47 protein-coding genes are annotated in these 57,671 nt (G+C 50.6%); 28 read left to right on the forward strand and 19 right to left on the reverse strand.

The window, feature by feature from the left end; genetic code table 11:
- Positions 1 to 178: 178 nt before the first annotated feature.
- The 3 genes from tyrS to NT073_RS23270 all read right to left on the reverse strand — a co-directional run bounded on the left by tyrS (position 179) and on the right by NT073_RS23270 (position 3,335).
- On the reverse strand, positions 179 to 1,480 hold the full coding sequence (tyrS, locus tag NT073_RS23260; RefSeq protein WP_297378393.1) for a tyrosine--tRNA ligase: 1,302 nt from the start codon (positions 1,478 to 1,480) through the stop codon (positions 179 to 181).
- Between the two features lie 123 nt (positions 1,481 to 1,603).
- Positions 1,604 to 2,833, reverse strand: coding sequence for an S-adenosylmethionine:tRNA ribosyltransferase-isomerase (locus NT073_RS23265; protein WP_297378396.1), 1,230 nt, complete (start codon positions 2,831 to 2,833; stop codon positions 1,604 to 1,606).
- Positions 2,826 to 3,335, reverse strand: coding sequence for a hypothetical protein (locus NT073_RS23270; protein WP_297378399.1), 510 nt, complete (start codon positions 3,333 to 3,335; stop codon positions 2,826 to 2,828). The genes NT073_RS23265 and NT073_RS23270 overlap by 8 nt, the downstream gene beginning before the upstream one ends.
- A gap of 185 nt (positions 3,336 to 3,520) precedes the next feature.
- Here NT073_RS23270 and NT073_RS23275 point away from each other — a divergent pair, with 185 nt between their 5' ends.
- Both NT073_RS23275 and NT073_RS23280 read left to right on the forward strand, forming a co-directional pair.
- Positions 3,521 to 4,099: a cob(I)yrinic acid a,c-diamide adenosyltransferase gene (locus NT073_RS23275; protein ID WP_297378402.1), complete on the forward strand. Its 579-nt coding sequence runs from the start codon at positions 3,521 to 3,523 to the stop codon at positions 4,097 to 4,099.
- Between the two features lie 103 nt (positions 4,100 to 4,202).
- Positions 4,203 to 5,273 carry a branched-chain amino acid aminotransferase gene (locus tag NT073_RS23280; RefSeq protein ID WP_297378405.1) on the forward strand — a complete coding sequence of 357 codons (1,071 nt, stop codon included), beginning with the start codon at positions 4,203 to 4,205 and terminating at the stop codon, positions 5,271 to 5,273.
- Positions 5,274 to 5,364: 91 nt separating this feature from the next.
- Here NT073_RS23280 and NT073_RS23285 read toward each other — a convergent pair whose 3' ends face one another.
- The gene (locus NT073_RS23285; protein ID WP_297378408.1) at positions 5,365 to 5,949 is read right to left on the reverse strand and encodes a hypothetical protein; all 585 of its coding nucleotides are present in this window, start codon (positions 5,947 to 5,949) and stop codon (positions 5,365 to 5,367) included.
- A 213-nt stretch (positions 5,950 to 6,162) separates the two neighbouring features.
- Between NT073_RS23285 and NT073_RS23290 the strand changes: the two genes are divergently transcribed.
- Positions 6,163 to 7,095: a sterol desaturase family protein gene (locus tag NT073_RS23290; RefSeq protein ID WP_297378411.1), complete on the forward strand. Its 933-nt coding sequence runs from the start codon at positions 6,163 to 6,165 to the stop codon at positions 7,093 to 7,095.
- A 9-nt stretch (positions 7,096 to 7,104) separates the two neighbouring features.
- Here NT073_RS23290 and NT073_RS23295 read toward each other — a convergent pair whose 3' ends face one another.
- From NT073_RS23295 to NT073_RS23310, 4 genes are all read right to left on the reverse strand, one after another.
- Positions 7,105 to 8,868, reverse strand: a complete 1,764-nt coding sequence (locus tag NT073_RS23295; RefSeq protein ID WP_297378414.1) for an ABC transporter ATP-binding protein — start codon at positions 8,866 to 8,868, stop codon at positions 7,105 to 7,107.
- Positions 8,852 to 10,591, reverse strand: a complete 1,740-nt coding sequence (locus NT073_RS23300; protein ID WP_297378417.1) for an ABC transporter ATP-binding protein — start codon at positions 10,589 to 10,591, stop codon at positions 8,852 to 8,854. Before NT073_RS23300 ends, NT073_RS23295 begins: the two co-directional genes overlap by 17 nt.
- A 136-nt stretch (positions 10,592 to 10,727) precedes the next feature.
- Positions 10,728 to 12,680: an SPFH domain-containing protein gene (locus tag NT073_RS23305; protein ID WP_297378420.1), complete on the reverse strand. Its 1,953-nt coding sequence runs from the start codon at positions 12,678 to 12,680 to the stop codon at positions 10,728 to 10,730.
- A gap of 235 nt (positions 12,681 to 12,915) precedes the next feature.
- Positions 12,916 to 14,352, reverse strand: coding sequence for a BamA/TamA family outer membrane protein (locus tag NT073_RS23310; RefSeq protein ID WP_297378423.1), 1,437 nt, complete (start codon positions 14,350 to 14,352; stop codon positions 12,916 to 12,918).
- Between the two features lie 121 nt (positions 14,353 to 14,473).
- On the opposite strand from NT073_RS23310, the gene NT073_RS23315 reads away from it, so the two are divergent.
- Together NT073_RS23315 and NT073_RS23320 are read left to right on the forward strand one after the other, a co-directional pair.
- Positions 14,474 to 16,003 (forward strand): MFS transporter, encoded by a 1,530-nt coding sequence (locus tag NT073_RS23315; RefSeq protein WP_297378426.1) that lies wholly within the window; start codon positions 14,474 to 14,476, stop codon positions 16,001 to 16,003.
- Between the two features lie 121 nt (positions 16,004 to 16,124).
- Entirely contained in the window at positions 16,125 to 17,072 is a 948-nt protein-coding gene (locus NT073_RS23320; protein ID WP_297378429.1) for a sugar kinase, read from the forward strand.
- A 162-nt stretch (positions 17,073 to 17,234) separates the two neighbouring features.
- Here NT073_RS23320 and NT073_RS23325 read toward each other — a convergent pair whose 3' ends face one another.
- The 4 genes from NT073_RS23325 to lgt form a co-directional block, all read right to left on the reverse strand.
- Positions 17,235 to 17,855, reverse strand: coding sequence for a transposase (locus NT073_RS23325; RefSeq protein ID WP_297378432.1), 621 nt, complete (start codon positions 17,853 to 17,855; stop codon positions 17,235 to 17,237).
- 125 nt (positions 17,856 to 17,980) lie between these two features.
- Positions 17,981 to 19,639 carry a M1 family metallopeptidase gene (locus NT073_RS23330; protein WP_297378435.1) on the reverse strand — a complete coding sequence of 553 codons (1,659 nt, stop codon included), beginning with the start codon at positions 19,637 to 19,639 and terminating at the stop codon, positions 17,981 to 17,983.
- Positions 19,640 to 19,699: 60 nt separating this feature from the next.
- Complete coding sequence (locus tag NT073_RS23335) at positions 19,700 to 21,841, reverse strand: S9 family peptidase (protein ID WP_297380247.1); 2,142 nt, start codon at positions 21,839 to 21,841, stop codon at positions 19,700 to 19,702.
- 202 nt (positions 21,842 to 22,043) lie between these two features.
- Positions 22,044 to 22,889 carry a prolipoprotein diacylglyceryl transferase gene (gene lgt, locus NT073_RS23340; protein WP_297378437.1) on the reverse strand — a complete coding sequence of 282 codons (846 nt, stop codon included), beginning with the start codon at positions 22,887 to 22,889 and terminating at the stop codon, positions 22,044 to 22,046.
- A gap of 85 nt (positions 22,890 to 22,974) precedes the next feature.
- Here lgt and yidD point away from each other — a divergent pair, with 85 nt between their 5' ends.
- From yidD to NT073_RS23355, 3 genes are all read left to right on the forward strand, one after another.
- On the forward strand, positions 22,975 to 23,184 hold the full coding sequence (yidD, locus tag NT073_RS23345; protein WP_297380249.1) for a membrane protein insertion efficiency factor YidD: 210 nt from the start codon (positions 22,975 to 22,977) through the stop codon (positions 23,182 to 23,184).
- Positions 23,185 to 23,316: 132 nt separating this feature from the next.
- Positions 23,317 to 23,691, forward strand: a complete 375-nt coding sequence (locus NT073_RS23350) for a co-chaperone GroES family protein (RefSeq protein ID WP_297378440.1) — start codon at positions 23,317 to 23,319, stop codon at positions 23,689 to 23,691.
- Positions 23,692 to 23,817: 126 nt separating this feature from the next.
- Entirely contained in the window at positions 23,818 to 24,198 is a 381-nt protein-coding gene (locus NT073_RS23355; RefSeq protein WP_297378443.1) for a DUF4174 domain-containing protein, read from the forward strand.
- Positions 24,199 to 24,238: 40 nt separating this feature from the next.
- Here NT073_RS23355 and NT073_RS23360 read toward each other — a convergent pair whose 3' ends face one another.
- Positions 24,239 to 26,197, reverse strand: a complete 1,959-nt coding sequence (locus tag NT073_RS23360; RefSeq protein WP_297378446.1) for a sialate O-acetylesterase — start codon at positions 26,195 to 26,197, stop codon at positions 24,239 to 24,241.
- A gap of 110 nt (positions 26,198 to 26,307) precedes the next feature.
- Between NT073_RS23360 and NT073_RS23365 the strand changes: the two genes are divergently transcribed.
- Both NT073_RS23365 and NT073_RS23370 read left to right on the forward strand, forming a co-directional pair.
- Positions 26,308 to 26,439: a hypothetical protein gene (locus NT073_RS23365; RefSeq protein ID WP_297378449.1), complete on the forward strand. Its 132-nt coding sequence runs from the start codon at positions 26,308 to 26,310 to the stop codon at positions 26,437 to 26,439.
- Between the two features lie 96 nt (positions 26,440 to 26,535).
- Positions 26,536 to 26,937 carry a hypothetical protein gene (locus tag NT073_RS23370; RefSeq protein WP_297378454.1) on the forward strand — a complete coding sequence of 134 codons (402 nt, stop codon included), beginning with the start codon at positions 26,536 to 26,538 and terminating at the stop codon, positions 26,935 to 26,937.
- A 9-nt stretch (positions 26,938 to 26,946) separates the two neighbouring features.
- On the opposite strand, the gene NT073_RS23375 is transcribed toward NT073_RS23370, so the two are convergent.
- The gene (locus NT073_RS23375) at positions 26,947 to 27,840 is read right to left on the reverse strand and encodes a hypothetical protein (protein ID WP_297378456.1); all 894 of its coding nucleotides are present in this window, start codon (positions 27,838 to 27,840) and stop codon (positions 26,947 to 26,949) included.
- Positions 27,841 to 28,059: 219 nt separating this feature from the next.
- Positions 28,060 to 28,590 carry a DUF2911 domain-containing protein gene (locus NT073_RS23380; RefSeq protein WP_297378459.1) on the reverse strand — a complete coding sequence of 177 codons (531 nt, stop codon included), beginning with the start codon at positions 28,588 to 28,590 and terminating at the stop codon, positions 28,060 to 28,062.
- Between the two features lie 247 nt (positions 28,591 to 28,837).
- Here NT073_RS23380 and NT073_RS23385 point away from each other — a divergent pair, with 247 nt between their 5' ends.
- The 14 genes from NT073_RS23385 to NT073_RS23450 all read left to right on the forward strand — a co-directional run bounded on the left by NT073_RS23385 (position 28,838) and on the right by NT073_RS23450 (position 48,784).
- Positions 28,838 to 30,658, forward strand: a complete 1,821-nt coding sequence (locus NT073_RS23385) for an acyl-CoA dehydrogenase (RefSeq protein WP_297378461.1) — start codon at positions 28,838 to 28,840, stop codon at positions 30,656 to 30,658.
- Positions 30,659 to 30,827: 169 nt separating this feature from the next.
- Complete coding sequence (locus NT073_RS23390; protein WP_297380252.1) at positions 30,828 to 31,934, forward strand: alpha/beta fold hydrolase; 1,107 nt, start codon at positions 30,828 to 30,830, stop codon at positions 31,932 to 31,934.
- Between the two features lie 68 nt (positions 31,935 to 32,002).
- Entirely contained in the window at positions 32,003 to 33,907 is a 1,905-nt protein-coding gene (gene serA / locus NT073_RS23395; RefSeq protein ID WP_297378464.1) for a phosphoglycerate dehydrogenase, read from the forward strand.
- 66 nt (positions 33,908 to 33,973) lie between these two features.
- On the forward strand, positions 33,974 to 35,065 hold the full coding sequence (locus NT073_RS23400; RefSeq protein WP_297378468.1) for an aminotransferase class V-fold PLP-dependent enzyme: 1,092 nt from the start codon (positions 33,974 to 33,976) through the stop codon (positions 35,063 to 35,065).
- A gap of 159 nt (positions 35,066 to 35,224) precedes the next feature.
- Positions 35,225 to 35,920 carry a hypothetical protein gene (locus NT073_RS23405; RefSeq protein WP_297378471.1) on the forward strand — a complete coding sequence of 232 codons (696 nt, stop codon included), beginning with the start codon at positions 35,225 to 35,227 and terminating at the stop codon, positions 35,918 to 35,920.
- Between the two features lie 315 nt (positions 35,921 to 36,235).
- A complete protein-coding gene (locus NT073_RS23410; protein ID WP_297378474.1) occupies positions 36,236 to 36,838 on the forward strand; it encodes a sigma-70 family RNA polymerase sigma factor in 603 nt (200 codons plus the stop codon).
- A 49-nt stretch (positions 36,839 to 36,887) separates the two neighbouring features.
- Complete coding sequence (locus NT073_RS23415) at positions 36,888 to 38,006, forward strand: FecR family protein (protein ID WP_297378477.1); 1,119 nt, start codon at positions 36,888 to 36,890, stop codon at positions 38,004 to 38,006.
- A gap of 48 nt (positions 38,007 to 38,054) precedes the next feature.
- Positions 38,055 to 41,558 (forward strand): SusC/RagA family TonB-linked outer membrane protein, encoded by a 3,504-nt coding sequence (locus NT073_RS23420; RefSeq protein ID WP_297378480.1) that lies wholly within the window; start codon positions 38,055 to 38,057, stop codon positions 41,556 to 41,558.
- 42 nt (positions 41,559 to 41,600) lie between these two features.
- Positions 41,601 to 43,130: a SusD/RagB family nutrient-binding outer membrane lipoprotein gene (locus tag NT073_RS23425; protein ID WP_297378483.1), complete on the forward strand. Its 1,530-nt coding sequence runs from the start codon at positions 41,601 to 41,603 to the stop codon at positions 43,128 to 43,130.
- 33 nt (positions 43,131 to 43,163) lie between these two features.
- On the forward strand, positions 43,164 to 43,937 hold the full coding sequence (locus NT073_RS23430) for an aldolase/citrate lyase family protein (protein ID WP_297378486.1): 774 nt from the start codon (positions 43,164 to 43,166) through the stop codon (positions 43,935 to 43,937).
- Positions 43,938 to 43,977: 40 nt separating this feature from the next.
- Entirely contained in the window at positions 43,978 to 45,423 is a 1,446-nt protein-coding gene (locus NT073_RS23435; RefSeq protein WP_297378488.1) for an SLC13 family permease, read from the forward strand.
- 30 nt (positions 45,424 to 45,453) lie between these two features.
- A complete protein-coding gene (locus NT073_RS23440; protein ID WP_297378490.1) occupies positions 45,454 to 46,317 on the forward strand; it encodes a 2-hydroxy-3-oxopropionate reductase in 864 nt (287 codons plus the stop codon).
- Positions 46,318 to 46,337: 20 nt separating this feature from the next.
- Positions 46,338 to 47,465: a mannonate dehydratase gene (locus NT073_RS23445; protein ID WP_297378493.1), complete on the forward strand. Its 1,128-nt coding sequence runs from the start codon at positions 46,338 to 46,340 to the stop codon at positions 47,463 to 47,465.
- 14 nt (positions 47,466 to 47,479) lie between these two features.
- On the forward strand, positions 47,480 to 48,784 hold the full coding sequence (locus NT073_RS23450; RefSeq protein ID WP_297378496.1) for an enolase C-terminal domain-like protein: 1,305 nt from the start codon (positions 47,480 to 47,482) through the stop codon (positions 48,782 to 48,784).
- 37 nt (positions 48,785 to 48,821) lie between these two features.
- Here NT073_RS23450 and NT073_RS23455 read toward each other — a convergent pair whose 3' ends face one another.
- On the reverse strand, positions 48,822 to 49,343 hold the full coding sequence (locus tag NT073_RS23455) for a DinB family protein (RefSeq protein ID WP_297378500.1): 522 nt from the start codon (positions 49,341 to 49,343) through the stop codon (positions 48,822 to 48,824).
- A gap of 209 nt (positions 49,344 to 49,552) precedes the next feature.
- On the opposite strand from NT073_RS23455, the gene NT073_RS23460 reads away from it, so the two are divergent.
- Complete coding sequence (locus NT073_RS23460; protein WP_297378503.1) at positions 49,553 to 50,716, forward strand: spore photoproduct lyase family protein; 1,164 nt, start codon at positions 49,553 to 49,555, stop codon at positions 50,714 to 50,716.
- 80 nt (positions 50,717 to 50,796) lie between these two features.
- Here NT073_RS23460 and NT073_RS23465 read toward each other — a convergent pair whose 3' ends face one another.
- Complete coding sequence (locus NT073_RS23465) at positions 50,797 to 52,836, reverse strand: M13 family metallopeptidase (protein WP_297378506.1); 2,040 nt, start codon at positions 52,834 to 52,836, stop codon at positions 50,797 to 50,799.
- 126 nt (positions 52,837 to 52,962) lie between these two features.
- Between NT073_RS23465 and NT073_RS23470 the strand changes: the two genes are divergently transcribed.
- From NT073_RS23470 to NT073_RS23480, 3 genes are all read left to right on the forward strand, one after another.
- Positions 52,963 to 53,418 (forward strand): DUF4920 domain-containing protein, encoded by a 456-nt coding sequence (locus NT073_RS23470; protein ID WP_297378509.1) that lies wholly within the window; start codon positions 52,963 to 52,965, stop codon positions 53,416 to 53,418.
- A 70-nt stretch (positions 53,419 to 53,488) separates the two neighbouring features.
- The gene (locus NT073_RS23475) at positions 53,489 to 53,905 is read left to right on the forward strand and encodes a hypothetical protein (protein ID WP_297378512.1); all 417 of its coding nucleotides are present in this window, start codon (positions 53,489 to 53,491) and stop codon (positions 53,903 to 53,905) included.
- Positions 53,906 to 53,983: 78 nt separating this feature from the next.
- Positions 53,984 to 55,261, forward strand: coding sequence for an amidohydrolase family protein (locus NT073_RS23480; protein WP_297378515.1), 1,278 nt, complete (start codon positions 53,984 to 53,986; stop codon positions 55,259 to 55,261).
- A 72-nt stretch (positions 55,262 to 55,333) separates the two neighbouring features.
- Here the strand turns inward: NT073_RS23480 and NT073_RS23485 are convergent, their stop codons facing one another.
- A complete protein-coding gene (locus NT073_RS23485; RefSeq protein ID WP_297378517.1) occupies positions 55,334 to 56,185 on the reverse strand; it encodes an alpha/beta hydrolase in 852 nt (283 codons plus the stop codon).
- Between the two features lie 9 nt (positions 56,186 to 56,194).
- Positions 56,195 to 57,607, reverse strand: a complete 1,413-nt coding sequence (gene uxaC, locus NT073_RS23490) for a glucuronate isomerase (protein ID WP_297378520.1) — start codon at positions 57,605 to 57,607, stop codon at positions 56,195 to 56,197.
- Positions 57,608 to 57,671: the final 64 nt, after the last annotated feature.

The raw sequence follows: 57,671 nt of genomic DNA on the forward strand, positions 1-57,671 counted from the left end.
TAACGAGTTGATTACCAGTAGCTTTCGCTTGTGTTTTCGACTCATTCCCGATGTTTGGGAGTGCAAAGGTAGGCTGATTTTACCCCCTTGTCAAGGCCCGGCCTGAAAATAATTGGGGCTACACCAAACATTATTCGGTAAAGCCCCAATTGTCAGGCACTTATCCAACGAAAATTCTTTATATTTTTTTCAACAGATGGTTTTTCTTCCCTTTTGATATAAGAATGTAGCGGTCCTGAAGCCAGTCAAAGGCAACAGGTGAAGCAGGATCGGTTACTTTTGTTTTATTTATGCTAACCGCATTTTGTATGATGGCTCGCCTTGCTTCGCCTTTAGATGCGTAAACTTCTCCCCGACTGGCTACAGATAACAGATCGGTGATATCTTTACTATTGGCTAATTCTTCTGCCGATACTTCTGTTTGGGGTACCCCTTCAAAAATAACATCGAACTCGTCCGCTTGTATCGACCGTAAAGTTTCAAGCGTTGCTTTTCCGAATAGAACTTCGGACGCTTTCACAGCTAGTTCATAGCCACTCTCGGAATGTATTCGAGTCGTTACCTCTTTTGCAATCGCTTTCTGAAGGATGCGCAGGTGGGGAGCCTCATTATGTTGCCGCACCAGTTCTTCGATCTCTTCGCGTGTTAAAAGTGTGAAAACCCGGATAAGCCGTGAACAGTCGTCATCGGCCGTATTAAGCCAGAACTGATAAAATTGATAGGGCGAAGTAAGTGCAGGGTCCAGCCACACGTTGCCACTTTCAGATTTTCCAAATTTGGTGCCGTCCGATTTGGTCACCAGAGGTGTAGTCAGCGCAAATGCTTGATGCCCTCCTTCCAGATGTTCAGATCCTCCTTCTTTTCGACGGATGAATTCGGTGCCGGTGGTTATATTACCCCACTGGTCAGAACCACCCATTTGTAAGCGTACGTTCTTATGCTTGTAAAGCCAGTAAAAATCATAGCCCTGCAACAACTGGTACGAGAATTCGGTGAAGGAGATACCCGTTTCGAGCCGTTTCTTGACCGAATCCTTTGCCATCATATAATTGACGGTAATATGTTTGCCGGCTTCCCGTAGAAAACCCAGAAAGGAAATCTCCTTGAACCAGTCGTAGTTGTTTACCATTTCGGCTGAGTTGGCTCCGCAATCGAAGTCGAGAAACTTGGTTAGCTGCTGGCGGATACCGTTCTGGTTACGCTGTAGCGTTTCTTCCGAAAGAAATTCCCGTTCGGCTGCTTTGCCCGATGGATCGCCAATCATTCCGGTAGCACCACCAACCAGCGCGAATGGCTTGTGACCCGCTCGCTGCAAATGGACGAGCAACATAATAGTGGCCAGATTACCAATATGCAGTGAAGCAGCGGTTGGGTCGAAGCCAATGTAAGCTGCTGTCATTTCTTTTTGTAGTTGCTCTTCGGTACCGGGGGTCATGTCGTTTAACATGCCACGCCAGCGCAGTTCGTCAATAAAATTCATAAGTAATACTAAGAGTGAACGAGCGAATCAGTGAAAGAGTAAAAAGGGAATTAATTGGCAACATTTATGAAAATGATCGGCCATTATACCTTTTTACGCTATGCACTTCGCAAAATTAATGGTTTATGGTATGAGAAGGGAAGAGTCGCCATAACTCAGGAAACGGTAGTCGTTTTCGAGAGCTTCTTTATATACGTTCTTCCAGTTGTCGCCAATGAGGGTAGCAATCAGTAAGATGAGCGTCGACCCCGGCTGGTGAAAATTGGTCACCAGCCCCTTGCAAAGCCTGATACGATAACCGGGAGTTATGTAAATGCCCGTATGCGCTACAACCGACTCTTTGTTCGCAGTAACCAGATAGGCCAGAACAGCGTTCAGTGCATCGACGACACTTGGCTGCTGATCATCCGGAAGCTGGTACGCATAATGCTGATCGAGTTGAAACGGATTCGGCTCCTTTCGAACCAACTTCGTACCAATCCAGTACAAACTTTCCAGCGCCCGCATAGAGGTTGTACCCACTGCCACTACTGTATTCAGATGAGTCAGCAGATTCCTTAGATTAGCCTGTGTGTACACAACCTGTTCCGTGTGCATATGATGCTGCCGGACATCGTCCGTTTTAATGGGCTGAAACGTTCCGGCCCCAACATGCAACGTCAGATAGTCGTGATTAATGTTGTTGTTGGCCAATGCTTCAAACACAGCGGCTGTAAAATGTAAGCCTGCAGTTGGAGCGGCTACAGCTCCTTCCTGTTTTGAATAAACAGTCTGGTACGTTTCGCGGTCGGTGGCGGTGGCTTCCCGTTTGAGATAGGGCGGCAATGGGATCTCCCCTATATACTGAACAAGCTGCGCAAAGGTTAACTCCGCTGGTTGCCAGCTTAACCGAACAGCCGACTGATCATAATCATGCCAAGAAGCGGTAAGAGTAACCTCTCCTTCGGGTGTCGGAAACGTGGTGACCAGCGATTCGTCCTGTTTCCAACGCTTCCTGTTACCAATCATACCCTGCCAAATGGCCATACCGGTCGTTTCCATAGCCAGCGAGATTGGCTCAGGCTCTCCACCCGGCTCAGTTGGGTAGGGATTCAGGAGAAATAATTCAATTAAAGCACCTGTCGGTTTGGTGAAGTGCAGTCGCGCCGGAATAACTTTTGTGTTATTAAACACCAGGAAGCTGTTAGGCGGCAATAGGTTGGGAAGATCCGTAAACCGGTTGTGACTTACCTCTTCATCTTTGTAAAGAAGCAGTTTCGAGGCATCGCGCTGGGGCAATGGGAAACGGGCAATCCGGTCGTCGGGTAAGTCGTATTGAAACTCGCTCAACAACAACTCATTCGTATTAGTCATCGTTATTGGGTTTCATGAACAAACGAATGGGCAACCAGGCCAGTACAGCAATCAGTATAGCCGTACTCAGGGGAAGTAGCCAGGCATACTCGATAGCTCGAATCGGCCGATCGGACCGGTTGAGAAACGACAAAACCAACAGCCCTAAACCAACTATTGTATTAATGGCCGACATGAGTAAGCTGAACCAATTCTTGAGGATCAGATTCAATTTCGGCCGATTAGCTGCCCATACATCATGATTCGGTACCGGAAGTTTGTCGGTTGGTACTTTAGCGATCAGCCGGGAGGCCAGATTGATGAGCGTGTTGTTGATGATAAAAATACCGATGGCTAAATAGAAAATTGTTTCGCGCCCTAGGGTCTGGATGGGCTGGTTCTGCTCATCGAAACGCACGGCTACCGCTTCGGGATACGAAATGTAACTGCTAAAAAGAGCGAATAAGAATCCGGCGATGGAGAGAATGCGCCATACTCGGATAAAAAAGATTCCTGCTTTCATTATAAGTACACGAGTGAACAGGTGAACGAACGGCAAATTACCTTATCGGATAACAGGCCATTGTCGTAATCACCTGCTTATGAGATTTACGTCTGGCTTTTTCAAATCAGGGCGCAAAGGTAAGGCTCGAACGGGGGAAATCCGTTAGCTTAGCCACTTGTTAAGCATAATGGTTTCGGGAGCGTATGAAGATTTACACAAAAACAGGCGATAAAGGTCAAACGGCGCTGATTGGCGGACGCAGAGTAAGCAAAAGCGATTTACGGCTCGACGCCTACGGAACTGTTGATGAGCTAAACTCCTGGGTTGGTTTGGTTCGCGACCAACCCGTCAATAAAGATCGTAGAGAATTCCTTAAAGAAATTCAGGATAGACTCTTCACAATTGGGTCCGAACTGGCAACTGATCCAGAAAAAGCTCCCAAGCGGCCAATGCCCGCCATCACATCCGATGATATAACGCTGCTGGAACAGGCCATGGATGGCATGGATGCTGAACTGCCGGAGTTACGCGCATTTATTTTACCGGGTGGTCATCAATCCGTCTCATTTTGTCACCTTGCCCGTACGGTTTGCCGCCGTGCCGAACGCATCATCATTACGTTGAATGAACAGGCCTTTAGCTCGGTCGAAAACGTAGATGAACTGGTGATTCAATACGTCAATCGCCTGTCAGACTATTTATTCGTGTTGAGCCGAAAAATGGCACAGGAATTGGACGCCGAGGAAGTAACCTGGAAGCCAAGAACGTTGTCATCCTATTAACCTGAAAAAAAAGTTGTCTTGACAACTAAACTTACTCGATCTAATTTTTTAGATTTGCCTCAGCCAGTTCATAAACCGGCTAACTCATTAACCACAAGCAGTTATGACGACAGACGTATTACAAATTGAATTGCGAAAAGCGGAACGCTCTCGCATTCAGGAGGTAGATTTTAACCATCTGCCTTTCGGCAAACATTTTTCGGACCACATGTTCGTGGCCGATTTCATAGATGGTCAGTGGCAGAATCAGATGATTGTGCCGTTCGACAATTTCACGCTAAGCCCTGCTCTGTCGTCGCTACATTATGGCCAGTCTATTTTTGAAGGCATGAAAGCGTTCAAAAACGAAGAAGGTCAGGTTTCTCTGTTCCGCCCTTACGCGAACTTTGAACGCATCAACGAATCAGCCCGGCGCATGTGCATGGCTACGCTACCCGAAGAAGTATTCATCGGTGGCCTGGAAGCTCTGCTCCGAGTTGATGCTGACTGGGTTCCCAATACGCCCGATAGTTCGCTTTATGTACGTCCTTATATGTTTGCCACGGATACGTACCTGGGTGTAGCACCTTCGAAAACATACCGATTCTGTATCTTTACCTGCCCAGTTGGTGCTTACTACTCGAACCCACCAAAGCTGAAGGTTGAAACCGAATACATCCGCTCGGCACCGGGTGGCGTTGGTTATGCCAAGTGTGCCGGTAACTACGGTGGCTCGCTGTACCCAACCCTAATGGCACAGCAGCAAGGCTATGACCAGTTGATCTGGACCGACGCCCGCGAACACAAATACATTGAGGAATCGGGCACGATGAACATCATGTTCATCATTGACGGTAAGCTTGTAACCCCAGCTACCTCCGATTCAATCCTGAAAGGGGTTACCCGCGATTCTATTCTTCAAATTGCCCGGAGTTGGGGAATGGGCGTAGAAGAGCGGCTGGTATCTATCTACGAGGTGATCGGAGCCATTGAGAACGGTCGTTTAACGGAAGCCTTCGGTGCGGGCACGGCGGTGGGTTCATCTCCGTACTCACTCATCGGGTATAATGGCAAAGATTACATGCTGCCAGAATTTGCACCCGAAGAGTCATTTGCCGTTAAGGTAAAAAACTACCTGGCCGATCTGCGCACCGGCAAAATAGAAGACACCTTCGGCTGGATGCACCACGTGTAGATTGGTTTGTATACATGAAAAGGAAAAGCCTCAACAGTTCAGTCGAGGCTTTTCCTTTTCTTAATCGGACTGAACTTGTGTTTAGGACGCTTTATTTAGCAGAAGCTGATGTAGTACCATCGGCTGGTCCGATCCTGACTTTCAGACCGAAGTCTTTGCCCTTCGAAACATCTTTCAGCAGAATCTGCTCCCCTTGTCGACCCGTCCAGACCAGCCCCCCCACGGAGGGCTTCGACTTACCGTAACGCCCGGTAAAATACCCGCCCAGTTCCTTCTGGTAATCACTAACCGACTGGCGGCTGTTGAGAAACAGGTCTACATCAATGGCCGATACCTTTGAGTTGGTTTGATAATACAGCACATCCGCCGATTCGAGGTTCTTGAATTCAATCGTATAGCCGATGTGATCAGCGTCACTTTCAAACGACTCCCCCTTCTCGGTAGCTTTTACCTTCGTGAAATCGTCGCCGAGATTAATCCCACGCCAATGACTATCGGGAGTTAAGCCAAGGTCGGCCAAATGTCCGATTATAGCAATCGTAGAGGTTGTTTCAGGGGACGATAATATCGTTGCCGTTGAATCCGCCGATGTTGCATCGCTCTTCTTTTGGTCACCGCAGCCCGTAAGTACGGCGGTTGACACACAAATAGCAAGGGTAAGAAAATATCGATTCATATTCATTTAATTGATTGAACAAAGGTAATCATTGAGATGGGTTGCCCCTGCCGTTCAGGCAGGCAGGAATTTCCGACCAACAAGAACTTTACTGCGTTTGGTATTTTAGTTAGTTGATTTTTAACTTATCTACTCAATAAGTCCCATTGATGAACCCAAATTATAAAATGTAGTTTTGTAAAGTATAACACGCGTTCGCGACGAGCTACGATTATGCCTTTTTCTTTATTTGGTGCCGAGAAAATTCCTTTCGACAGTCTACATAACATCGAGAAAAACATTCCTAATATCATTTTGTGGGCTGTTCCGGTCATGCTGTTTTTTACAGTCATTGAAATGGCCGTTACGTATTATCAGGAGAAAGAATTTTACGAAAAGAAAGAAACGATTGGGTCTATTCTGGTCGGACTTGGCAATCTGGTCGTTACGGCAGCGCTGAAAGTAGGCTTACTGTACATGTGCATCTGGATTTACAATCTCATCCCCTGGCGCATGGAGTTACAGTGGTGGACGCTCATTCCGTGCTACATTATTTATGATTTCTTCAGTTATTGGGCGCACCGTGTATCACACGAACAACGGTTCTGGTGGGCTACGCACATCGTTCACCATTCGGGCGAGCATTATAATTTGACGGTATCTTACCGGCTAAGCTGGATTCAGCATTTGAAAATCGTCTTCTTTCTACCCGTTGCTTTCATGGGTTTTCACCCGATTATCTTCTTCGTAACCAACCAGATTGCAGTGCTTTTCCAGTTTTGGGTACATACTGAATACATCCGACGGATGCCCGCCTGGGTTGAATATATGTTCGCCACCCCGTCTAACCATCGGGTACATCATGGCTCGCAGGAAAAATACATTGATAAAAACTTTGGGGCGACGTTCATCTTCTGGGACCGGATATTTGGTACATTCCAGCCGGAAGAAGAGCCGGTTATTTATGGCGTTACGACCAACATAACCAATAAGGCAAATCCTTTTTTCATTAACTTCCACGAGCTTACCGACATGGTCAGCGATGTGAGACAAGCGAAGGGATTTCGCAAGAAGTTCTTCTATATTTTCGGTAGCCCCATAAAAATTGCTGAAGAGAAAAAGGAACTGGAACGTCAAAAGCTGGAGGGAACACCCGTTGGGGCCTGACGGATTAGCTTAACTCACGCGCTTCCCATCCAGCAGCATACTGACTGCGTCGTTCAATGAACCGGCCTGCGTAACCTGCCCTGAATTGACAAAGAATATTTCGTCGGCGCTTTCGATGGTATTCAGCCGGTGAGCTATGATGATGCGGGTTGTTTTTTCGGGCAATTTCCGAAGAATTTCGTCCAGCAACTGCTCTGTAACGGTATCGACGTTTGCGGTGGCTTCGTCTAGGATAAGCAGATCCGGGTTGCGCAAAACGGCCCGCATAAAGGCAATAAGCTGTTTCTGGCCGAGACTGATGGCATCTCCTCCGTTCTGAACTTTTGTGTCCAGTCCCTCGTCAAAACGGTCGATTAAATTATCCAGATTGGCTTCCCGGATAACTTCGGCCAGTTGTTCGTTGGTGTAAGTCTGATACGACTCGTTTCCATAAAGAATATTTTCGCGCACCGTACCGGTAAACAGAAAGGGCTCCTGCAAAATGAAGCCGATCTTACCGGTACGCTGCTCGGGCGTATATGAACGAATATCCTTTCCATCGAACACAATGGTTCCGCTGGTTGGGTCATACAAACGGGCGATGAGCGACGCAGTGGTCGTTTTTCCGCCCCCGGTTGGCCCAACCAGCGCGTAGGTCTTGCCCCGCGCCAGGTCGAAACTGATGTCGTGCAGTACTTCTTTACCGTCAGGATAACTAAACGAAACATGCTGGAAGGAAAGTAGGGCCGATGTCTGTACTGGTAGTGTGCTCCCGACCGGCAGCAAATCCGTTTGCATGGACAGAAGATGCGAGATACGGTCCCAGGCGGCTAAAGCTACCTGAAAGTTGGCCCACAAAGCCGCCAATTGCCGTAGCGGATTGTAAAAATTGTTGACGTACGAGAAAAAACTGATTAGCAGACCAACCGTAAAGCTGCCCGTCGAGATCAGATAAATACCATAGGTCAGCACAACAAGTTGCCCCAGGTTAGCCGCCATGCCAATAACGGGCGTAAACACGTTGTTGGCCAACCCCGCCCCAACGGCTGTCCGGTAACTTTGCTGATTGGCTTCATCAAACCGTTTCCGGAAATAATCGCGCCGATTGAACGCAATAATAACCTTGAAGTTGTTCAGGTTCTCCTGAATTTCGGCACTCAGGTTCCCCACGCTTTTCAGGTTGGCGGCATTCTTCCGCTTTACCCAGGCCGACGTTGCCTGCGTGAAAATCCACATCAGAATAGCGGGTGAGAGCGCTGCGGCTCCGAGTGGCAATTTGATGAACAACAAAAACAGACCAGCGCCGGTCATGATAAAGATGCTGCCCACAAACTGCATCAGCGACTGCGAAAAGAACTGGTTCAGTTTGTCGGTGTCGTTGTTAATTCGAGAAATCAGGTCGCCCGCTTTATTCTGGGTGAAGAACGCAACGGGCAGCTCCTGTAGCTTATTGAATACCGCATTCCGAAGTTTGAACAGCGTCCGCTGTCCTATGCCACCCATCAGGCGTGTCTGTACATAATTCGTTACGAAGGCAACGATGTAAATCCCCAGCAAAATGCCCGCATTTAGCAGAATACCGTTATAGTCCTTCTTTTGAACGTAATTATCGATGGTACGACCGATCAGCACGGGGCTTATCAGTGTCAGACTTGAATTGATCAGGATAGCCACTAACGCCAGAATCAGCCGCTGCCGTTCGTCGTCAATCAGCGCCAGTAGTTTGCGAAGGGCTTTGTAGGTGGCATTTTTTTCCTGTTTTGGCCCGGTAGCCTGATTAAGATCGTACTTCATACTGGCTGGTACTGCGTTGTGATTGATAAATCTGAACGTACTCGGGGCTACTCAACAGAAGTTCGGCGTGGGTGCCTTTGGCAATAATTTCGCCTTCCATCAGCAACATAATTTGTTCATAATCTTCTACCGGCGCAATTTTCTGCGTTACAGATAACAGCGTCAGGCCAGGATAGTTCTGTTGAACATTTGCCAGGATTTTCTGCTCCGTATGGGTGTCCACGCGCGCCGTGAAATCATCCAGTAATAATACCCTCGGATTTAGCGCCAGTGCCCGTGCCAGCATAATCCGTTGTTTTTGCCCACCCGACAAACTGGTGCCCCGTTCGGACACAACCGTCTGGAGTTTCTCCGGCAGCGAATCAATAAACTCCTGTAATTCCGCCGTAGCAATTGCCTTCGCCAGCGACTCATCGGTTACGGTGTCACTGAAAGCAATGTTTTCGCGCAGACTCAAGTTGAAGATAATGCTATCCTGAAAAACAAACCCGACCTGCTGATGAAACGACGCATCGTCGTAGTCAGTAATGGGTTGGCCATCGTAGTTTACACGGCCCGAGTTAGGGTTGATCAGCCCGGTGAGCAAGTATAGAAGTTGACTCTTTCCGGCCGCCGTCGGGCCGACAATAGCCGTTCGGCTTCCGGCTTTCACCGAGAACGACACATTTTTCAAGGCTGTTTTTTCGCCGTAACTGACCGATACATTTTCCACATCGATATCACCCTTCAGATCCACGGCCAGTGTACCGGTCTGGGGAGTTTCGGAAACCCGAAGCACCTGATCGACGCGTTCGTACGAAGCGGATGCCTGTGCTATGACGTTACTCATAAACCCGATCACAACAATTGGAAAAATCAGTAACGCGAGGTAGCTGTTAAACGCGGCCAGATCGCCCAGCGACATGCTTCCCGAAATCACAAAGTGCCCGCCCAGCACCAGAATCGTCAGCGCAGCCATGTTTGCGGTAAAACTGATAATGGGGATAAGGGCCGCAAACAACCGTAAAATGGCTAACCCTAAGTCTTTGGCCTCGGTGTTTGCCGCCAGAAATTTGTCGTATTCAAGCTGTTGTGAGTTCAGCACACGGATAATAGCCGAGCCAAGTATACTTTCGTTAATAACCCGGTTGAGCCAATCGATCACTTCCCGGCTTCGTTTGAACAATACCCGGACCTTCTTCAATACTAGGTAAAAAGTAACGCCAATAATGGGTACAATCGTCAGGACTGCCAACGCCAGTTGCCAGTTAATACTGATTAGCAGAATACTGGCACCGATAATGATACACAGCGACGACACGATGGACACAATCGCCTGCGAAACGAACAGTTTGACCGAATCTATGTCCGACGTCAGGTTTGTCAGTAATCGGGACGGATTTGTTTGTTGAATGTAGTTGAAACTCTGTCGCGAAATTTTAGCCGCCAGTTTCGTTCGTAGATCCCGTGCAACCCGCTCCGACGCGTATGTCTGGACAATGCTTTGGAGGTACGAAAAAACTAGAATGAACAACGAAGCCCCCAGAAATTCGATGAGCATAGTGCGAAGTGCAAATCGACCGGCGGTATAGTCATCTATCCCGTGGGCGATCAGCATAGGCAACACCAGGTTGACTCCGTTGCTAATCAGCGCCAGAAAAATCAAGAGCACAATCAGCCTTGCATATGGCTTAAGCAGACCAACAAGCGAGATTGAAGGCTTTGAGGGGGCTTCTTTTTTCATATACAGATTCGGCTGGATTTGTCTAAAGAATGCAAAAGTAGCTTATTACTACTGTTGCTACAGCCGGGAGGCAGCGTATCATGGAACACGTCTATGATACGCTGCCTCCCGGCTGCACTACTTGTACTTCCCTGACTTATTCTTTCTCTATTGTTGGCTTCGTTACATCGACAATCTTTGTCGGCTTGCCCGTCTTGCGTTCTTCGATCTGCTCAAGCAACTTTAAGCCCATCAGGCCATTGAGCGACCCTTCAGTACCGTTACCAGATCCATTGATAACAATGTCGGGAATGACGCGGATATGGCCTTTACCAATTTCTTCCGTGATTTTGAAACGAGTGAAGTTCTCGTCGCCCATTGCTTTCACCTGCAACTCGTATGCCTCCGCCGTAGAGCGACCGATGGCCAGAATCTTCTCCGCTTCGGCCGTACCAGTTTTGGCAATTCGCTCAGCTTCGGCGTCGGCTGTCAGTTTGGTAGCTTCGGCATCAGCGGCTGCCTGCCGACGGCGTGCTTCGGCATTAGCCTCCGCCCGGACTTTTGTGGCTTCCGATTCGGCGCCAACCTGTAATTTCAGGCTTCGGGCCTCTCCCTCCGACTTTTTCACAGCGGCATCGGCCGTTCGCTGGGCAATCTCAACGCTTTGTTGCGCCTTCACTACTTCGCGCTGAATATCGGCCAGGGCCGTTTCGCGTTCCATACCCTGCCGTTTTTCCTGCGCCATCCGCTGCGTTTCATAGGTCTTTTCCTCTTCCTGCGCGATCTTCCGGTCGGTCAGGGTTTTCATCAGACTATCGGGCGGTACAATGTCGCCAATGAGCGTATCGACGGCGTTGACGTTATACACTTCGAGCACCGTACGAATATGTTCGCGAGCTGCTTCCTGTCGTTCCTTACGGGTGCTGAGGAAGGCAATGACGTCTGAGTCTTGGGCCGAGTTTCGGAAGTAGTTACCAATGGTGGGCTCCAGCACCTGCGAAACCAGGTTATTCATACTGCCAAAGCGGGCAATCACTTTCGGCGCTTCTACAGACGGAATATGAATGATCTGCGCAACATCGAGATTGAACGGGAAACCGTCTTTAGACCGCACAGTAATGGTTGAGAGGTTTCGGTCAAGTGCGTGCGCTTCCGTACGGGCGTTGGCCCAGTTTAGCACCAGATTTGTTGTTGGTACTACTTCTACCTTCATTGTAAAAGTATTAATCGGATACTTACCCGGCCCGATGGGTTCCATCCAGACACCCCGAAATCCTTTTTGAACAATATTGCCGTGTTTGAACGAGACCCCGGTAACGTCTTCCCCATCTTCGCCAATGTACGAAATTACGACACCAACGTGGCCAATTGGCACTTCAGTCATGGGAATCTCTTCAATCTGAATAGCCCACGGGTTAATATAATATGAACCCGCCAGCACCACCTGCGGCTGAAGACCACGATTACCGCCGTTTTGTAAAAAATAATCAACATTCTGGAAGTTATTATGCCCTTCCACATTCTTACCGGCAATCTGCCCCGGCTGAAGAGGAGCACCGTCCAGCGTAGTAATAATGCCGACCATATTTTCCCGGATGACGGTCATTTCGGCAATCGTAATGGTAAAAGCATACGTATTAATCCGGTATGTACCGGGCGTCAGGATAGACGTTTGGCGACCTTTTTGGCCGCTACTGCTCAGGAACCGCTCAGTATCCTGAAAGTTGTCGGAATCCACACGTCGGGCGAGGATGTTGCCCGTTGGCAGTTCTGCTCCGTCGTTCGAGAGTACCAACCCAATCTTACCTTCCGGAATAACCGTAAAGGGCTGCATGGTAATGCCATATTGCCAGGGCCAAAGCCACCAGTACAAGCCGGGCGCCAGCGTCTGTGCCTGATAACCAGCCTCGCCTTTGGTGGCAATGATCCGCCCATCGGGTAAGCCACGGTCGACACCGACGAGTACATATTTTTTGGTTACCAGGCCAATGCGGTCTTCAGGCACGATCACCATGCCAAACAAAAAACGGAGTACTAATTTGTACAGTACAACCGCGAACAGTAACCCGATCAACCAGGACCAGGTAGACATAAAGGATAAAAACTCCATGAATGAAACGGGGTTTTAGTGGTTAAGAAATGAGATAGAAAACAGTCCGACCATGAGTCGGAAAATGAAGACGGAGCGCCTACATCGAAGTGAGAGATAAGTGTGTCAGATTGACGGGTCAAATGTATAATACCCCCTGCTAGTGCGTGACAGAAATCGGACAATCGGCTGCTAAAGGCCTGATTTGTGTAGGGGAATTGATGAATGGAAAGGCACCATTACTCTGGCAAATATCCTACAACTCCTGCGCCAGATTGAAGAAAAAACCAGCTTTCCCCTGGGCGTTGATGGTGCCGCTGAAACGCATAACCAGGTTGTAGAAAGAGACAATATCCAGACTCATGCCCGTTCCCATCAGCAATTTGTTTGCCAGTCGGCTCTGGTATTGTTCGGCCACCGTACTATGCACATAACCGGCATCGCCGAAGGCGGTCAGATAGGCCGCTACAGGCACGGTGTTGAACTGCCGCACGTGGAGCCAGTTGAGTTGCTTGCGGACATTGAACAGCTGATACCGCAGACTATTGCGCCAGATGAACGTCCGCTGTCCGTCAACCACATTAAGTTCATAGCCTCGCACCATGTCATTACCACTACCCAAACCACGCAGTGTAAAGTAAGGCTGGCGGGCGGGCCAGGTGCTTCGCAGCCGTACACTGCCGGCCAAGTAGAATCGTTTACCCAGTGGCCAGTACCGCGTAGCCGATGTATTCAGATCGAGAAAGTGAAAGTTGTCGCTCGGTAAAATACCCGATACGCCAATGCTCGCCGAAAACAAGGTGCCCTGCAACGGATACACAATATTATCGCGCCGGTCGTAGCGGTAAATGTAATTCATGGCCAGAAACTGAAGCCGGTTTTGACCATCCAGAAAATAGTCGGGGTTTAGCCGGGCAATGGTATCGGCGATGGTGTTTCGGACATACCGCGTGTCGAGGGTGTGATAGTGATACAGGCCGCGCCGGTGCGTCAGGGTAAGTGCGGCATAAACTCGTTCGCGGAGAACATCTTCTGACTTTACGTAAACCCATTTATCAAACTGGGTACGGTATGGGATTTCTTTATTGGTTATATACCCGACGTCGGCTCGCAGACCTATCCTCTGTGCCCGGTCGATATACGGTTTGGAATATGACAGAATAGTCCGTTGTAAAAAACCCCGCTCAATGACAACCTGAAGCTTATCGTTATTACCCGTTACGTTGCGGTAACTCAGGTGCCCGCCGTAAATAACCCGCCGAAAGTCGTGCCCCCTGTCGTACCACCATTCGTTGAAGTTGCGATCGGCCAGGTCGAAAACAGGGTAGGCAATGAAATACCACCGCTCCTTCATGGTCACCGTTATGTCCAGTTGAGCCAGTTGCGTGGAGTCGACAGGCGGTGCAAATTCGCTGGTCACGTCAACGGTTACGAATAATGTGGTGTTGTTAATATTCCGCTGATCCCAGGCGATACGTCCCGGCAGATCAGCAAGACGGACAGAGTCGCCCATATGCAGCGTCATTTCCCGAAGAATGATCCGGTCGCGAGTCCGGAAGTTACCCTTCAGGTAAACTGCCCGCACAATAACTTTCTGCGTCGAGTCGACTGGTGTGTCGGCAAAAGCCGCAAAAGAAGTTACTAGAAAAGCCGTGAACAGTAGAATACGGAGCGGCCACTTTTTCGGAATCATTCTCAAAAGTACGGCTTTTCAAAAAAATAAGACAAGTAAATCTCCGTATGCTGCAAACGAGTACGTATTATTGTTGGCTATTCGCTAAATCAACAACCATTCTATAAATATAGCGCAATCGATGCAAACAGGAAATATTCAGAAGCCGAAGGCAACCAGCAAACCCAATTTAAGCTTCTGGCAAATCTGGAATATGAGTTTCGGATTTCTAGGTATTCAATACGGGTTCGGATTGCAGCAGGCCAACATGAGCCCCATTTACCGCTATTTAGGAGCCGATGAAGCCTCTATTCCTGGACTTTGGCTGGCTGGCCCACTAACAGGGCTACTGCTTCAACCAATTGTTGGTGCCATTTCGGACAAGAGCTGGTCACCACGCTGGGGCCGACGGAAACCGTTTATTCTGGCAGGAGCACTGGCGGGTAGTATTGCGATGATTTTTATGCCTAACTCGTCATACATCTGGATGGCTGCCGGACTGATGTGGATGCTCGATGCAGGGCTAAACTCAGCGATGGAACCGTTTCGGGCGTTTGTAGGCGATATGCTCAATGACAAACAACGACCTGTTGGCTTTGCCATACAATCGTTCATGGTTGGGTTTGGGCAAACTCTGGCGAACCTGATGCCTTATCTACTGCCTATCTTGGGTATATCGATGGTCATGTCGGAAGATCAACTGTCGAACGGAATTCCCAACTCGGTACGTTATCCATTTTACATCGGTGCAGCGGCTATTCTGATCTCGGTGTTCTGGACAATCCGCACGACGAAAGAGTATCCACCCATCAACGATAAGTACAAGGAACCCCACGTTTTCACGGATGAAGAAAAAAAGTCAATTTCGTTCTGGCACCTGGCGTTAGCTTTGGGAGGGGCTATTCTGGCTTTCTTTTTTGCGGCACGAATTGGCGGGTTGGTAACGGGTTCACTGTGGGGACTGGGTGTATTTGCGGGCAGCTACCTATTGCTGATGTTGCCTATTTTCAAAGAAATACTGGCTTCACTTTCGGCTATGCCAACTGTTATGAAGCAGTTGTGGTGGGTTAAATTTTTCACTTGGTACGGGTTACCACTCATGTGGCAGTACTTATCGCTGGCAGTGGCCAGGCACGCATTCAACGCCCCGGATGCAGTGTCCAATAAAATTGGTTTTGAAGAGGGCACTAAATGGGGTGGTCTCTGCTTTGCCATGTTTAGCATCTCGTGTGCCGTTATTTCATTCTTTATTCCTCGAATTGCCAAGGCCCTGGGCAGTGCGCGGGTTACCCACGCACTATTTCTCACCATCGGGGCAATGGGCTTCTTCCTGACACTTACCTCTACGGATAAGTTGGTTTACCTTGTAGGCATGATGATTATCGGCTTTGCCTGGGGCTCTATTATGTCGATGCCTTATCTGATGCTGGCAAGTGCGGTTCCAAAAGAACGTATGGGCGTTTATATGGGCATTTTCAACGGCTTTATCTGTGTGCCCCAGTTTATTGGTATGCTCACTGTGCCCCTTTATTACAAACCCTTGCTGGGCGACGATCCGCGCAATGCGTTGGTATTAGCCGGTATCTGTCTGCTGTTAGCAGCAGCCTCCTGTTTTCTGGTAAAGGAGGTCAAAGCGACTGACGAACCGACCATTCCAATCGATCTTGGTTAAAATTAAACCAAATTTATTATCTACGCCCACAGGCGGCTCTAGTATGATTTTTTTCCACGCCGGGAAAAACCGTAATTCGTGTATCGTAACGAAGCCGCCCGTGCGGTCGTAATTCATTTACATGACAACATCACCCCGCCCCTACGCCCTTCTCTCGGTTGGCGAACTTCTGGCTGACCTGATTGGCCACCATGTTTCGAACAGTTTACTGGATGCTCAGGATTTTCGCCGGTATCAGGGCGGTAGTCCAGCTAATATGGCCACCAACATGGCCCGATTAGGCAACCCGACCGCGCTTGTTTCCTGCGTAGGGAACGACAACATTGGGCGCTACCTGACCCGCCAGATAGAAGAGTCGGGGGTGGATACCCAATTCATCACCTACGACCCGCTGGCACCTACCAGTATTGTACTGGTTTCCCGAACGGCCGGTACACCTGATTTCGTAGCCTATCGTCATGCCGACTGCCGCATTCGACCCGAACAGCTACCCGATTCGCTGCTTGCTCAGGCTCATTTATTTCATACAACCTGCTTCGCCCTAAGCCAGCAACCGGCACAGGACGCCATTGTTGATGCCGCCAAACGCGCCAAAGCCGCTGGTTGCCAGGTAACCATCGACACAAACTATGCCCCTAGCATATGGCCAGATCGTGATCAGGCATGGCAGGTCATCAGTGATTACTGTTCAGCCGGCGCTTTGGTGAAAATCAGCGAAGATGATGCAGAACGACTGTACGGTAGCCCTCAAACGCCGGATCGGGTATTAGCTGATTTCCATAAAATGGGCGCTGTCCTGATCTGCCTGACACTCGGCCCCAATGGTAGTCTGGTTTCGTACGATGGCGGTGCCAAGCAATCACGGATACCGGGCAAAAAAATTGACGTCGTCGACGTTACCGGTGCGGGAGATGCCTATTGGGCAGGCTTTTTAACCGCTTATCTGGATGGGTATGCACCAGGAAATTGTGCCCACGCGGGTGCAGCCTTGGCAAAGATGAAGCTCACTCGACAAGGGCCGTTGCCCGATAAAGTTGACCGTAAACTGCTTTATGATCAGTTTGAATAGACTACCCGACAAGTAAGTACGGGCAATTTAGCTACACAGGCGACATCCCGAATGCAGAAACCGGACTTTTTCAAAAGTGCTTCTTGCATTCGGGATGTCGCCTGTGTATAAACTGTTAAACGAAGTCTTCTACCCACTTGACCACGTTCGCTCAGGAGTAACTCATTTTAACTCGCTTAGCTTATCCAGATCTATCTCGCCAAGGGTAGCTTTAATTTTATCCATACTAACACCTTTACCCTTTACGGTAACAACAAAGCGTTTGTTGATTAATACGTTCACCTCACCGTCTTTGGCACTGTTGTCGTATTTTTCAAATGATTTGTTGTTACCAATTGTGCTGGTCTTTTCATAACCGTTTTCGGTTTCTTTATCCACTTCCAGCATAGACCAAGCCGCAAGCCCCATCAACATCCCGGAGCCCCCTCCATCAACGATGGAAACGTCGATCGTCTCACTGGCATCGGTGTTGCTGTACCGGCCATTTGCAGTTGAGATGGTAAAGCCAGCCGCTCCATTTTTCTCACCCGTAGCTTCTTTGCGAGGCAGTCCATCGGCTTCATTTGGCAGAAGTTCCTTCAACTTTCGAAAATCAACGGTAGCAACGGGGCCATTTTTCTGCATTTCCTCAGCCTGAGCAGCCATTTCCTTCATGGCACTCATTGCACCTAATGTCGATACAGACGCTTCGTCTTTAGCTTCCTCTTTTTTGTTCCCTCCACAACTCGTGAGCAGTATAACAGGCAATAGCCCAGCCACAAGCAGGTATAGTTTCGTACGCATAGCAGATATGTAGATAAGGATCAAACAATTCATTAATCCTCGGCAAACTACATTTCCGGTCCATACAACGGATACTTTTTTGATTTAACGTGATTTGCAAGCAGCAACTTATTCAGACACACCGGTTAAGGAGTCAGTTTACTTAACACGTAATAGTTGGCATCGACGGTCAGCATGGTTTCATTTTTGGCAGGGAGTGTTTTCCATTGAGTGGTTGGCTGGATGTTACTGTAGGGTCCGGATTCACCCAGGCATACCCGAACAGGCATTGCAAAGCCAGAAACACAATTAGCCCAGCGGTATTGAAAGCCCCCCGCTACGGGTCGATATTCGAGTATCGGTATTTTACTACTCCGCAGGTATTGGTCAAATACGGGCTTTAAATTGATACCTGCCTGCTGGCTCATGTACTGTTCGATCTGGGCTGACGTAACGGTCTGATGATAGAACGTTTTGTTCAGACCACGCAAAATCTGTCGCCACTTTATGTCATTATTCACAAGTTGCCGGATGGTATGCAGCATATTGCCCCCTTTGTAGTACATATCCGACGACCCTTCATGATTGACATTGTATACCCCAATGATGGGGCGGTCGTTGCGTATATTTGCCCGGCAACCGATCACGTACTGCGCACCGGCCTCTTTACCATAATAGTACTCCGTGAACAGGTTTTCTGAATAGTTGGTAAAGCTCTCATGAATCCACATGTCGGCCACATCCTTATAGGTAATGTTGTTGGCAAACCACTCGTGGCCCGATTCATGAACGATAATAAAATCCCAGAGCAGTCCCCAACCCGTTCGGGAAAGGTCACGACCCAGGTAACCATTTCGAAAATGGTTACCGTACGTCACCGAACTTTGGTGCTCCATGCCCAGGTAAGGCGTCTCGACCAGCTTATAGCCATCCTCGTAAAAAGGATACGGCCCGAACCAGTACTCAAATGCCTTCAACATTTTTGGTACCTGTTTGAATTGAGTCCGGGCGGAGTCCCCGTGTTCAGGCAGGGCATAATAATTTAGCGCCAGTGGACCTTTTTCGCCGGTGTAGGTTTCTGACCAGTGTTCGTAACGACCAATATTAAGATTAACGCCATAATTATTGATCGGATTGACCACATACCAGTCAAATGTTCGGGTGTGGTCGTTATTCGTCGTTACCCGACGAAGTCGCCCATTCGAAACGTCGGTCAGGTCTTCGGGAACCGTCACGCTGATCGCCATGGAATCAGGCTCGTCGTACATATGGTCTTTGCAGGGCCACCACGCACTGGCTCCCAGACCCTGACAGGCGGTGGCAATAAACCAGTTTCCCGATTTATCCCGCGACCAGACAAGTCCCCCATCCCAGGGCGGCCGTTTTGCGACTCGTGGTTTACCTCCGTAAAAAACCGTTATTGACTCCGTCTGACCAATTTTTTGCGGCTTCGTTAGCGCCACGAAATACGCATTCCCATCCTGTCGAACGGCAAGTGACTGTCCATCCTGCTCTACGCGCAGTACCTTGAGCGGGCGTTGCAAGTCGACCTGCATTGTCTGACCTGGCTTAAGCACCCGATAGCGGATCATGGTTGAGCCGCTTAAGGTGCTATCTGTCGGTTGCACCCGAACGGATAAATGATAAAATGCCAGGTCCCACCAGGCCCGTTCGGGAGTAATAGAGCCTCGAAGCGTATCGTCGTGGGTAAATTCATAGCGCTGCGCCGATGCCAGAAATGGAAGCAGAAGCGCGAGTGTAATCAGACGGTAAACAAGGGCGGTTTTCAGGGTGTATTTTCGCATTATCGTTCAGGATCAATAGCCAAGGGACAGAGGGTATTTCTGTCCCTTGGCAAATCATCATTATCGTGCTCCTGGAGGGCAGTTTTTGAGGAGGTAGTTTGTATACAAGGTGCGTAGATGCTGAGTTGTCCCCTCCCCTTCATTGATACCATGGGAACGGTTTGGATACGGCATCATCTGAAACTGCTTGTTATGTTTTATCAGCTCGTTAATTAGCACTTCGGCATTGTCATAATGCACGTTATCATCGCCGGTGCCGTGGATATAAAGCAGATTACCCCGCAGATTTTTGGCGTACGTGATCGGTGAACCAGCTATAAAATCCTCCCGGTTTTCCTGCGGAATACCCATATACCGCTCCTGATAGATGTTGTCGTAAAACAATTGATTACCAACAGCTGCAATAGAAATGCCCGTTTTGTAAATGTCCGGATACTGAAACAACAGGTGCAGAGTCGTGGACCCGCCCCCACTCCATCCCCAGACGGCAACCCGGCTGGTATCAATAAAGGCATGTTGGGAGAAAAGTTTTTTCGCACCCATCGCCTGATCGCGGATGTTAATGCGCCCAATTTGGCGGTAGATCGACTTACGCCAGGCGGCTCCTTTCAGATTGGGTGTGCCCCGATTATCGAGGGCCACATAAATGTAACCCGCCTTGGCCATATCGCCCTGGAAAAGTCGGTTCTGGCCGATAGAAAAGTCATCATTCACTGTGCTACCTGCCGGTTCGCCGTAGACGTAAAAGACGATCGGGTACTTTTTCGTACTATCGAAATCCGTCGGCTTTGCCATCCAGCCATCGAGCGAGACGCCATCTTCCGTCTTTAGTGTGAAGAAACTGATGTTCGATTTGGCAACGGGCTTTACCCGGGCGGCAATACTTTCAGCCTCATTAACGGCTTTATGGTCGGGCAGGCTAACCCATTCGCGGGCGGGTGATGTCTGATAGTTGGTAAACGTATGCTGACTAAATTTACCGTTGGGCGAGATGATATAATTATGCGTTCCCGACTGCCCGGCGGGGGTTACCCGCTCCGCTTTGCCTTTCCCGTCCAGACTCGTCCGGTACAGATACCGCTGGTTGGTATTCTCGGGCGACGCGATGAAATAAATTTTGTTGGTCGGCTCGTCGATGTGGCTGATGGTAGCGATATCGTACCCGCCCGGTGTCAGTAGGATTTCTTTCTTGCCATCCGTTGTGATTCGATACAAATGCCTCCAGCCATCTTTCTCCGATACCCAGACAAACGATTTGCCATTTTCGAGCCACTCCCAGCCACTTGGGTCATCGCGGCTCCAGCGGGCCTTACCGTCAATCCAGGCCTTGTCCGTTTCGGTGTAGACTGGCGTGACGGACGAACCACCCGCCTTACAGATAAACAGCTTGCTTTCATTCTGCTTGCGATTCAACTGCTGCACAATGACACTCTCGCCCGCAGGGAGCCATTCCATACGTATCAGGTAATGCTGCTGCGAATCGCCGGGAATGTTGAGCCAGGTAGTTGGTGGTACGACATTCCGGCCACCCGTTACAGAAACGACCCCAACACGCGTAGGGGAAGGACTTTCGCCCACCTTCGGATACTCGACCGGAACAACATGCGAATAGGCAGAGTCGGTAGTATTCAGCATCAGGTAATCCCTGATTTTAGTAGCATCTACCTGCCAGTAGGCAATCTGTTTGCTGTCGGGGCTCCACCGGAATCCATCCCGGCAGCCAAATTCTTCTTCGTATACCCAGTCGAACGTACCGTTGATACGTTTGCGGGTACCATCCGATGTTAGCTGGGTTATTTTTCCGTTGGCTACGTCCTCAACAAACAGATTATGGTCGCTTACATAACCAACCATCCGGCCATCTGGCGACAGTTTGGCGTACATCAGCGATTGAGCAGGGCGCTTGCTACCTGTTCCGGCCGTTTGTCCAAGCTGCCGGGCCTGTCCGCTCGCCCGATTTATCAGGTAATAATCGCCTTTGGTGTTGTATCGCCAAACGCGAGCCGTGTTCGTGAAGACCAGAACCGATGTGCTGTCGGGCGTGAAGGTAAAATCGGCCACCGACATAGGCTGGTCGCTGCCGGGTCGGCGGAGTTTATCCTTTCCGAGCAGAACGGTTTTTCGGCCCGTTTTGATGTCCGTTTTCACAAGATCACCCTGCTCAACGGCTGCATAGGCATTGCCATCGGGGGTCCAGTGCATTTGACGACCGGGCACCTGAGCGGTTGCCTGACCTGTGACAAAGCCAATGAGTAAAGCTGGCAGTAATTTTCGTAACCTAAACGAAGACGGGTTCACAGAATGAAGTGTATGATTGAGGTAAGACACCGTCAAAAATACACCATTTCCGCGAACCCGTCTTATTGAGCGTTTAGGTTTCTAACCAATAGTGTCCGTAACCGTTCTATGACTGTACCGTCTTTGGCTCTTCCGGAGTAGAGACCGGAACAGGCAGACGGTAACTGCGAACAAGAAAATAAATGCCCAGCAAAACTGCCGGAATACTGAGTATCTGTCCGACGTTGAGCGGCAAACTATCTTCGAAAGGAACCTGATTCTCTTTCAGGTATTCGTAGAAGAAACGGAGTCCGAAAATACAGATCAGGAATATACCGAGCATACTACCCCGTGGCGTCCGCTCTTTGTACCGATTCCAGAACCACAAGAGGCCAAAGAACAGCACCAGACACGACAGCGATTCGTACAATTGGGCCGGGTGACGGGGTATCTTGGCGTACTCATTGTTATTCATGAATACAAACGCCCAGGGCACATTAGTCGGACGGCCTACAATCTCGGAATTCATCAGATTACCAAACCGGATACAGGCTCCAGCCAGTGCTACCACAATAGCGATACGGTCGGTCACCCACAGAAATGTCTGATTCGTCAGGCGGCTTTCTTTCCGGCGGGAATAGAGCCAAAGACCCAGCAAAATACCTACTAAAGCACCATGGCTGGCTAAACCCGCAAAGGGCGGAGTGATAACGGTTAGTGGGTGATGCAACAATACTTCCGGTTCATAAAACAGAAAATGGCCAATACGAGCACCCAGAATGGTGGAAACGACCATGTAAATCAATAACGAATCGGTGTCGGCAAGGGGCTTATTTTCTTTCTTGAAAACATGACTCATGACCTGCATACCAATCAGGAAACCCAGCGCGAAAAGCAGTCCGTACCAACGCACCGAGAATGAGCCAATGTGGAAAATTTCGGGATTAACCTCCCAGATAACGTATTGAAGCATGAGAAACGAGTGTATTATACGCGATATTGGCAAAGATACAGATTGCGGGAAAGTTTTTGGCTGTTTTCATGTTTACGAGTTCATGATGAAGTCAATTCTAATCGCACTGGTCAGAATTTACCAGGCCGCGCTGTCTCCTTACTTCCCGAATGCCTGCCGGTATACACCCACCTGTTCGCAATACATGGTGGAGGCCATTCAAAAACACGGCGCAGTACGCGGTGGCTGGATGGGCCTTAAACGAATGAGCCGGTGCCACCCCTGGGGCGGTCATGGCTATGACCCTGTTCCTTAACTAAAGTTGTCAGTGGTGCCTAATCCGTCATTAGCCTCCTTTCGCTGACATTTTGACTTGTTGTCGAGATTTGCCCGATTTTTGTCTACTCCCTACCAATGTTGGACGAATGACTTACTCCTCTTAATCGCTATGATTGGCATTACTCCTGATAATAAACTAAAACGCCTGATCGTGGTAGGCGACCGGGTTCTAATTAAACCCAAAGATCCCTCCGACCGCACAACTAGTGGCCTATATTTACCGCCAACAGTGCAGGAAAAAGAACAAGTCCAGTCTGGGTATGTTATTAAGGTAGGTCCGGGTTATCCTATCCCTTCACCTACTGAAGACGAACCTTGGAAGGAAACCGAAGAGAAAGTAAAATACATGCCGCTTCAGGCACAGGAAGGTGATGTAGCTCTCTATTTACAACGCAACGCCATCGAATTGCAGTACGAAGGAGAGCAATATGTGATCGTTCCGCAGGGGTCAATCCTGATGCTGGAGAGACTGGAAGATTTATAAGAGAGCGGCCGGGAAGCCGCGGGTGTACTAACAAACCGGCGGTTTCCCGGCCGCTTTACAGCAAACACTATGCGAGGCTATTGGTTGATATCGTTGACAATCCTGCTAATGGGATTAACCTTTGTTATGGAAAGTGTAGCAAATCAGCAAAAATCGCTCAAGGCGATATTGACCGAAAAGAAAGACCATCGGCGTGTCTTATTAATTTATAGCCGCGACGATGCTCAGCATTATAGTATTGAGCAACAGGAAGCACTAAATGAAGAACGGGCTGGTGTTGAGGAGCGTGATCTGGATGTGATTGTCCTGATAGCCTCATTAGTGATGGAGCCGGATCGCCAATTTCTGATGCACGATTATAAGCTCAACCCCGCCGACAACTTTGCCGCCTGGCTCATCGGAAAAGACGGCGGTATTAAGCAAACGTATCATAAACCTGTTGACGTAAAAGAGCTGTTCAACACGATTGACAGCATGCCGATGCGCAAGCAGGAGAGCAAACAGTAATAACCTAAAGGGCGGCCCCGCGGGGCCGCCCTTTAGGTTATTACTGTTCTCCAAACTTAGCCGCTTCCGTAATTCCTTTCCAGGTATCGGTACGAAAGGGTACTGCCGGGAAATTTTCCTGATTGTAGAGGTTTACATCGCCGTTATCGTCCGCCCAGCCATACCGAACGGCCACCGGTGCCGTCACGGAATCGGCATGGACGACAATTGAGTTCCCCTGAATTTCAGCTTTGGCGTAATAAAACTTCTTATCAGCACTTGCTACTTCAAAGCCCTTCAAATACCCGTATTTATCTTTGGCCATCAACCCGCTACCCACACTGCGAAACGTCAGTACGGCCCGGTTACCATCAACGGTCATCTTGTCGAACAGAGGTCCACGCGAGGCATCACCTGCTTTGGCGTAAGCAACCCGCATAGCTTCAGCAGCTAAGCGATTACCAACATCCTGTTTGTTTTTCGGGTGTATGTCTGACCGCTCACCAATATCGGACGTTACGGCCATGCCCGTGTTGGGCAGTTGAAGAGTCATTGTCTGCGCTTCGCGGAGTTCAGCCCAGCCACTCCCTCGTCTGCTGTCTCCGTTAGCTGCGTTGTAACTGGCTAACTGAACGAACAGGAACGGAAAATCGTACCCCCAATGCTGACGCCAGTCCTGAATCATGAGCGGAAACGTTTTCCGGTATTGGTACGCCCGCCCCGCGTTAGACTCTCCCTGATACCAGATCGCCCCCTGAATGGCGTACGGAATGAGCGGGTTGAGCATAGCATTGAAAAGCTGTGTAGCGTAGGTATTAGGTCCCGGTTTGTAGGAGGAAGCAAACACATTGGCAACCCTGTATTTCCACTGACCCGCCAGCGGAATCATGAGTCCATCGCCCGACAGGTTAAGCTTTTGAGGCTCACCCATAAGACCTCCGCTTCCACCCGTATCCGTTACGCGGACAGCTATCACATTCCGGCCCGGCTTCAGCAATCCTTCGGGTAGCATGTACACGCGTGCACCTCTCCCTTTGGTACTGCCCACCAGCTGCCCGTTGACAAAGGTCGAATCGTTATCATCGACCGAGTCCATATGTAGCGTTACTTTTTGCAGCTTACTGCCCTCAGGAACCGTAATCTCCTGCCGAAACCACACCACGCCATCCAGCGTCGGTAAGCCGCCCCACTCCCAGTCGCCGGGCATATTCATGGTTTTCCAGTCACTATCAGTCAAGGTAGCACTTGCCCAGCTTTGCTCTTCGATGGCGGTTGGTAACCCACCCTGCTGTGTTTTTAACAAGGCCTGCGTGCGAGCAGCACCGCTTTTTATGACTTCTTCATCCGTTGCGGGCAATTTATTCGCTACTGATTTTAGCTCGTCATGCTGGTTCATGGCTTCACGGCTAGTCCAGGTTTCAGAGTGCGTGCCGCCCCAAGAGGTGTTAATCAAGCCAATCGGAACGTTCAGTTCTTTTTGCAATTGTTTGGCAAAGAAGTACCCAACAGCCGTAAACTGAGGAGCGGTTGCCGGTGTACACACACTCCAGCTTCCTTCGATATTCTCTTTAGGTGTAAGACTGAGGTCTTTTTTAACCAATAGCTGCCGGATGTTGGGAAAGTTTGCCAACGGAATTTCCGTTTTGGCATTGGCTGCGGCTACCAACGGCCACTCCATATTCGACTGCCCGGAGCAAATCCAGACTTCACCCGTTAGTACATCGTCAAAGGAAACAGTATTCTTTTTGCCTTTTACCAGCAGTTGATATGGGCCACCTGCTTCCATCGGATCGAGGACTATACGCCATTTCCCGTCTTTACCCGCTTTCGTTGTTTTGATCTGACTGGCGACGGTTACGGTTACTTTTTCACCAGCATCGGCCCAGCCCCATACCGGCACCGGCTTTCGACGCTGCAAGACCATGTGGGAACCAAAGACGTTTGGCAAGCGAACATCGGCAAAGCCCGTTTGTGCGGCCAAAAGACATAAAAAGAGGAAACGTCCTGTTAAACGATTCATGCGAATTCAGTGGTTAAGATAAGTATTCTGTCAGCCTGAGAGCGTGGCGCGAACATAAAAGATAAAATTTTACATTTATCCTTATTGGTGGATAAAACTTCCTCTTTGTGATGACAACCGAACGCATACTCATTACCGGCGCTACCGGTAATGTAGGTCTGGCAACACTGGCCGATCTGATGAGACACCCGGGAAAGCAAGAGTTTACGGTCGTAGCCGGATTACGGTCGCCAGGTCAGTAAACGGAAAGGTTAGGTCTGGAAGCTAATGAAACCGTTTGCCTTGACTTCAAAAATTCAGCCACGTTCGAGGCAGCGCTGGCGGGTGTCAGCCGTATTTTGCTGATTCGGGAAGCGGGATTGCCGTATACATTCTTACAACCGAGCTTTTTCAGTCAAAATCTGAGCACAACGTATCGGGACGAAATCAGGCTCCGAAATGAGATTTTCGTACCTGCCGCTCACGGCCGAACCAGTTTTATTGATGTACGGGATATCAGTGCTACGGACGTACTTAGCCGAAAAATAACGTACGCAAATCCATCTATTTTGGGCTTTATCTGGCAGAAGTGCCAGAAGGAGAAATTACCCCTTGGCTATACCTTAATTATGGCGGCCCTATATACCGTATCGAAATTAGGGAAGGCGGCAGGGCTCACGTCCGAAACAGAACGCTTACTAAAACGACCACCAATAACCTTCCGGCAATTTGCCAATGACTTCCGGGATGTCTGGAATTAGGCAGTGATCCTATTGCAATCGCGACGTTTTCCCGCGAACGTCCAGCGCGTTTCCTAACTTCCGTTTGGTCGAGAAAGTGTACCGGAGTGTCATGCCGTAACTCATACCCGTTCCGGAGCCGGAGAGTTGCGCCTGTTGAACAGCCATACGATTGATACTATACGTAACATCGGTCGTCAGGGCATTACCAATTCCCCAAAACCTACGAACTGAAAAGCCAAGATCAACGACCTTGCTCAGCCGTACATTGTATTCGGCACCCACTTCGGCGAGAGCCGTCAAGTTCGTATTGGTGTTCGTCTGGCTGGTCAGTCGGAGGGTATCGGGGGTTTCCCGGCGTCCGTAATAACTGTAACCAATAAGTGAGAAGCGGCCTTCCTGCTGTCCGGTGTTCGGGACAACCCACAACCCGCCACTTAGCCAGAAGCCCGACCGAAGCCAGGGCTTATTTGTTGATAAAAGAAGGCGTTTGCCCCGTAAAACAAAGGCATTACGGGCATTGCTATACCGAAAGACTAAGGGTGAGTTGGCACTCGTTACCGAGATCTGTGTGTGAATGGGCATCCGGGCATATCCACCTTCAACAGCCCAGCGTTCACGGTAAACCCAGCCAACAACCGCCCCCCAACCGGGCTTTCCTACCAGATCACTTTCGATAAGCCCGTTTAGGGAATTGTCGAGTTTGGCACGATCTGTTCGGATGAATCCTTCCAGAGAAGCATACCAGCGGCTTTGGATGTAAGGACCACCATAACGGGTAAGCAGCCGGTCATATTGATGACTTCGCGCTGGCAATCGGTAATAGTCCGTTACGCCCTGTCCGAAGGCAGGCACAACAGCTAAGCCGAGCAGTATATACAGCAGGTAGCGTTTCATCATCTGGTATCCGTTAAAGCGTTTCACAAATAACGTGATAAACGTTTGTTTGTTAATTACTTAGGCACAATTTAATTCGCAAACGGTTATTAAATAGCACAAAGGAGATACGCAACAAGCAAATTTTACGTTTAAAGTACTCTTTATTCGCTAAAAACAGCGATTCGTTAGCCAATGAACAAAAAAATGGTTCTTGCTTATTAGCAAGAACCATTTATTATAACCTATTCAAAACGGACCTTTTTCTCAACCGTGTTTCATAACAGGTACCGAGATGGTCATGTTGTCCCAGCCAATAGAAATGCTGCTGTTAGCGGGCGTAATGATCAATTTTTCGATTGGTGCTTTGTTCATGGAAACGGGTACTTTAACTGTTGCGACATCCGTTCCTTTGATTTTTTCATAGTCATATGCACCCCACTGACCAAGCGTACTGTTCAGAATAACGCTCCACTCTTTTTCACCGGGAATAGTGAACAGCGTATAGGTCCCTGCTTTAACCATCTTCCCGCCAAACATAACGTCGCTCTTGAAGGTCACTTCGGTAGCGTCGTTGGCGCCGGTACGCCATACTTTACCATATTTCTCCAGACTATTTGACCCGTCAGCGCCAAAAATAACCCGGCCTCTTTTGGAGGGCTGACCATAAACTACCTTAATGTTTTTATCTGGACTTTCAACGGTCACTTTAGGGCTTGCGGGTGCTTTATTGTCCTGCGCCTGTACAACCGATACCGTTGCTAACAGGAAAGTAAAAAGGGCAATTAGGTTTTTCATGTGCTAATGAATTGAATTGATTTATCGTTTATTACTCCATAAACGTTACAAAGTAAACGATAGTTTTTGATAACGCTATATCACTTCCGGAACATTGCACCTTCAGATCGGGTACATGTTTGAAATAATAGTTTGACATCTGAAAATCATAAAAATCAATGCTCCAGTACCAGATCAAAGCCAAAACCTGGTATTTTAGAGGTACTATCGTATGTAAGCATACTTTTTTCTACTAGTTTCGCTCCTTATGGCAACGACCTATTTTAGCAAGCGTAATCTCCAGTTTCTCCTGCATGAAGTCTTTAAAGCAGAAGAGCTAACCAAATACGAGTATTTCAGCGCGCACGACCGCGAAACGTTCAATCTCGTACTCGACTCGGCCACGTACATCGCCGATACACTCATGCACCCGTACCTAAAGGATATCGACAAAAACCAGCCTGAGCTGAAAAATGGTCAGGTTACCGTACATCCAAAGGTGAAAGAGTATTTAAAAGCCGTGGGCGAAGCTGGACTCATAGGGGCAGGATTTTCCTTTGAGCACGGCGGGCAGCAACTGCCGGAAATGATCAGTTCCTGCGTTGGGTTTATTCTGATGGCGGCAAACAACGGTATGATGTATACGGGGCTGACGTCCGGAGCAGCTCACCTTATCACATCCTTTGGCTCACCTGAACTCAGCGAAACATATGTACCCAATATGCTCGCCGGTACCTGGCAGGGCACCATGGCCCTGACGGAGCCCCAGGCGGGTTCGTCGCTATCTGACGTAACAACATCGGCCACCCCACTGCCCGATGACCAATTTGGATCTGGAGCGTACAAAATCAAAGGTCAGAAAGTCTTTATTTCGGCGGGCGACCACGATGCCGTTGATAATATCGTTCACCTGATGCTGGCCCGAATTGATGGTGCACCTAAGGGGACGAAAGGTATTTCGCTGTTCGTGGTTCCCAAATACCGGCCCGATGGCAACGGCGGCTTTGTCGATAATGACGTGACCTCAACGGGGGTATACCATAAAATGGGGCAGAAAGGCGTACCCGCCATGCACCTGACAATGGGCACCAACGACGATACCATCGGCTATCTCGTTGGCCAGCCGCACCAGGGCTTGCCGTATATGTTCCAGATGATGAACGAAGCACGGATCGGGGTTGGTATGACAGCGGCTGCGATTGCCACGGCGGCCTATCATGCCGCACTGGAATACGCCAAAGAGCGCCCCCAAAGTCGGCGACTTAATCAGAAAAACCTTCTCGATGCACCCCAGACGCCCATTATCAATCACCCCGATGTACGGCGGATGCTGCTTTTCCAGAAAGCCGTAACGGAGGGGTCGCTCTCGTTGCTGATTGAAGCCGCCCGTTTGTATGACATCAGTGAAGTAGCGCAGGGCGAGGAAAAAGAAAACGCCTTTTTGCTGCTCGACCTGCTGATGCCGGTGGCTAAATCCTATCCATCCGAAATGGGTGTACAATCGGTAAGCCAGAGCTTACAGACCTTTGGCGGCTACGGATTTACGGAAGACTTCCCCGTTGAGCAGTTGTACCGCGACATCCGCATCACACCCATTTACGAAGGTACAACGGGTATTCAGGCCCAGGACTTATTGGGTCGGAAGATGACCATAAAAGGCGGAAAAGCGCCCCAGCTTCTTTTTGCTGAAATAAGCAAGCTCATTGCCGAAGCCAGCACTTTCGACGATCTGAAACCCTACGCCGACCAGCTCACGGCGGAACTCAAACGCACGCAGGAGGTTATGGCCAGCCTGATGCCGCACGCGCAGAAAGGTGATATTGAACGCTACCTGTCCGACGCGACCTTGTTTCTGGAAATGTTCGGGATTGTGGTTATTGCCTGGCAGTGGCTAAAGCAGGCCGTAGTTGCCAAACAGTTGTTACTCACGCAGAATCCGCAGGGTGACGACTTGATCTTTTACGAAGGCAAGATTCACACCATGAAATTTTTCTTCCATTACGAGGTTCCAAAAACTCTGGGATTAGCCGTACGACTCAAAGACACGGAAGTTCTTACCATCGTAACGGAGAAGGAACTGGCCCTGTAAAGTCCTCTTTATTGTTACGAACCCATCAATTACATTTCTTAGTACGCCAGAAAATGTAATTGATGGGTTCGTTCATAATAATACCGGGCAAAACTATGTTTTTTATTATTTAGTAAGCTTCTACGTTTCAGAACCTTTACCTTTGCGGCTTCAATCGCCCGCGTTCGTAATGCCGCTGATTGCCCAATCAAGTTATGAGCCGCCCACCCGCTTGTGGAACGGCCACCTGCAAACCATCATCCCCTCGCTGTTTCGCAAGGTACAGGTTACCTACGTCCGCGAACGCATCGAGACCCCGGATGATGATTTTCTAGATTTGGATTGGAGTTTTTCTTTAGTAATTAGGAGCCAGGAGCCAGGAGTGAGCGGCCAGCGTTCCGGGAGCCATCCGGCCGCACAACATGCCGATCCGCCGGTGCGGTCATCCTTCCTCACCGCCGGGCGGCCCCATACTAACTCCTCGCTCCAGATTCCTTCAAACTCACTTGTCATTCTCTCTCATGGGCTTGAGGGCAGTTCGAGTAGCTCTTATCTGGCGGGTATGGTTCGGCATCTGACAAAACATGGGTTCGACTGTCTGGCCTGGCATTACCGCTCCTGTAGTGGGGAACTGAACCGACAGCAACGGTTTTACCACATTGGTGAAACGGGCGATTTACACTTCATTATTCAGCACGCGCTCTCGAAAGGCTACCAGACTATTTACCTTATGGGGTTTAGCGCTGGCGGCAATGTAACCTTAAAATACATCGGTGAACAGGGACAGTCGCTGCATCCATCGGTCAAAAAAGCCGTTGTTTTCTCCGTACCCGTTCATTTGATGGGCTCAGCCAGTCGGCTCGAACGATGGGATAGCTTGGTCTACAATTATCGTTTTAATCGCACACTTAAACGCAAGATTTTGCAGAAAGCGTCGCTGATGCCGGGCGTTTTTCCGACTGAAGCGATAACAAAGGCCCGGAACATTCGTGAATTCGATAACCTGTTTACAGCGCCGATGAATGGGTTCAGGGACGTAACCGACTATTACACGCGAAGCAGTTCTTTACAATTTATACCTGCCATCGCTATTCCGACATTGTTGGTAAACGCCAAAAATGACCCGTTTCTATCACCCGAATGTTTCCCCGAAGCATTGGGCCGGGAACTCCCCAACGTCTGGATGGAGTTTCCGGAGGAAGGTGGCCACTGCGGCTTTCCCTCCCGAAAAGAAGGTATTCAGGGCACGTACTGGTCGGAAGAGCGGGCGTTGCAATTTTTGACAATCACGAACTAAAGACCATACCTGTTGAATTCGTTACACCCATTGCCCCGCGTATAGTGCGGGAATAGCTAATTTATCTGATGCTCACCAAACCACTCGAACAGACGTATTACATCATTGATTTCGACAGCACCCTCACAAAGGTAGAAGCGCTCGACGTGCTGGGCGAAATCTCACTCACTGGCCGTCCGGACCGCGATGATGTGCTGAATGAAATCAAAGTGATAACCGACCGAGGCATGTCGGGCGAAATATCGTTTACTGATTCACTCAAGTTACGGCTGAACCTGCTGAAAGCGCACAAGAACCATCTGCCCGCCCTGATCGAAACCCTGATGGGTAAAATCTCGGATTCCTTTCAGCGCAACAGGCAATTTCTGTCCGAGAATGCCGACTCGATCTATATCGTTTCCAATGGCTTCAAAGAGTTTATTGTACCCATCGTTACGTCGTTAGGAATTCATGCGGAGAACGTTTTTGCCAATACATTCGAGTTCGACCAAGAGGGAGCTATCGTGGGGTTCGACCCACAAAATCCTCTGTCGGCCAACGGCGGCAAATCGCAGGTAATTCGAAATCTGCATCTCGATGGGGAAGTGTACGTTATTGGCGATGGCTATACCGATTACGAAATCAAGGCATCTGGCCTGGCAAATCGCTTTTACGCCTTTACCGAAAACGTAATGCGTCCCCGCGTAGTTGAACGGGCCGACCATGTGGCTCCCTCGCTCGATGAGTTTCTGTACCACAACAACCTGAGCCGCAGCCAGTCGTACCCGAAGAGCCGTATCAAAGTGCTGCTCCTCGAAAACGTTCACCCAAATGCTATTCAACTCTTCGAGCAGGAAGGGTTCAACGTCGAGATTCGCAAAGGAGCATTGGATGAGGACGAACTGATCGAAGCCATCCGCGATGTGTCTATTCTGGGCATCCGCTCGAAGACGAATGTTACCGCCCGCGTGCTGGAACATTCCAATAAACTGATGACCATCGGTGCGTTTTGCATCGGCACCAACCAGATTGACCTCGATGCCTGCACCGATAAAGGGATAGCCGTATTTAATGCGCCGTACAGCAACACCCGCTCGGTGGTTGAGCTGGCCATTGGCGAGATTATCATGCTGATTCGGAGCATTGTGCCCAAGAGCAACATGATGCACAAGGGCGGCTGGGACAAATCAGCTAAGAACAGCTTTGAAGTACGGGGTAAAAAACTTGGCCTGGTCGGTTACGGCAACATTGGCACCCAACTATCGGTTGTGGCCGAAGCGCTGGGCATGGAGGTTTACTTCTACGACGCCGTCGATAAGCTGGCGCTGGGCAATGCCCGCAAATGCAAATCGCTGGACGAACTGCTGTCCATCGCCGATATTATCAGCCTGCACACCGACGGCCGGAAAGAAAATAAAAACCTGATCAGCTACCGGGAGTTCGGGCTGATGAAAAACGGCGTTATCTTCCTGAACCTGTCGCGCGGCCATATCGTAGATATTCCGGCCCTGGTCGACGCCATTGAGCGGGGTAAAGTTGCCGGTGCGGGTGTCGACGTATTCCCGCAAGAGCCGAAGACGAACAACGAAGAGTTCATGAGTGCCCTTCGTAACCTGCCCAACGTTATTCTGACGCCCCACATTGGCGGCAGTACGGAGGAGGCTCAGGCGAACATCGGAAGCTTTGTACCGGGCAAACTGCTCGAATACATTAATAATGGCAGTACGTACGGCAGCGTAAACTTCCCGGAGTTGCAACTTCCGCTGTTGAAAGGTGCCCACCGCCTGCTGCACATTCACGCCAACGTTCCGGGTATTTTGGCAAAAATGAACACCATCTTTGCCAAGTACCACATCAACATTCACGGCCAGTACCTCAAAACCAATGAGAAAATCGGGTACGTGATTACCGACGTGGCCAAGGAATACGCCGACGAAGTTGTGGAAGAACTCAAAGGCATCGACAACACAATCAAGTTCCGACTATTATACTAAAAGAGCGGACGAGTGAAAGAGCGGACGAGTGCTCTTTCACTCGTCCGCTCTTTCACTCGTTCAAAAATGAAAAATACCTACTTTACGCCTGGCCCGGCCGAGTTATACCCAACGTTTTATCAACACCTGCAAACGGCAATGGACGAACAGATTGGCTCGATCTCGCATCGGAGCCAGCGGTTTCGGGACATCTATAAGTTTGCGGATGAACAACTGCGGACGTTACTGAGCATTCCATCAACGCATGGCATCTTCTTTACCGGTTCGGCATCGGAAGTATGGGAACGGGTATTGCTCAACTGCGTGGAGCACGAGAGTTTTCACCTCGTAAATGGCTCGTTCTCCCAGAAGTTTTACGATTACGCCAACGCCCTGCACAAACACGCCCATGTACTCGAAAAACCGTTTGGCGAAGGATTCGATGCTGCTGATGTGGAGATTCCTGCTTACGCGGAACTGGTTTGCTTGACCCATAACGAAACCTCGTCGGGTGTGCAGATGCGGACGAGCGAAATGCATAAACTGAAGCGGAAGTACCCCAAGAAGTTATTTTGTATTGACACTGTCTCCTCAGCCCCCTACCCCGACCTTGATTTTAACCTGATCGACTCGGCGTTTTTCTCGGTTCAGAAAGCGTTTGGTATGCCCGCCGGTCTGGGAGTCTGGATTGCCAGTCAGAATTGTCTGGCTAAAGCCGAACGGCTGGAAAAGAACGACTCGCTCACCATTGGTGCGCACCATACCCTGCCTACGCTTTGGAAGCACTACAAAACGTTCGAAACACCCGCTACGCCAAACGTGCTGTACATCTATATTCTGGGAAAAATTGCGGAAGATTTTAACCGGATCGGCATCGACACTATGCGAAAGCAGACGGAAGAGAAGGCCAGAATGCTCTATAAATTCCTGGAAACGTCCGATACACTGTCACCTTTCGTGAGCCAAGAACGCCACCGTTCGCAGACGGTCATTGTGGCAACCACCGGAACGCCCAATAAGCCAAAATCATCAGCCGATGTTATGGCCGCTACGAAAGCGGTTAATATGATTGTGGGCAGCGGGTACGGTAAATTTAAGGATTCGCAAATTCGGATTGCAAACTTCCCGGCCGTTTCCATCGAACAGGTAGCGGCATTGATCGATGAGTTGAAGAAATAATACTATCCCCGCCCGGCAACTTTATAAAACGCCTTTTCCAGGTTGGGAAGGGCGTTCTTTTTTTATTCGCTATTCTTAACAGGGGAACTGTATAAACAAACCTTATGGGGGCTGTATGGTTAATAGGACAGTATTGAAAGGATTATTAACTCAACGACGATGAAGAAACTACTTACAACCTCAACACTCCTGATGAGCCTGATGATTACGGGCATGGCTCAGAACAGGCCCGACTCATCCAAGGAGGAAAAGCCACTAATTGACGACAAAACGAAACAGGAAGTTCGTCAGAAAGCCAACGAAGCTGGTGAAAAAATGGAAGAAGAAATTGACAAATCCATTAGTTATCAGCAGGCTAACCAGTTAAGCTGGTTCCAGCCAAACAACCTTTTTTTGGGGGGTGGCTTAGGTATGGGGGCTACTGACGGGAAAGTTTACCTGGCATTCAATTCACGGATCGGCTATTTTTTCCAGCCGGGCTTTGCGGCCGGTCTTCGCTATGATGCCGACCGGCTGGTGGGTAACAAATATCACGCCCGTCAGGTGGGAGCTTTTGCACGTTATTATCCATTCCGTACGCGAATCAGCAGCTTTGTTGGTGCCAGTTTGAATAGTGGCCGGGAGTTTTCGGAGAATGTTCCTGCTGATACGAAATACAAATACACCAGCGTAGGGTTGGAAATTGGCGTTATGGCCTGGATTCTGCACCGCCTGGGCGCTGAGGTGTCGTACGAAAGCAGCTTTTATAACAAGATCGACCCGACCGTTAGCCGGGGTAAAGGTGGTCGTCTGAAAATTGGCGTCAACTACTATTTTGGCCGAGTAGCTGGTAAAGGTGTAAAACTGGCGCGGTAATTCTGCCTGGTCGGTTATATTACATAGCGAGATACCTGAAAAATTGATTAACCACAGAGCCATCAAAGGCCAATAGCGGACCGATTGCAGCTCTGTGCTCTTTGTGACTCTGTGGTTAACTATCTTCTGACAAACTCTTCAGCCTGTAAATACGCTCCAAAGGGACTATTTACAGGCTTTTTTTATGCTCAAAAGTGATCAACGAGACCTTTACAAAGGTCATCATTACAATTTTATCATATTTTATAAAAAAATAATCTTAATTCAGAGGTTAAGTTTCTCTTAAATACTGCTCATGGTATAAAGCCCCATGGAATGATGAGCAGACGCCTACCCCCAGACGACGCACAGCAACTTTGGCAGGAATACAGATCGGGCGATATGTACGCCCTCGCCAAAATCATGCAAAGTCATTACTCCGACCTTTTCCATTGGGGTATGCGGCTCCACGCCGACCGGGAGTTTGTAAAAGACTGCATTCAGGAAATCTTTCTGAACCTCTGGAAGATGCAAGAGTCCATTCGTCCGGTAGAAAATGTCCGGGCGTATCTGCTCGTCGTGCTCAAAAGCCGAATGTTGCGGGAGCTGGCAAAAAAACATACGGCGTATAATTCGTCGGTTTCCGATGAATACGCGTTCTCGGTCGAATTTTCGGCTGACATTCACCTGATCGAAGAGGAGCACGAAATCTACCAGACCCGCAAACTGGAGTATGTCATCAACCATCTGCCCGACCGACAGAAAGAGCTTATCTACCTTCGTTTTTACCAGAATCTTAGTTTTGAACAGATTGCGGATGTCATGCATCTGGGTCGTCAATCGGTGTATAATCTGCTCCAGAAATCCCTCAACAGCCTCCGAAAGAACTGGACGGTCAATGGCATAGGGTTGGTGCTTTACTTTCTAAAGGAAGTCTGATAGTCCCCCTTATCGGTATCAACAACCCACTGGAAAGCAGCCAACAGCCATGAAAAATTACGAATCATACACAGTAGACGACTTTATTCAGGACGAAGAGTTTCGGGATTGGGTGCAGGGCAACAGCAGCCGGGAATCGTTCTGGATGTCTTTTCTCCAGCAATATCCCGAACAATGGGAAGCGTTCAAACACGCTGAACGCTTTATCCGGTCAACCAATGTTCCGGACGAACGACTCAGCGAAGGAGAGATCCGCAAAGAAACTAACCTATTCATTGAACGGGCCAGCGCCTATATCCCCGTTCGTAACCCGACGAAAATACCCCGAAACACCGAACAGCCAACTGTTTACCCGTTCGGTTCTCGCTGGAAGTTAGCCATTGCCGCACTTCTGGCAATGGCTTCAGGAATAAGCTGGTACTTTTCCCAGCCAGATCTACCCCATCCTTTCCCGCAACTGGCTGAAGCCAACAAAACACAACTAGTTGAAACCATCAACGATACGCAGCAGCCATTGCGGGTGGTGCTGAATGACAGTTCTGAAGTGCTGCTTAGCCCCAAAAGTCAGCTCCGGTATCCGGCGCGGTTTACCGGAAATTCACGAACCGTGTACCTCACCGGCGAGGCCAGTTTTGCGGTAAAGCACAAAAGCCAGCCGTTTATGGTGTACACCGGCGAAATGGTTACCAAAGTGCTGGGTACTCAATTTGTTGTACGCGCCTTCGACCTCGACCGGAACATCACCGTACAGGTCATTTCGGGAAAAGTGTCGGTCTACAAGGCCAAAACGAAACAAAGCCTTGATAACAAAGAAGTTAGGGGACTTATCCTGTATGCGAACCAGGCTGCTCTCTTTGAAAAAACAGCCGGTAACCTGACTAAAACGCTGGTAGCCAACCCATCCTTACTCAACAAACCCGAGAAGGAAGCGTCGTTTGTGTACGATGAAATACCCTTGCCGGTGATTTTGCGGGAGTTAGAGACAAGCTACGGCATCCCAATCCAATTCGATGAGCAGAGCTTTACAAGCAGCCGAATTACGGCCACCCTCTCGAACGAATCCCTCTACGAGAAACTGGACTTGCTATGCAAAGCAGCCTCAGCGAGTTACGAAATAACGGACGGCCAGATTGTAATCAGTCCTCTGAGAGTCCACGCTCCAAAGTAATCAATCGGCAAAAGCGCCTGATTCTAAACCCATAACCCTACCAAAACCATGAACAAACACCTTTCCGGGCAATTCTGGACGAAACTTATGAGGTTTTCACTAACACAGAGTTTAGTTATGTTCCTGCTTGTGGGTGTGTCGTACGCCCATTCGACTAATGCTCAGGAGTACCTGAAAAAACGCCTGACCCTTCATGCCGAAAATCAGGAAATCAAAAAGGTATTGGCAGAGATTGAAAAAGCAACCGGAGTGCAGTTTGTGTATAGCTCGCAGGTGATCGAGCCGAAGCAAAAAATAAGTATTCAGGCAACGAATGCCACGCTGGAAGAGGTACTCATCAAATATTTCAAACCGCTGAAAGTGGATTATGAGTTGGTGGGCCGTAAACTGGTTTTGTCAGCTGTGGTACCACAGAACTCACAAACCGGCTTGATTATTCCGGTAGAGGATGTGGTTGAAACGACAGCCCCAAAACGACTGGTGTCGGGCAAGGTAAGTGACGAGAAAGGGGCCGGTTTACCGGGCGTTAGCGTGCTGGTAAAAGGGTTACAGCGTGGCACCACGACTAATGCCGAAGGAAACTTCCAGCTCGACATTCCCGATGAGGGCGCTCCTGTGCTGGTATTCAGCTTTGTGGGCTACGAAGCCAAAGAGGTGATTGTCGGAAATCAGTCGGTTTTGCGCGTTTCGCTGGCTCCCGAAAGTAAAGCCCTGGGCGAGGTGGTTGTAACCGCACTGGGCATAAAAAAACAAGCCAAAAGCATTGGCTATGCCACCTCAACGGTCACGTCGGATCAAATCACGATCAACCGAACCGCCAATTTCATGAACGCCCTGCAAGGAAAAATTCCGGGGGTAAACATCACGTCTCTGGGGTCAGGCCCAGCCGGAACCAGCAAAATTCGAATTCGGGGACAATCGTCCTTCGGCGGAAATAACTCCCCGTTAATTGTCGTCAACGGTGTACCCATCGACAACACCAACTACGGCGCACGGGGTGATGTGGCCGACAAAGGCAGTAACCGAACCTCCGACAGCGGGGATGGTCTGAGCAGCATCAACCCCGACAATATCGAGACCATGACCGTACTGAAAGGGGCGGCTGCCTCGGCTCTGTACGGCTCCCGCGCCAAAGACGGCGTTATTATGATTACGACCAAAACCCGGGGAGCTGGGTCAGGTATCGGTCTCGAATACAACACTAATTTCACGACCGACACCCCGCTCGACTATACCGATTACCAGTATGAATATGGGCAGGGAGAAAACGGCGTTCGACCCACGGCACCGTTTCCAACGTCGGGACAGTGGAGCTTTGGCGAGAAATTCCAGCCCGGCATGACGCAAACCCTCTTCGATGGCGTGGTGGTGCCGTATGAACCTCAGCGCAACCAGATCACGAAATACTACCGAACCGGCCAAACCTGGACCAATACCCTTACGCTCTCGTCGGGGGGCGAATTTGGCGGATTTAGCCTGTCGCTTTCCAATCTGGACAACAAAACAATTCTGCCCGGTTCCGGCTATAACCGCAAAACGATCAATCTGGGATTTACGCAAACGCTGGCCAAAAAGCTGACGGTTTCGGGTAACATTAACTACTCGAACGAGTCGCGTACCAATCCACCGAACATCGCCGAGCAGGATTACAGCCCGGTTGTACTGTTCAATATGGCGAACTCCATGCCGCTCGACTTGCTGGAAAAATACGCATCCGACGCCCAGGGTAACGAAGTTGTCTGGTCCAGATTCACCAACCGGACCAATCCGTACTTCGCGCTCAAACGTTTCGAGAACGTTCGCAACGACCGTATTTTCGGCAACCTCACCGCCCGTTACAACTTCACCGACTGGTTGTTCCTGCAGGCGCGGGTGGGTCAGGATTATTATTCGCGTGAGCAGGATTACAATCTCCCCACCGGCAGCCAGCGGCAGCCCGCAGCCCCCGCCGGTTTCGTAAATGGCCAGTATGTGCAGGATGCCCGAAATGTACGCGAACTCAATACCGACTTTCTGCTGGGGGCTAACCGCACTTTCGGCGTGATCGGGGTGAATGTCAATGCCGGGGGCAACCAGATGTACCGCCGAATCAGTCGGCATAACGTATTTGTGCAGGATTTTTACACCCGTGGTCTATACACCATCGGCAACGGACGCCAGCGCGACGCCACCTACGAATTCTCGGAACGGCAGGTTAACTCGGTCTATGGGTCGGCGGAGGTTTCGTACAAGGACTTCCTGTTCGTGAATGGAACCGTCCGAAACGACTGGTTCTCTACCCTTTCGGCCGAAAACCGGAGTATCTTGTACCCGTCCGTAACCGCCAGCTTTGTGTTTTCGCAGGCCTTTGCCAATGCGCTGCCCGGCTGGATTTCGTTCGGCAAAATCAGGGCAGCTTACGCCGAAGTGGGGAGCGATACCGATGTTCAGCCTTATGCTAACAACCTGTTCTACGGAATCAATGCCCAGCAGTTTCCGTCGCCCGGCGGCACGGCCCAGCCATTGGCCAGTATCAGCGGGTCCACGGTCCCCAATGCCAATCTGCGCCCTATGCGCGTGTCTGAAAAGGAAGTCGGCCTGGAATTGAAGCTGTTCAACAACCGCATCGGGCTCGATCTGACCTACTACGACAAACTCTCCTCCGACCAGATTCTGCGCGCCCAGACCTCCGATGCGGGTGGATATCTGACCCAGCTCATCAACGTAGGCAAAAGCCAGAATCAGGGGTTTGAAATGTTGCTGACGTTCTCCCCACTCAAGCGGGCTAATGTCAGCTGGGATGTGAACATAAATGCGGCCTACAACAAGACCAAAGTGCTGGATCTGGGTACCAGCGTCAGCGACAACATGATTACGGTAGGCACCGGCGACTTTACCGGCGAACTCCGGCAGGTGGTGGGTTTACCAATGGGCCAGCTATTCGGCTTCGGCTACCTACGCGATGCCCAGGGCCGTCAGGTATTTGACGTAGGCAATGGACGCCCCCTGCGAACGCCCACCCAAATCAGTTTTGGCAGCGCCCTGCCCTTGTGGGTGGGCGGTATTACCAACAGCTTCACCTATAAAGGTGTCAGTCTGTCCTTCCTGATCGACTTCAAACTCGGCCACAAGATGATTTCCGGCACGAATCACAATGCCTGGCGGCACGGTTTGCACAAAGCCACGCTGGTTGGCCGGGAGCAGGGATTTATTATCGGCGATGGCGTCAATCCAAACGGCGAAGTCAACCAGACAAAATCGGGGGTACAGGCATACTACGAAACCGTTCGGTCGCAGAACATTGCCGAAGAGTTTGTTTACAATGCCGGGCTTTGGCAGTTACGGCAGATTACGCTGGGCTATGATTTCAGCAAATTCCTGCCGTCCACGATTCCATTCATCAAGGGTATTCGGCTGAATGCCGTAGCGAACAACGTAGCGGTGATCAAGAAATGGGTGCCTAACATTCACCCGGAGCAGTTTGGCTTCCCGTCCGACAACCTCATTGGCCTCGAAGCTACCGGATTGCCCGTCACCCGCAGCGTAGGTTTTAATCTCAATCTCCGATTTTAAGCGTCACCGGCCGACATTCCCATCCCATCAAAACGGACTAACATGAAAACGATTCGAAAGTATCTGCCCGGCTGGGCCCTCCTTGTCTTTCTGCTGGCCTCCTGCGACAAAGGGTTCGACCAGATGAACGTCAACCCCATTGCGCTGACGGCTGTTGAACCGGCTTTTCAGCTAAATACTGCCATTCTGAACAGTGTACCGGGTTACGGCAACCTGAGTTACGAGACGACCATCGTAAAGCAGATGATTACGCCATTCAGTGGTCAGGGTTCGGCAGCTAACTTCAATCAGGACAACCGCAATGTGGCGGCTGGTAACTGGAATACCTTTTATCAGTCCGTCATCAAGGAAATAACGGATGTTGTCACGAAAACCAAAGACGATCCAACCCGTACGAATCTGTACAACATGGCCCGGATCTGGCGGGCCTATTCGTTCATGATCCTGACGGACACCTACGGGGATATTCCTTACGCTCAGGCGGGGAAAAGTTATCTGGAGGGTATCGTGGCCCCCATTTACGACACCCAGGAATCCGTTTATACCGACCTGCTCACCGAACTGGATGCGGCCTCAACGGCTATGGACGCTACCAAAACCAAAGTAGCCAGCGATATTCTGTACGACGGCGATGTAGTAAAATGGAAGCGATTGGGCTACTCCATTCTGCTGAGAGCCGCCATGCGCTTATCGAAAATTAACCCGACAAAGGCAGCTGAGTACGTTGCTAAAGCAGTAGCGGGTGGCGTTATGCAGTCCAACGACGACAATGCCATCATCCGCCATACGGCCAGCTTTACCAATCCCGTCGGCTCGCAACTGAACGGCGGTCAGTCGGCATTCTTTTATCTGGCCGACGACTTCGTGAGCTATCTGAGCAAAACCAACGACCCGCGGCTGGCCTCCATTGCGGTGCGCTACGTGGGTGCCACCAGTGGTGCCCAGCAGGTGGAATCGAGAGCCAACCGAACACCGGCCGCTCAAATTGGCGCTCCGCTGGGTTACGACAATACCACCATCAGCGCGGCCGTAACGGCCAGCAAACTGGCAAGTTTGTGGGACTACAGCCAGCTCGACAAAACGAGGATGGCGGCTCTGCTGGCACCCAGCTTTCTGGTTACTTACGCGCAGACGCAACTTCTGCTGGCCGAAGCCGCCTTCCGCAAATGGACCACGGGCGATCCGGCTACTCTATACGCCAACGGTATACGTTCGCACATGCGGCAATTGGCCACCTACGGAGCCAGCACCGCCGTGCCTGATGCCTCCATTTCAACCTACTTACAAACCAATCCCCTGACGGCGGGCCAGGAACTGGAGCAGATCAACACGCAGTACTGGGTCGCTTCATTCCTCGTCGGCCCGGAAACATGGGCTAACTTCCGCCGGTCGGGCTTTCCGGTGTTGAAACCCAATCCATACCCCGGAAGCGACCTCAAAACGGAGCCGTTCATCCGTCGGCTAACCTATACCGACGCCGAACTGAATGTCAACAAAGTCAATGTGCAACAGGCTATTAGCCGACAGGGGCCTAATTTGCTCGACACCCGAATCTGGTGGGATAAGAAGTAAAGTAAAGCCGCACCCATTCCCTCTTTAGTGGCCATGAAGAATCTAAAAAAACGACTTAAACAAGGCGAAACGCTCAATGGCTGCTGGCTGAATCTGGGCAGTCCGCTCACCGCCGAAATCGTTGGACAAGCCGGTTTTGACTGGGTCCTCATCGACCTCGAACACGGAGCCGGTTCCGAGAAAGACGCCCTGTATCAGCTTCAGGCTCTTGAGCACACCAATGCCGGGGTTATTGTTCGGGTAGAAAGTGCCGAAAGCCAGCGGATTCACCGGGTACTCGACATGGGTGCCGAAGGGATTATGTGCCCCAAAATTTCCAACCCGGCCGAAGCGCAGAAAGTCGTTAACGGGCTTCATTATCCCCCACATGGCAGTCGTGGGGTGGCCAAAATGGTCCGGGCAACGGGTTTTGCCCAAAACTTCAACCAGTATTATGAAGAGTCGCGGGATACGATTCTGGGCGTGGTGCAAATTGAAACGGTCGAAGTGCTGAATCACCTCGATGAAGTAGCCGCTATGGACGGCGTCGACGTGCTGTTCATCGGCCCTGCCGACCTGTCGATGGAACTGGGCATTTTCGGACAATTCGATCACCCCCGATTCAAGGAAGCTTTGCAGGAAACGGTCAATGCCGCCCAGAAAGCGGGCAAAGCCACCGGCATTCTGTTCTTCAATCCTGACGATTACCAACGATACCATGACCTCGGCATCCGGCTAATCGCTTGTGGAGCCGATGCCACCTTTGTTGCCGACGGTGCCCGGAATCTGGCCAAAAAGCTGGACGGGTTCAGAGCCGTCTATAAATAATGCACCTGCCCGAAACCACCTAAACTTTACTTTTTCCTGAATGACTGACCCCTTACTTATCCTGGCCTTAGGCGTAATCATTGTCGTTGGCGGCATCATTGGCCTGAAGCTCCACCCCTTTCTGGCACTCTTACTCGGCGCTTTCGTCGTGGCTTTTTTAACCCCAGCTTCCGCCATAGAACAATTCGCACTGGCTAAAGGCACCGCGCCCGCAGCCGCGCTGGCCCTGTCCAAAAAGGGCATTGGCGAACGCATTGCCACCGAGTTTGGCAATACCTGTGGGAAAATAGGCATCCTCATTGCCATGGCCGCTATCATCGGCAAATGCATGCTGGAGAGCGGTGCTGCCGAACGAATTATCCGTTCGGTGCTGAGGCTGACGGGCATCGAGAAGGCTCCCATTGCATTTCTGGTCAGCAGCTTCTTTCTGGGGATACCGGTCTTTTTCGACACCGTTATTTTCCTGATGATGCCGCTGGCCAAAGCCATGACCCTGCGAATCGGCAAAAATTACCTGCTGCTCGTTCTATGCGTCATGGCCGGTGCTGCTATGGCCAATTCGCTGGTTCCACCCGCACCGGGGCCGTTGTTTCTGGTTGGCGAAATGCACATTCCCATCGGAATGATGATGGTTGGCGGCACCATCGTTGGCTTGTTCACCATCACCGCCGGGTATTTCTTTGCCCTTTGGGCGAACAAAAAATGGCCGATTCCGCTGCGTGATTCGCTGGATGCCCGGTTGGTCGACATTGAAGCCATCGCGGCCAAAGAGACGATGCATCTACCGGGACTGGGATTGTCTCTCCTGCCGGTTTTGATTCCACTGGTGTTTATCTGTGCCGACACAGCCCTCACCGCCATGGCAACGCCCGGCACACCGCTGACGACCTCGCCTTTGGGTATGAAACTGGTGAACCTGATCAAATTTTTCGGGGATAAAAACATCGCCATTGTAACCGGTGGCATTGCCGCCCTGCTTGTGCTGGCCCGAGAGAAAAAGGGGAGCAAAGAGGGACTTTCGCCGTTTGTTCAGGCAGCGTTGCTCAGTGGGGGCGGTATTATCCTGATTACAGCTGCGGGGGGTGCCTTTGGTGGTATGCTCCAGCAAACGGGCATCAGCGCCCGCATCGCCGACATGACCAAAGAGTATCAGATGGCGCTCATTCCGATGGCTTTTTTCATAGCAGCTGTTGTCCGGACGGCGCAGGGATCGGCTACGGTGGCCCTGATTACAGCGTCGGGCATTCTGTCGGGGATGGCCGGTAATGCGAACCTCGAATTTCATCCGCTATACCTCGGTCTGGCCATTGGCTGCGGCTCGAAACTGGTGCCGTGGATGAACGATGCCGGGTTCTGGATTATCTGTAAGCTCAGCAACTTGACGGAGCAGGAAGCGCTCAAAACCATCTCGCCCCTGCTGGTCGTCATGGGTCTGACTGGCCTGGTTATCATTCTCATTGGTGCCCAGTTATTCCCATTAGTATAAAGTATCTGGTAGTCGGTTTATGGAAATCACATGGAGAAAATAGGGTTTATCGGACTGGGTATTATGGGCAAGCCCATGGCCCTTAACTTGATCAAAGCGGGGTATCCGGTGTCTATTCTGAGTCGGAGCAAAGCGGCCGATGCCCTGGTAAGCGCGGGGGCCGAGGCATTCCCAACGAGCAAGGCGCTGGCGCAGGCCTGTGACATCGTCATCACGATGCTGCCCGATTCGCCGGATGTCAAGCAGGTCGTGGCCGGAGCGGAGGGTGTACTGGCCGGTATTCGGCCGGGTGCGCTATTCATTGACATGTCGACCATTGCACCCGCTACGGCCAAATCCATTTACGACCAGATGCAGGGAAAAGGCGTCGATGCGCTGGATGCACCGGTTTCGGGTGGGCAGGTGGGAGCCGAAGCGGCCTCACTTTCCATCATGGTTGGCGGCAGCGAAGCGGCTTTCGAACGGGCATTGCCGGTATTTCGGGCGATGGGTAAAAATATTGTACGTATCGGTGAGCCGGGCGCGGGACAAACCACCAAAGCCTGTAATCAGATGATTGTGGGCATGACAATTCAAGCTGTTGCCGAAGCCTTTGCGCTAGCCCAAAAAGCGGGTGTCGACCTGGAGAAAATGCGCGAGGTGCTGCTGGGTGGCTTCGCCCAAAGCCGCATCCTAGACCTGCATGGCAAACGGATGATCGAGCGAAACTTCACGCCGGGTTTCAAGATCAAATTACACCGAAAAGACATGGGCATCGCCCTACAGACCGGACAAGCGTTTTCTGTTCCGCTCAAGGGTACTGCCCTGGTAGCCGACCAGATGCAGGTGGCCATCGAGCAGGGTAACGGCGACCTGGATCATAGCTCACTCCTGTTGTTACTGGAAAACGAATAACCCCTTAAACCTTTACCATCATGAAACGTAAAAGCTTTATTAAAGCCCTGACGGCCGGTTCCGTGGGTGCTGCCACGTTTGGTGTCGATTCAGTAACAGCTGGACATACAGGGCAAAAACCCGAACGTCCGAAAAAGGTATTAATGAAAGCGGGCTGCCAGTCGGGTGGTACAACCATCGAGAATCTGGAGTTCAAAGCCCGTCATGGCATTTTCAACATCGACGGTGGAGCCCCCAAAACCATTGCCGGGAAAGGCTGGGACCTCGATGACTCCATGCGGAAACGGGACGCCTGCGAGAAATACGGCATCAGTCTTGACGCGTACCATTTTCCGCTGGCATCGTCGGGCATCGACAAAGCCGAATACCCAAACATCATGCTGGGCAAAAGCCCCGAACGGGACCGGGAAATCGAGATTCTCCAGCAGATGATTCAGGTTGCCGGAAAGACGGGCATCAAAGTACTGAACTACAATACAACCATATTGCCGGTACTGCGTACGGGTAAAACGGTTGATCCGAAACGGGGCAATGCCATTTACAGCACCTGGAATTACGAAGAAGCGCTCAAGCAAAACGCCCCCAAAACCGTAGCCGGTGATGTATCCATCGAGCAGATGTTCGAGCGCATCACCTATCTGTTGGATCGCATTCTGCCGGTCGCCAAAGAGTACAAGGTCAAACTGGCCAATCACATTGCTGATCCGCCAACGCCCATTGGCTACCGGGGTATTAGCCGCTGGAACAGCCCGGACGTGTTCAAGGGTATTCAGCGGTTTGCGAAGCTGTACGATAGCGAATACCACGGTTTCAATTTCTGTATCGGCTCCATTGCCGAAGGGCTGAAAGACCCAAAAACCGAAATTATGCCGATTATTAAATGGGTGGGCGAGCGAAACCAGATTTTCAACGTTCATTTGCGGAACATTAAAGGCGGCTGGAACAACTTTCAGGAAGTGTACCCCGACAATGGCGACATGAATTTCCTGCATGTTGTTCGTGCCCTGCGCGATGTGGGCTATTCAGGCATGGTCATGCCCGACCACGTGCCGCACCATGCCGACTCAGCCGCCGATTTGCAGGCTTTTTCCTTCTGTTACGGCTACATCAAAGGGCTGTTGCAAACCATTACCGACGAAGCACTCTAACGCGTTACTCAAAAATGCATACCAGAACGGGTCCAAAAATTAACCAGATCATCATTACCCCCATTGCCATTGTCGACCCTCCCCTGCTGAACGCGGCCGGGCTGCACGCACCCTATGCCCTGCGAACTATTGTCGAGATCATTACAGACGATAACATTTCGGGGATCAGCGAAATACCGGGTACGGCCGCCATTGATGCCTCCCTCAACGAATCCAGAGAGTTGCTCATTGGCCGGGATGTCTTTCAACTCAGCGAAATCAGGCAGGTGCTGATAAACCGGTTCGGGACGGAGAGTGCCGCCCAACGCGGAGAAGCCCCCTGGGATCAGCGGAAACTGGTGCATATTTTCAGCGCGATCGAGGTGGCCTGTCTCGACATTATCGGGAAAGTTACGGGGCGTCCGGTGGTGGATTTGCTTGGTGGGAAGATGCGGGATCGGGTTCCTTTTTCGGCCTATCTATTTTATAAATACGAAGGTGCTGGCGGGCCGCTGGCGTTCGGTACGGACCCGACCGTACAGGGATGGGCAGCCGCCCGGCAGGCCAGCGCTCTAAACCCGACCGAAATTGTAGCGCAGGCCAAAGCAATGTGCGCGGAATTCGGCTTCCAGTCTATCAAACTTAAGGGAGGGGTATTTGAACCGCAGCAGGAAGTTGATGCGATGTTTGCTTTGTATGAAGCATTTGGCCCGGACGTTCCCCTGCGCGTGGACCCGAACGCCCTCTGGACTGTTGAGACGGCCATCAAACACGGGCGTCAGATGGAGCCGATTCTCGAATACTTGGAAGATCCGGTTCGGGGGCAGAAAAATATGGCGGAAGTTCGAAAAGCGGTAAAAACGCCCCTGGCAACGAACATGTGTACAACCTCATTCGAGGATATTCCCGGCAGCATCGCCCTCGGCTCCGAAGATATTATTCTCAGCGATCACCATTTCTGGGGTGGCCTTCGGGCGTCAATGACGCTTTCGGGTATTTGCGAGACGTTCGGGCGCGGCCTGTCGATGCACTCCAATAGTCATCTGGGCATTTCGCTGGCGGCAATGGTTCACCTCGGCGCGGCCCTCCCTCAGGTGCCCTATGCACTCGACACGCATTACCCATGGCAGTCCGATGAAGTGATCACCGCCGGACGCTTTACGTTTGAGGAAGGGGCCGTACTCGTGCCTCAGGAGCCGGGCCTGGGAGTAGAGCTGGACCGCGAAGCGTTGGCCCGATTGCACCAGAACTACCTGGATTGCGGACTCACCAAGCGGGACGACGAAATAGAAATGCAGAAAGTACAGCCCGGCTGGAAGTTTCAATCGGTACGCTGGTGAAGCTGTAGTGCCGACCGGGACGCTTCAACGGTCGGCACTACATGCTTTTTAACAACCCTAAATGATGCTGCGTGTGGATGCTCGTGAAATAAAGCATTTCCCTCACCGATAGTTTGCCGAGTACGGGATGTGGAATGCAGTAGTCATCCAGCTCCTGGGTCGGCCAAACTTCCACGGCCCGAATCAAGTCGTCGTAAACACCCTCAAATCGCTTCACCATATCGCTGCGTCCGATCTGAACATCTTCCAATCGGGGCGACATGCTGGCGGGGGCTTTTACACCCGTACTCAATACACGTTTATACCTTGATGCCACTTCGTCGTACTCTCTGGGTGGCGTTTCCGGCATACCCCACTGATTGAGTACGTCACGCGGTCCAGCCAGCAGACGGGCTACCGGACGAGCCGACAGATACAAGTGCTGCATGACCTCAGCTACAGACCATTTCCCATCGACCTGTGCCATAAACCGCTCTTCGGAAAGTGAATTGGCCCACTCTATAAACGCTGCGTAATCCTCTCTCAGTTGATCCTGAATATTGATTCCCTGTGCTTCCATACGGTAATTTCAAGTAGCGGAGTGATCGGTTATTGAACAACGGGTGTGGCTACCTGTCACACAAACATAAATATATAAGTATCTAATTATCAGATAATTACCAACCAGATTAATTCACTTATCAGGGATTCATCCTGTTCATTTATCTGTTATATATACAGATAAATGAGTTTGCTTAAAACGCGCCATCTTACCCTTTCTACTCCGTTATGATACCTGAACTAACCGCAACGCCCGTATCCACTTCTGTTCCTGAACCGCTAACAAAATCGGCCCGCCTATGGATGCCAAAGCGGGTCATTTTCACAGCCGATGCCCTTACCGAACCCTTTGGTCAGGCAATGTACGAGCGTATTTCGTCGCTCGATCTGCCCATCGAAATTGCCAAAAATAACCGCATTACAGGCTTGCGCGGTGCCGACGAGCGGGAGACCTATCGAAACGCCAAGAACACCCTGGCCATCGTTAACGCCCCTCCCGGTGCATTCAAACTCCAGCCTATTCCTCCCTCCGCCGACTGGCAGATGAATTTGGCCGAGGGTTGCCCGGCACACTGTCAGTATTGTTATCTGGCCGGTAGCCTCTCTGGGCCGCCGGTTGTGCGGGCCTACGCAAACCTACCCAAAATGCTGGCCCATACCGCCACCTACGAGGGTACCTATCCACCTAATCGCACCTGGCAAAGTTCGGCTACTGACTCCGATGGCGCAAGCCGCCCAACTACCTTCGAGGTGAGTTGCTATACCGACGTGTTAGGCATTGAGCACCTGACGGGAAGCATGGCGGAGTGCATCCGGTACTATGGCACACGGGAAATGGCCGAATTACGTTTTGTAACAAAATACGACCAGGTTGATAGTCTACTGAACCTGCCTCATAACGGCCATACCCGCGCCCGTGTCAGCCTCAACGCCGACACGATTGCCCGTCGTCTCGAAGGGGGAACAGCCTCCGTTGAAGCCCGGCTACAGGGTATCCGCAAGCTGGCGATGCCGAAAGAACTGGGTGGTGGCGGCTACCCCATCGGGTTGGTCATGGCGCCCATCATGCCCATTCCGAACTGGCGCGACCATTACACCGCCCTTCTCGACCGAATGGCCGAGGTACTGGACTTTGCACAGGGTGGCGAAACGGTCGATATGAATGTTGAATTCATCAGCCATCGCTTCACCCCTGGCTCCAAAGACATTCTGTTGCAGTGGTATCCGAACACCTCGCTGGATATGGATGAGGCCACGCGATCCGAGAAGCGCAACAAATTCGGCGGCACCAAGTACGTGTACCGGCCAGACGAGATGAAGGAAATGAAAGCCTTTTTCTATGCCGAATGGACGAAGCGTTTTCCCAAAGCACCGATTCTGTATTGGACCTGATTATCCAGGTTTTGAGAATTGAGTTTTAAACGCCATATCTTGAAGATATGGCGTTTAAAACTCAATTCTCAAAACCTTCCTTACCACACTTTGGCCTGCTGCACCTCCGGCTTGTATAACTTCTGTCCCGGCTTTACGTTGAAAGCCGCATAAAACGGGGCGAAGTTGGTGAGTGGTCCATTTACCCGAAACTTATCTGGCGAGTGCGGGTCAGTAGCCACTCGAACGCGCAGGGATTCATCACGAACTTTAGTACGCCAGACCTGCGCAAAGCCCAGAAAGAACCGCTGATCGGGTGTGAAGCCGTCGATTTTTTCGGTACCCTGGCCCTGTTTGGTTAGTTTAAACGCCTGATAGGCCAGCGTGATACCGCCCAGGTCGGCGAGGTTCTCGCCCAGCGTCAGGCGGCCGTTCAGGTGCAGGTTATCTAGCACCGTGAAGTTATTGTACTGATTGACAACCGCCTGTGTTTTCGTATTGAATCGCTCGGCATCCGCTTTGGTCCACCAATCGCGCAGGTTACCGTTAGCATCGTACTGACGGCCCTGATCGTCGAAAAGGTGGGTCATTTCATGGCCGATTACCATACCGATGGCACCGTAGTTTATCGCATCGTCAGCGTCTTTGTCGAAGAAGGGAAATTGCAGGATACCCGCCGGAAAAACGATTTCGTTGTTTGTAGGATTGGCATAGGCGTTTACCGTTGGCGGTGTCATCATCCACTCGGCCCGGTCGACAGGTTTGTTGATCTTGGCAAAATCTTCTTTTACGTGATGGATGTACGTTTGCTGAACGTTGCCATAGAAATCGTCGCGTTTTATGGTCACGTCGGAGTAATCTTTCCACTTATCGGGGTAGCCGATCTTCTTTACAAACCGGTCCAGCTTGACAAGCGCCACTTTTTTAGTTTCGGGTGCCATCCAGTCTAGCTTTTCAATCCGCTCCCGATATACTTTTTGCAGGTTGTTTACCAAGGTGAGCATGCGCTCTTTGGCTTCGGCCGGGAAATATTTTTTCACCCACAACTGGCCCAGCGCTTCGCCCAAACCACGGTCAACAAATTGAGTAACCCGTTTCCAGCGGTCAGCCTGTTTGGGTTGACCATAGAGTGTTCGGCCATAAAACTCATACCGGGCCTTTTCAAAGGGCTCACTTAACAGTCTGGCATTTTCATCCAGCAGGTCAAATATCAATTTATCTTTCAACTCACTAATGGGCACCGTTGGCAGGGCTTTATCCAGCGCCTTGTAATAGCCGGGTTGGCCCACCAGCACCGAGTCGACGTTGATCAGCTTCATAGTGTTCAGCAACGCCCGCCAGTTGAGATTAGGCATCTGCTTGGTCAGATCGGCAACAGCAAATTTGTTGTAATTCGCCACCGGATCACGTAAATCGGCCTGTTCCTTGTGCGATTGAGCGAGGGTCGTTTCGAAGGTTAAGATTGTATTGGCTTTCGTTTTGGCGGAAAGAGAGTCTACCCCCACAAGCGTAAATAATTTGGCCGCATAGTTGAGAAATGCCGCACGAATCTTCTTTGTCGACTCGTCAGTCTTGGTGTAATAATCCTTTTCGGGTAAGCTGAGCCCTGCCTGACCGAAGTTGATTCGGTTGATAGTACTCTGCCGGTCATCAGCCCCTACGTAATAGCCAATGAACTTACCACCCGGATTACCCGGACTGGCGGCCAGGTAATTCAAAGCCTCTTTATAATCTTTAATAGCTTCAATTTTGGCCAGTTCGGCTTTCAACGGCTCGTAGCCAAGTTTATCAATTGTTGTCGTATCCAGACCGCTGGCATAAAAATCACCTACTTTCTGCTCAATACTACCCGCTTTAGCATCGGATGCAGCCGCTTCGATAAGGATCGATTTAGTCTTTTGTAAGTTCTCTTCGTAAAGTGTATTGAAGGATCCCCAACCAGTCTGGTCGTCGGGAATTTTCGTCTCCTTTACCCACTTGCCATTAGCATAGGTAAAAAAGTCATCGCCGGGGCTCACGGTTGTATCCATCCCGGATTTATCGAAGAATGACGTCCGGGTGGTGGTTTCTTCTTTTTGCTGGCAGGCGGCTATGGCGACTACTGAGAGCGCCGTAAACAGAATTTTTGGAATGAGGTTCATACGGGGTTTGTAAATGCAGTGGATTTGGTAATTTTGAGTGTAAATATAACCATATCGTACGGGTCGACTTGACTCATCAGCGTAAATACGGTTATCAACAATACACTCGAAACCAACAAGTAAATCATGAAGACCATCCTGCTCACCAGTCTACTCGTTGCCGTCTCGTTTGGTTTATTTGCACAAACGGAGAATAGCTATCACGGCAAAAAAATCACGGCATCGGGTGCCCTACCAGCCACCGAATTAGCCACAAAAATGGCCGACAAAAAAGAAATGCCAGCTAAAGTGGAAGGCACTGTTGAGTCTGTTTGTAAAGTGAAGGGCTGCTGGATGAAGGTCAAAACCGGCGACGGGCAAACGATGCGCGTGACCTTTAAAGACTACGGCTTTTTTGTTCCGAAAGACATAGTTGGCAAAACCGTTGTTGTAGAAGGCACCGCCGAAAACACAACGACACCCGTTGCCGATCTCCGTCACTTCGCCCAGGACGCGGGTAAATCCAAAGAAGAAATCGCAAAGATCACCGAGCCAGAAAAAGCCCTGACCTTTGTGGCCGATGGGGTGATCGTAAAAAAATAGAGAATCGGTTCCAACCGTTTCATTGAGTAAAGCATCTTCTCTAAAAAAATCAAGGATTATGCTTTACTCAATGAAACGGTTTTCTGGTTTTCTCATCGTCGGAACAATCCTCTTTTCGGCCTGCAAATCCAACGAAACAACCCCGACGGATTCTATTTCGCTGGCTCTGCATCAATCAGGTCGCCTTGGCTCTGATATTGTTATACGGGCCGACTCGATTCAGGATAGCCGCTGCCCCGCCGATGTTAATTGCATATGGGCAGGACAGGCAAAAGTTAAGTTACTACTAAAAAAAGATTCGGATTCTACTGCCGTCCGGCTTTCCCTGGGAGCCGACCCCGGTAGCACCACCAAACGGCCCGACTCAACAACGGTGTCGTTAAAGAGTGAAACCTATAAAGTGATTTTACGCGAAGTAAACCCTACACCAACGTTGAGTAATGACAACCAGCCTAAAACAGCCGTTGTGCAGGTGACAAAAATTTAAGTGTTTTCAGAGCGTTTTCGTACTTTAAGGGCTGCAACCTATCGTTGCAGCCTTTTTTGTACCCTACTAACTTCATTTATGAAAAAAATGTACCTACTGGCTGGCTTGTCGCTGCTGGCTGCTCCCCTGTTTGCCCAACGTACCTTAATTCACTGTGGAAACCTCCTTGATGGCGTCAGTAACAACCTACAGCCACAAATGACGGTTGTCGTTGAAGGCAACAAAATCACGGCTGTTCAAAAAGGATACACCACGCCCGCCGGTCAGGACCGGGTGCTGGACATGAAATCGAAAACGGTTCTGCCCGGTCTTATTGACATGCACGTTCACCTCGAAAGCCAAACCCGACGCGGTGGTGCTATTGACGGATTTACGAAGAACCAGGCCGACATTGCCTATCAGGCCGCTCAATATGCCAAAACAACGCTGATGGCCGGTTTCACGACGGTTCGCGATCTGGGTGGGTCGGGCGTAAACGTTTCGTTACGCAACGCTATCAATGCCGGCCTGGTGGATGGCCCTCGTGTGTTGACCGTTGGGAAATCCATTGCCACAACGGGTGGGCACGCAGATCCAACAAACGGCTACCGTAAAGATCTGATGGGCGACCCCGGTCCGATGGAAGGAGTGATTAACGGTCCTGAAGATGCCCGTAAAGCCGTTCGGCAACGCTATAAAGACGGCTCTGATCTGATTAAAATTACCGCCACCGGTGGTGTATTGAGCAATGCGAAAGATGGCTCCGGTGCTCAGTTCACCGAAGAAGAAGTGAAAGCAGTTGTCGATGCGGCTAAAGATTACGGTTTTCCGGTGGCGGCCCACGCCCACGGTGCAGAAGGCATGAAACGAGCCATTCGGGCGGGTGTACAGACCATCGAGCACGGTACGCTGATGGATGATGAAGCAATTGAACTGTTCAAAAAACACGGCACGTACTACGTTCCAACCATCATTGCCGGTAAAACAGCGGCTGATTCAGCCCGGCATTTTGGCTATTATCCGGCTCTGGTAACCCCAAAAGCCCTCGCCATTGGGCCAAAGATTCAGGCAACGTTTGCTAAAGCTTACAAAGCGGGTGTTAAGATTGCCTTTGGTACAGACGCTGGCGTTTACATCCACGGCTACAACGCCAAGGAGTTCGAGTACATGGTTGAGGCTGGTATGCCGCCCATAGAAGCGATCAAAGCGGCCCTGATGACCAACGCCAAGTTATTGGGTATGGACGCCCAAATCGGCTCCATTGAAACTGGCAAAATGGCGGATATCATCGCCGTAGCAGAAAATCCTATCCAAAATATCAAAACCTTGCAAACCGTCCAGTTCGTCATGAAAGACGGAAAGGTGTATAAGCAGTGAAAATAGTGGAATATATGTAATAGGTCGAGTTAGTGGTTACCAAACTCGACTCCACCTATTACACACATTCCACTATCTACTTAGTATTAATTCATTCACTCGTTCGGCTTCTTCGTGCTGGACCCAGTGGGAGGCATTTTCGAGAAAGACCAGTCGGCCATTGTCGCAGAGGTCGATGCTGGGTTGGGCCATTTGCTGCTTGAGGAACTTGTCGCGAGTACCCCAGATGAGTAAGGTGGGGACGGTGACCCGGACAGATGGTCGACGGGCGGGTGGTTTGCGGAGTGAGGCCCGGTACCAGTTGATCATAGCGGTTACGGCTCCCGGCTGCGACCAGGCCGCTTTATACTGCTGCAAATCGGCCCGCCGGAACGTCCCTGGCCGACTGCTGCCAAGCAGTGTTCGCACAAACATGGACCAGTTTCCGGCGCTCGATACGGCTTCGGGTAACCAGGGCAGTTGAAAAAAGCCGATGTACCAGCTCCGCATCATCTGACCGATATGGCGGCTGGCGTAGTTCTTCATGACAACAGGATGCGGCACATTCAGGGCCACCAGCCGTTCGACACGCTCGGGATGCGAAACGGCGGTCCACCAGGCTACGGCAGCTCCCCAATCGTGCCCGACCACTACCGCTTTCTGCCGCCCGGACGCATCAATCAGACCAATTACATCCGCCACCAAGGTGTCAAGGCCATAGGCATCGATACCCTTTGGTTTAGCGCTCAGGTTATACCCGCGCTGGTCGGGTGCCCACACGCAATAGCCAGCCTCGGCCAACGCATCGATCTGTTGTTTCCAGCCATACCAGAATTCCGGAAAGCCGTGCAGCAGAATAATAAGCGGGCCATCGTCCGGTCCGGCCTGCACCACATGCAACCGAACCGGCGAGGCATTATTGGTTTCGACAAACGTGTGCGTCATCGACTAGTATTAGAAGCCGAAATACTGCTCGGCATTTCGGTAGCAAATATCCTGCACAATCTGGCCTACCCAGTCAACATCGTTTGGTAATTCGCCATTCTCGATGTCGTTGCCAAAGATGTTGCAAAGAATGCGACGGAAATACTCGTGGCGGCTGTACGACACAAAACTGCGAGAATCGGTGAGCATACCCACAAACGCGCTGATAAGCCCCATGTTCGACAGGGTATTGATCTGCTTTTCCATCCCGTCTTTCTGATCCAGGAACCACCAGCCGGAGCCAAACTGTACTTTACCCCGCACCGACCCGTCGTTGAAGTTGCCGATCATGGTCGCCATTACTTCATTATCAGCCGGATTCAGATTGTACAAAATTGTTTTAGCCAGTTGATTCCGGTCGTCCAGCCCGCCCAGAAAACGTGATAGCGAAGCCGCCTGTGGGAAGTCGCCAATGCTGTCCCAACCCGTATCCGGACCAAGCTCACGCAGTCGACGGACGTTATTATTTCGGAGTGCTCCAAGGTGAAACTGCTGGGTCCAGCCTTTGGCGTGGTCCCACTCAGCAAACTGCACCAGCATGAACGACTTGAATTTCAGCACGTCAATCGGCGAAACATCGACTCCGCGCAGCAGGTGATCGAATATCCGCTGCACATCACCCTCTTTGTAGGGTTCGGCGTAGATCATCTCCAGGCCATGGTCGGACAGGCGGCAACCCATCTCCCCAAAATAATCATGCCGCGACTTGAGCGCATCGAGGTAGTTCGTCAGATTTTGAATCTCCCGATTCGTAACGACCGCCAGTTTCTGCACATAGGTGCGAAGAGAGGCCGGGTCATCAGCGGCCATGGCCTTGTCGGGCCGGAAGGTAGGCAGCAACTTTACGGTAAAGTCACTCTGTGCGATAACCTTATGGTGCTCAAGCGAGTCGAGCGGGTCATCCGTTGTACACACAACACGTACATCGAAGTGTTTGAGCAGTGCACGGGCCGAGAGGTTGGGTAACTGTTCGTTACACGAATCATAAATCGACCGGGCCGAGGCCGGATTAAGCACCTCATTGATACCAAACGGATTTTTCAATTCCAGATGCGACCAGTGATAAAGCGGGTTACGGAGGGTATAGGGAATCGTTTCAGCCCATTTTTCAAACTTTTCCCAATCCGACGCGTCGCCAGTGCAGTACTGTTCGGGGATGCCGTGGGTACGCATAGCCCGCCACTTATAGTGGTCGCCGTGCAGCCAGAGCTGGGTCATGTTTTCAAACTGCCGGTCGGCGGCAATCTGGTCGGGTGGCAGATGGCAATGGTAGTCGATAATCGGCATTTGCCGGGCATACTCATGATAAAGCCGACGGGCGGTTTCGGTTTGAAGCAGAAAATCGTCGGACAGGAACGTAGGAGCGGGAGCGAGCGTGTACATAATTACCAAAGTAAAAGCCGGGGTATTTCTCCCGGCTTAGTGTTATTTTTTGTGATTTAATGAG

Source organism: Spirosoma sp., from assembly GCF_026391055.1.
Lineage (GTDB): Bacteria > Bacteroidota > Bacteroidia > Cytophagales > Spirosomataceae > Spirosoma.

Coding starts and splice junctions, on each gene's coding strand:
- tyrS (WP_297378393.1), bottom strand. CDS start 1,480: ATGAATTTTATTGACGAACTGCGCTGGCGTGGCATGTTAAACGACATG.
- NT073_RS23265 (WP_297378396.1), bottom strand. CDS start 2,833: ATGACTAATACGAATGAGTTGTTGTTGAGCGAGTTTCAATACGACTTA.
- NT073_RS23270 (WP_297378399.1), bottom strand. CDS start 3,335: ATGAAAGCAGGAATCTTTTTTATCCGAGTATGGCGCATTCTCTCCATC.
- NT073_RS23275 (WP_297378402.1), top strand. CDS start 3,521: ATGAAGATTTACACAAAAACAGGCGATAAAGGTCAAACGGCGCTGATT.
- NT073_RS23280 (WP_297378405.1), top strand. CDS start 4,203: ATGACGACAGACGTATTACAAATTGAATTGCGAAAAGCGGAACGCTCT.
- NT073_RS23285 (WP_297378408.1), bottom strand. CDS start 5,949: ATGAATCGATATTTTCTTACCCTTGCTATTTGTGTGTCAACCGCCGTA.
- NT073_RS23290 (WP_297378411.1), top strand. CDS start 6,163: ATGCCTTTTTCTTTATTTGGTGCCGAGAAAATTCCTTTCGACAGTCTA.
- NT073_RS23295 (WP_297378414.1), bottom strand. CDS start 8,868: ATGAAGTACGATCTTAATCAGGCTACCGGGCCAAAACAGGAAAAAAAT.
- NT073_RS23300 (WP_297378417.1), bottom strand. CDS start 10,591: ATGAAAAAAGAAGCCCCCTCAAAGCCTTCAATCTCGCTTGTTGGTCTG.
- NT073_RS23305 (WP_297378420.1), bottom strand. CDS start 12,680: ATGGAGTTTTTATCCTTTATGTCTACCTGGTCCTGGTTGATCGGGTTA.
- NT073_RS23310 (WP_297378423.1), bottom strand. CDS start 14,352: ATGATTCCGAAAAAGTGGCCGCTCCGTATTCTACTGTTCACGGCTTTT.
- NT073_RS23315 (WP_297378426.1), top strand. CDS start 14,474: ATGCAAACAGGAAATATTCAGAAGCCGAAGGCAACCAGCAAACCCAAT.
- NT073_RS23320 (WP_297378429.1), top strand. CDS start 16,125: ATGACAACATCACCCCGCCCCTACGCCCTTCTCTCGGTTGGCGAACTT.
- NT073_RS23325 (WP_297378432.1), bottom strand. CDS start 17,855: ATGCGTACGAAACTATACCTGCTTGTGGCTGGGCTATTGCCTGTTATA.
- NT073_RS23330 (WP_297378435.1), bottom strand. CDS start 19,639: ATGCGAAAATACACCCTGAAAACCGCCCTTGTTTACCGTCTGATTACA.
- NT073_RS23335 (WP_297380247.1), bottom strand. CDS start 21,841: ATGCACTGGACCCCCGATGGCAATGCCTATGCAGCCGTTGAGCAGGGT.
- lgt (WP_297378437.1), bottom strand. CDS start 22,889: ATGCTTCAATACGTTATCTGGGAGGTTAATCCCGAAATTTTCCACATT.
- yidD (WP_297380249.1), top strand. CDS start 22,975: ATGAAGTCAATTCTAATCGCACTGGTCAGAATTTACCAGGCCGCGCTG.
- NT073_RS23350 (WP_297378440.1), top strand. CDS start 23,317: ATGATTGGCATTACTCCTGATAATAAACTAAAACGCCTGATCGTGGTA.
- NT073_RS23355 (WP_297378443.1), top strand. CDS start 23,818: ATGGAAAGTGTAGCAAATCAGCAAAAATCGCTCAAGGCGATATTGACC.
- NT073_RS23360 (WP_297378446.1), bottom strand. CDS start 26,197: ATGAATCGTTTAACAGGACGTTTCCTCTTTTTATGTCTTTTGGCCGCA.
- NT073_RS23365 (WP_297378449.1), top strand. CDS start 26,308: ATGACAACCGAACGCATACTCATTACCGGCGCTACCGGTAATGTAGGT.
- NT073_RS23380 (WP_297378459.1), bottom strand. CDS start 28,590: ATGAAAAACCTAATTGCCCTTTTTACTTTCCTGTTAGCAACGGTATCG.
- NT073_RS23385 (WP_297378461.1), top strand. CDS start 28,838: ATGGCAACGACCTATTTTAGCAAGCGTAATCTCCAGTTTCTCCTGCAT.
- NT073_RS23390 (WP_297380252.1), top strand. CDS start 30,828: ATGCCGCTGATTGCCCAATCAAGTTATGAGCCGCCCACCCGCTTGTGG.
- serA (WP_297378464.1), top strand. CDS start 32,003: ATGCTCACCAAACCACTCGAACAGACGTATTACATCATTGATTTCGAC.
- NT073_RS23400 (WP_297378468.1), top strand. CDS start 33,974: ATGAAAAATACCTACTTTACGCCTGGCCCGGCCGAGTTATACCCAACG.
- NT073_RS23405 (WP_297378471.1), top strand. CDS start 35,225: ATGAAGAAACTACTTACAACCTCAACACTCCTGATGAGCCTGATGATT.
- NT073_RS23410 (WP_297378474.1), top strand. CDS start 36,236: ATGATGAGCAGACGCCTACCCCCAGACGACGCACAGCAACTTTGGCAG.
- NT073_RS23415 (WP_297378477.1), top strand. CDS start 36,888: ATGAAAAATTACGAATCATACACAGTAGACGACTTTATTCAGGACGAA.
- NT073_RS23420 (WP_297378480.1), top strand. CDS start 38,055: ATGAACAAACACCTTTCCGGGCAATTCTGGACGAAACTTATGAGGTTT.
- NT073_RS23425 (WP_297378483.1), top strand. CDS start 41,601: ATGAAAACGATTCGAAAGTATCTGCCCGGCTGGGCCCTCCTTGTCTTT.
- NT073_RS23430 (WP_297378486.1), top strand. CDS start 43,164: ATGAAGAATCTAAAAAAACGACTTAAACAAGGCGAAACGCTCAATGGC.
- NT073_RS23435 (WP_297378488.1), top strand. CDS start 43,978: ATGACTGACCCCTTACTTATCCTGGCCTTAGGCGTAATCATTGTCGTT.
- NT073_RS23440 (WP_297378490.1), top strand. CDS start 45,454: ATGGAGAAAATAGGGTTTATCGGACTGGGTATTATGGGCAAGCCCATG.
- NT073_RS23445 (WP_297378493.1), top strand. CDS start 46,338: ATGAAACGTAAAAGCTTTATTAAAGCCCTGACGGCCGGTTCCGTGGGT.
- NT073_RS23450 (WP_297378496.1), top strand. CDS start 47,480: ATGCATACCAGAACGGGTCCAAAAATTAACCAGATCATCATTACCCCC.
- NT073_RS23455 (WP_297378500.1), bottom strand. CDS start 49,343: ATGGAAGCACAGGGAATCAATATTCAGGATCAACTGAGAGAGGATTAC.
- NT073_RS23460 (WP_297378503.1), top strand. CDS start 49,553: ATGATACCTGAACTAACCGCAACGCCCGTATCCACTTCTGTTCCTGAA.
- NT073_RS23465 (WP_297378506.1), bottom strand. CDS start 52,836: ATGAACCTCATTCCAAAAATTCTGTTTACGGCGCTCTCAGTAGTCGCC.
- NT073_RS23470 (WP_297378509.1), top strand. CDS start 52,963: ATGAAGACCATCCTGCTCACCAGTCTACTCGTTGCCGTCTCGTTTGGT.
- NT073_RS23475 (WP_297378512.1), top strand. CDS start 53,489: ATGAAACGGTTTTCTGGTTTTCTCATCGTCGGAACAATCCTCTTTTCG.
- NT073_RS23480 (WP_297378515.1), top strand. CDS start 53,984: ATGAAAAAAATGTACCTACTGGCTGGCTTGTCGCTGCTGGCTGCTCCC.
- NT073_RS23485 (WP_297378517.1), bottom strand. CDS start 56,185: ATGACGCACACGTTTGTCGAAACCAATAATGCCTCGCCGGTTCGGTTG.
- uxaC (WP_297378520.1), bottom strand. CDS start 57,607: ATGTACACGCTCGCTCCCGCTCCTACGTTCCTGTCCGACGATTTTCTG.